Raw genomic sequence first — 57,671 nt, forward strand, 5'->3', positions numbered from 1 at the left:
TTGCTGCGGTTGGCGTGTTTCACCTCCTGCTCAAGACGATCCAGGAAGAGCCTTCGATTCGGTAAACCCGTCAGGAAATCGTGGTGGGCGTTGTGCCATATTTTTTCTTCGGCAAGAGCTTGTTGGGTCACATCCCGGGATATGCACACCGTTGCTTCGGCATTCTGGTTTTCATCCAACACGGGGGCAAGAAGGTAGTCGAACCGTTCACCTTCGCCAGAAGAAAAGGTGTGCACGAATCGGCCGCGGTGGGTGGATTGCTCAGCAATGACCTTGTCGAGGTTCCGCTGAAAGTCCGCCGCGAAGGGGAAGCCCAGATCAAAGGTGGATTTTCCGATTATTTCCTCGGGCTCCAGAGCAAAAAGCTCGGCCGTGGCCTTGTTGACATACACAAACCGGCCTTTGAGATCGAGCACATAAATCGGGTCGGGCGAGGCGACCAGAATGGCGCCAAACAGACGGGTTTCCATCTCTTTCACGGAGGCATACTTCTCGAGTGATTCGGCCACCGCCTGGTCGATCGCCTCGTGGAACCGGGTCAGGTCTTCCAGCTGTTCCCCGGACAGTGCCGGGTGGGTCTGACGCCAGTGTGACACCACGCTGGCCCGCAGAGCCCGAAACTCGGAGACGGTTTCCACGATGCTGAAGCCGCTGCTCTGTCGGTCGCCTCCGTGCACCTCCGCCCAGGTCTCGACGCCACTCTTTGGCTCCTCGCCTTTCGGCTTGGCGGTCTGTTTGGCGTCACTCTGGTTTGAATCGAGATCGTCAGCAATCTCCATAAGCATGACCCTGGCGTGGTCGCGCAGCCCGGTCTTGTCCATATGCTCGCCGTGGAAGAGGGTATGGGCAAAATCTTCCCAATCCTGGAGAATCGGCTCGATCTTCTCACGAATATAGTCAGCTAACCTCAAATTCATTGGCATTTCCCTGGTTCTTAGGAGCACAAAGGTTCAGGCGAGGCGGAGGCCTCGCAAGAGGGTTCATGGCTTCCATTCTTCAACCCGAGAGCGTTCCCAGTCGGTACGCTAGCGAACGGACGGGCGTTACTTTCATTTCATACCATGACTGGAGTACCTGACCACAAAGGAGCACGCATCGAGGCTCGGTGTATTTACGGCCGTTTTGGCTCACTGTTACGGCTCACCCTATGCCCAGTATTTCGAACAGCACAACGGCGATCGTCTGCCGTCTTCTCCTGGCCGTCTTGTCTTCAGTCCTGGTCTTCGCCACCCTTATTGCGCAGCTTCCCGGCAACGCCTGGTGGATTCGTATCTTTGATTTTCCTCGCATCCAGATCGCTGTGTTGATTGTGGTGACACTGGCAGGCTACGGCTGGCTATACTTCCAGTCCGGTCTGAGGCTCTCGGGTTACATGCTGGCGGGGGCACTGGCTCTGGCGCTGGGCTTGCAGTTGTATTTCATCGCACCCTACACACCGCTGTACCCCACGCAGATGCAGGAAAGCCTCGCAGAGAATGACGACAACCGTGTCTCGCTGCTTATCTTCAATGTGCTGCATGACAACCGGGAAGTGGAGGCATTGCGCCGTCTCATCCGCAGTACCAACCCCGATGTCATTCTGTTGAGTGAGCCGACGCATTGGTGGCTGGAGCAGCTCGAGGGCCTGGAAGCGGACTATCCGCACACTCTGTTCGCACCGCAGGAGAACAAATACGGAATGCTGCTCTATTCCCGGTTCGAACTGATAGATCCCGAGATCCGCTTCCTGGTACAGTCGAAGATTCCCTCGTTTCGGGTCAAGCTTCAATTGCGGTCCGGGCAGGAGATAACTCTCTATGGGGTGCATCCCCGGCCGCCAGGCCTTAAGCGTGAAGCCTCGGAGGCGGGGAGCACTAACCCGCAAAACGCCAGTCATGGGGACGATGAAAATGAGAAAACGCAAGCGGGGGAGCGCGAGGATTCAGATGTACGCGATGCTGAGCTACAGCTGGTTGCGAAGGAGGTGGCGAAGAATACAAATAAGCCGGTCATAGTGGGGGGCGATTTCAACGACGTTGCCTGGTCGCACAGCACGGGTCTCTTTCAGCGGATTGGGGGATTTATCGACCCGCGCATAGGCCGCGGTCTTTACAACTCGTTCAATGCGAAAAATCCGATCATGCGCTACCCGCTGGATCATGTATTTGCATCCGGGCACTTTCGCTTTGTCGAGTTGCGCCGACTGCCGGCCATCGGCTCGGATCACTTCCCCATGCTCGTGGTTCTCGATTTTGATCCCAGTGCTCTGGTGCAGAGCGAAGAGCTTGAACGCGATGCGGGAGATGAGGAGGAGTCGGAAGAAGCCATTGAAGAGGGGACGGACAAGGGGTGAGTCCGCCCCGCTTTCTCTAGCGTAAACCCAGGAAGGAAAGAACGATCAGAACAATCACAATAAGACCGACGATATAAACGATATTTCTCATGGTGCATTCTCCTTCACAGAGTTCAAAAATTTATTTGCGCCACTGTCCATGAGGCGCTTTATGTAACTCCCTGTTTAGGCCAGTCCTTCGCCTCATTAAGATCCATACTGGACTATCGGTGACCCCCGGTCTGTACGGTGGCGCACTCAATGTTGTTTAACAGCCGTCTTTTCGAGGTGGGCGCAGGATGACCCGGCTAATGGTATTATGTGCACTTTTTTGGTGCGTGAGGCCAAATTGGTGTCTGAACGATCTATCCCGCGAGCTATCTGGCGTGAAATTCGCGCCTATCTCGGCATTGAACGCAATACCACCCGCCACAGTGAGAAGGTGCTCTCCGCACTGGGAGCCTTCGCCGGTATCCTCGCGGTGTATGGCTTTTCCCACTGGTACCTGGAAGATGTCGGTGCCTTATTGATGCTCGCCTCCATGGGCGCTTCGGCGGTACTGCTGTTCGCCGTACCTCACGGCGCCCTGTCGCAGCCCTGGGCGGTCATTGGGGGGCATCTGGTGTCCGCTGCCGTCGGGGTCAGCTGCCAGAAGCTGTTTCCCGGCTCCCTCTGGACGCCGGCCCTGGCTGTGGGGCTGTCGGTGGCGGCCATGCATTATCTGCGCTGCATCCACCCTCCCGGGGGCGCCACGGCGCTGGTGGCGGTCATCGGCGGCGCCAGTGTGCATTCCGCCGGTTACCACTACATGATCACGCCAGTGGCCCTGAATGCGGTCACGCTTGTGGCCATGGCAATCGTATTCAACAGCTGTTTTGCCTGGCGCCGCTACCCGGCCCACTGGAGCCGTCGTCAGGATCGCCAGAAGCATGGGCCACCCAGAGCGGGTTCCATTACCTTGAGTCAGGAAGATCTGGCGGCCGCCATGACACAGCTGAACTCCTATGTGGATATCACCACCGAAGAGCTGGTGGAGCTGACACAACTGGCGCGCGAGCACGCCGAGCAACAGATTGAGCATCCACAGCGAATCGAAGCCGGTCGTTGCTACAGCAACGGAGAGTTGGGCCATCACTGGTGCGTCAGGCAGGTGATTGACGCCGCTGACGCCGCCGAGCAACACAAGGATCGGGTGATCTATAAAAACGTTGCCGGCTTGAATGCCTATGAGACGGGTATCTGCCAGCGGGAGGAGTTTCGGCAGTGGGCGCGTTTTGAAGTGGTGGAATCTGGCGGTCGCTGGGTTAAGCTGGGAGGCAACTGAACCGCGACCCGGAGGTATGTGAATGCGTTTGGCCATTTTGGATGCTGATATTCTCAGAGAGGCACTGCAGCCGAAGTACCACAGCTACGGCCGCATGTTTGAGGCCCTGTTTGAGCGTCAACAGCCGGATTGGGAGATGACGATCTTTAAAGTCATCGACGGCTACTACCCGCCGAGCATGGATCAGTACGACGCTTTTCTGATGACCGGCAGTCAATACGACGCCTTTTCCGATGAGCCCTGGGTTCGTCGGTTGCGTGAGTATGCGCAAACGCTGTTTCAGGCGGGCAGGCCGATGATCGGCATCTGTTTCGGTCACCAGTTGCTGGCGCACGCGCTGGGCGGAGAGGCCGGCCGTGCGGGCGGCGGCTGGGGCATGGGGGTGATGTCCTATTCGCTGTTGGCGACGCCGTCCTTTGTGGATGATGCGGCGCCGGTCTCGCTGATTGTCAGCCACCGCGATCAGGTGACCCGCCTGCCGCCGGAGGCTGAGCGCCTGCTCAGCAATGATTTCTGCCCGAATGCGGCGTTTTACATTTCCGGCCGGGTGCTGGCCATCCAGGGCCACCCGGAATTCAGTGTGGACTACGCTCGGGCGCTGTTTGAATACCGCAAAGATGAACTGCCGCCGAAGCTGGCCGCCGAGGTCCGGCAGAGCTTTTCGTTGCCTCACCAGGGCGAGCGGGTTGGCCGGTGGATGCGCCGGTTTCTGGAGCAGGCCCTGGCCTGATCAGTGCTCGGCCCTTTTCATTGGTCGGCCTTTTTCAGTGGTCGGCCCTTCCGGTCTGCATGTACTGACAGATGTGTTCTGCCAGGCTGGTGCCCGCCTCGTTCATGGTCAGGTAGGTGCGGTTGGCTCCCGCGTTATCAATACGGTTGGCCTCGTCCTCGTACAGGCTGTGGGAGACGATATAGCCTTTAAAGCCATTGGCACGCAGCTTTTTGGCGGAGATGATCTTCGCTTCGGGGTCGCTCATGCTCAGCACCACCGCCTTGATCTGGGTCATGTCCAGCCCCTGCCAGAAGGCCTGGTCCTCCGCGTCGGCAAACAGAATGTTGCGACCGGCGGCCAGGTGCTTGTCCACCTTGCCGGGGTCCGAATCCAGGGCAATCAGTTTGTATCCCTGCTTCTGCAGCCGCTCGTAGGCAGCGGCGCCGGTGCGGCCCATACCCATCACCACGACTTCGGCATCGCCCAGGGAAATCGGCTGCTCATCCGGGTGCCAGCTGTCGCGCTCCCATTTCTGCAGGCGGTTGGCCAGCTTTTCGTAGAGCGGGTGGGCGATGTGGTTGAGCGGCGCCGAGATCACAAAGGAAAACGCCAGCGTGATGGCAATCGGTACCAGCCACTCGGGCAGCGCCACACTGGCCACAATCAGACCGAACTCGCTGTAGTTGCTCAGGCTCAGCCCGGTGAGAAAAGCGCTGCGGGCGCGCAGCTTGAAGGCCAGTAGCAGGAAAAAGAACATCAGCCCCTTGAGCGGCAACACCAGCGTCATGATCGCGGCAAAAATCAGCATGTTGGTGTCAGGCAGTCCCTCCATACCGATCTGCAGGAAGAAGCCCACCAGAAACAGTTCCTTTACGCTCCACAGCGAGTTGGACAGTTCGGTCGCCCGGGGGTGATTGGCCAACAGGGCACCAAAGGCCAGCGCGCCCAGCTCGGAACTGAGCCCCACCGACTCGAACCCCTGGCCACCCACCGCCAGTGCCAGCAGCAGACCCAGCAGCATCAGCAACTCATCGTGGCCGCTCATATCGAGCAGTCGGTTGAACACCGGGCGCAGCAGCGGCAGGCCGAATATCAGCAGTGCCCACCAGGAGGGAGTTTCACCGTTGGCAAAGGCCATCACCACCAGAGCAATCAGGTCCTGCACAATCAGAATGCCGATGGCCACCCGGCCGTGAAAGGCGCGCAATTCGCGCTTGCTGTCGAGCACCTTGGCCGCCAGCACAGTGCTGGAAAAGGCCAGAGCCACGGCCAGCATGCCGGCCGTGTACAGGGACACGTCCATGAACAGGTAAAACGCCGGGGCGAGCACCAGGCAGGAGACGGTGAAATGCATCAGGCCGCCGCCGATCACCTCCGGGCGCACCAGGTTGCGCAGGCGCAGTTTCAGGCCAACGGTAAACAGCAACAACAGCACGCCCAGGTGGGCAATGTGATCCAGTATCTCGCCATTCTCCTCGGGGAGGCCCAGTGCCGGGGCAACGGCACTGATGGCAAACCCGGCGGCCAGGTAGCCGATCAGGTTGGGCAGGCCCATCCGGTTGACCAGAAATCCCAGGGTAAAGGCAAACGCGATCCAGACGGCCTCCAGCATGAAAAGCTCCGTAGGTGAAACGACAGGCCCCTAGTATATCCAACCAAGGCCAATAAAAAAGCCGCGACCCGGTATCGGGTCGCGGCTCAGGCAGGAAAGTGGTGGCGAGGCGGCTGCCCCGCCGCTCATCAGTCAGTGCAGGCGTCCGGGTCGTGCGCGACAAAATAGGACTTGTAGTTGCTGGCGCTCTCATCCATGCAGCCTTCCAGGTTCAGCAGACGCACCGAGCGGAATTCAATCGGCGCACTTTCAGCCTGCAGCGCTATATAGCCCTCGTGCAGCGGCGTACCATCGTCCAGCTGCATGCCGCTGTAGCGAATGACTTCCTCGCCTTCCACGCGATGAATCGCCAGCTCATTGCCGTGCACTTCCACCTCGGCGGTCACCCACTGGTTGCCGTGATAGGTCTCGCTGGTGGACTCGATAATATGGTCTTCGCGCAGCTCACCTTCATAAACCGCATGGGTACCCGGAGTCACCAGGTTGGAGGTGGGACGCTCGTCTTCGCCGTTGCCGCCGAGCAGCTGCACTTCCATGCAGGCCGGGTAGCCCTGATCCAGCTCCATCTGATGGGGCGACTGGGCGTGGTACATGATGCCGTTATTGCGAATGGCCCACTCGGGCGCGCCGGCGACCTGCTCACCCACAAATCGGTATTCCACTTCGATGCGGTAATGGGAGAAGGGCTCTTTGTAGAAAATATGGCCCCAGCGGCCGTCGAGTTCATCGTATTGGTCATAGCTGACCACGATCTTGCCGTCTTCCAGTCTGAACGTGTTCAGCGCGTTTTCACCGGGCGGATGGCCCGCGATCTTGATGATCCAGTCGTCCAGGTCCTCACCGTTGAACAGTTCGACCCACTCTTCCTGATCGGCGTTATGGTCGGGGCCGGGTTGGGAGTTGCAGCCGGTGATGACCGCCGCCGCCAGGCCGATTGATAGAAGATGTTGGGTCCAACGCATAGGGTTGCCTCTCGAATTTATGGTTTATTGTGACTTGCAGTCATGATGCCAAATTTTCCCAATAAAAACAAAGTTCTTATATAAAAATGATGGGTCGCGTGTGGTCGGGTGGTGAGTCACTGAAGAAAATCTGGCCGAAGTGGACCGGTCGGGTCGATTCGTGATGCGTTACGCAAACCGGGTAAATAAAAAGAAAACCAGGCGCCACTCACTTAAATTCAAATTGACAATAACTCTGGGCGGTAGTTAACTCCGGACGACGTCTACAGATCGGCGAGACGGAAAATGGTGCTTCATAACCCGTTCTAATAAATAATCAGTAGCGCTATTCACTTTATTTTTTTGTGTCGAACCTCCGTCGGTTGATAGGCGTTTCATTGCGTTCATCAGCAATACTCCACATGCCAATAATGACTTGAAACAGGAGTTCGAAAATGACAAAGCGACTAAGAAAAAATCTGATATTAGCGGCAGCGGTACTCATGTCCACTCAGGCAGCCCAGGCAATCACTTCGGGTTCCGGAGAAGCCACGCTTGAGGTCAATAACCAATGGGGCTCAGGCTACTGTGCCAGCGTCAGCATCGCCAATAATGGCGATGAAGCCATCACCGGCTGGACCGTGGGCCTGGACCTTAACGGCAGCAGCATCGATAACCTCTGGAACGGCAACCTGAGCGGAGATTCGGTGACACCCGCGGCACACAATGCGACCGTCGCGGCGGGCAGCAGTACCAGCTTTGGCTTTTGCGCCAGTGGCAGCAACACCGCCGAAATCGCCTCACTGGACGTCGACGGCGGCGGTGAAACCGGCAGCAGTTCCAGCGCGGAAAGCTCCAGCAGCTCGAGCAGTTCCAGCAGCGCATCGCCCGGTGGCGAGAACAGCGTCACTGTTCGCATGAGTGGGGTGACCGGAGATGAAAGCGTCAGCCTGGAAATCGGTGGCCAGACCATAGAGACCTGGACGCTGAGCGTCGGCATGCTGGATTACAGCGTTGAGACTGATGCGACCGGTGAGCTTCGTGTGGCCTTCACCAACGATTCGGGTGACCGCGATGTGCAGGTCGACTACGTGATGGTCAACGGCACGACCTACCAGGCCGAAGACCAGCAGGACAATACCGGTGCCTGGGATGGCGAGTGTGGTGCCGGGTCTTACTCCGAGATGCTGCACTGTAATGGTTCCATCGGCTTTGGCAATCCGTTCGACGGCAGCTCGTCTTCAAGCTCTTCGTCAAGCTCCAGCAGTTCTTCGAGCTCCAGCAGCACTCCGACGAACCCGGGTAACCCGGACTTCCCTCCCTTCCACGTGGGCAACATCACCACCAACGGTCAGGTCCGTTCTGACTTTACCCAGTACTGGGATCAGATCACCCCGGAGAACGAAGGCAAGTGGGGCTCGGTTGAGGGCACACGCGACCAGTACAACTGGGGCCCGCTGGATGACATCTACGACTACGCCCGCGCCAACGACATTCCGGTCAAAGCTCACGTACTGGTGTGGGGCAGCCAGCGCCCGAATTGGATCGACAACTTGAGCGCGTCCGAGCAGCGCGCGGAAATCGAAGAGTGGATCAGCGACTACTGCGAGCGCTACCCGGATACCGAGATGATTGACGTGGTGAACGAGGCGTTGCCCTCTCATGCTCCGGCCAATTATGCGGAGAGTGCCTATGGCAGCGACTGGATCATCGAGTCTTTCCGTCTGGCGCGCGAGCATTGCCCCAGTGCGGTTCTCATCTACAACGACTACAACTTCATGACCTGGGATACGGATGCCATCATTGACATGATCCGCCCCGCCGTGGAATCCGGTTATGTGGATGCGCTGGGCCTGCAGGCGCACGGCCTTTACAACCCACGGGTCTGGACCGAGCAGGAAATCTCGGACAAGCTGGATCAGATCGCTGAACTGGGTCTGCCGATGTACATTTCCGAGTATGACATCCAGGAGTCCGATGATCAGCTGCAGCTCGAGTACATGCAGACGCACTTTCCGCTTTTCTACAACCACCCCGATGTGGTCGGCATTACCCTCTGGGGCTACGTCGTCGGCGCCACCTGGCGCGAAGGGACCGGCCTGATGACCAGCGATGGTCAGCAGCGCCCGGCCATGCAGTGGTTGATGGAATATCTGAACCGCTAAGCGTTTAACCGGACTTTCCGGGAGAAAGGGATTTCTCCCGGCAACACTAAACTGGCAATGCCAGCAGGTCGATGTGCCCAACGGTACAGGTGCCGGTTTGCACGTTTGAGTGCCGAAAGCGGACCCAATCCTTCAATGCTTGGCTATCGATTTCGGGACTGTCGGAAACCGCACCGGCAATGCCGGTGATCAGCGCACTCACCATGTGTTGGTCGGCACCCTCCAGCACCCAGGGGCTGGTGGCCGAGTGAACCTCAAAGCCCGCTTCGCTAAACACTCTGGCTATCGCGCTTCCGGCATCCGGCCCTAGCGCCGGGCCAAAGCCCTTGTCTTTACGCTGGTCCCGATTGAACGCCTGCAGAACAACCTCATCCAGCGGATGTGCGGGCGTCCAGTGGGTTGTGCCGTCGTAGTTCAGGGCAGTGTAGAGACCGACCGGGTTTTGCCGGCCGCGGGTTTTCAATTCTTTTGCCAGCGCCTCGATAAAGTTGGCGGACACCAGGTCGAACAGGGCCGAGGCCGTGACCAGTCGCACTCCATCCAATGGCAGGGTTTCAACATCGGCCAGGTCGGCGAGGCAGGTTTCAACGTTTTGTGTGCGGCCATGGCGGCGTTGGGCTTCGGTAAGCAGCGTTTTATCGTTGTCCACCAGTCGCCAGCTCAGGGGCACCTGAGTGGAGAGTGCTCGCAGGGTGGACCCCGTACCCGCCCCCAGATCGACCACGACCGGCTCTTGGTCTGAAGAGCTCTCTTCGGCCAGCCACCGCAGCGCCCGCTCGCGCAGGGCCTGGTCCCGCGCGCGCCGGTCCGCGTCTTCACGCAGGTTGAGCCAATCGATACTGAAACCACTCATGCCAGTTTTACGTCCTCAATCAAGCGTGCCACATGTTCAGCCGTATCGCTCCAGGTCGGCAGGCGGGCCGCCGCGCTCCGGGCGCCGGCCTGAAGCTGACGGCGCAAATCCTCACGGGTCAGCAGACTGTGCAGTGCCGCCGTCAACGCCTCGGTGTCATCGGGTGGCACCAGCAGGCCGGCCGACTCGGGCACCACATCGGGCACCGCCCCGGCACGCGCGGCAACTATCGGTAAACCGGCGGCCAGGGCTTCGGCAAACACCATACCGTAGCCTTCAAAACGCGAGGGCAGCACAAACAGATCGGCGTTGTGGAATTCCGTTTCAAGTTCTTTCATCTCGCCGGCAAAGACAATACGCTTCTGCAATTGCCGCCGGTTCACTTGCTGCTGCAATTGCTCGCTCCAGACCGGGTCAAAGTCGCGACCGCCCACAAAGCGCGCCTGCCAGGGTAAATCGGCCAGGGGCGCCAGGGCATCAATCAGTACATCATGGGCCTTGCGCCGGGTCAGGGACGCCACGGTCAGCAGGCGCAGCGGATTGCCTTCGCAGGGGGCAAAGGGAACCGAGTCGGTGCCGGGTGGCGCTACCACCACTTGATCAGAAGGCACGGCGAACTGCGCACTCAGAATCCGGCGGGTAAACTCACTGGTGACAATCACCGCCCGGGCCGCCTGCAGTGCCCGCTGCTCCGAGGCCTGAAAACGCTGCTGTCGAGCGGGGTCCAGTCCCGACTCCAGCGCCAGCGGGTGGTGACACAGGGCAATGAGCCGCAACCGCTGTTGTTCCGCTTCGGCCAGCTCATCGAGGGTGCCGAAGGCCAGCCCGTCGATGATCACCACCGCGCCATCCGGCATAGCGGCCAGGGCCCGGTGCGCCTCCTTCAGAGCGTGAGCATCGGGGAAAGGGAACTGTGCGGATAGCGCGATGGTTTCAACCCCCACGCCCAACTGACACAGCTCCCGGATCAGGCGGCGGTCATACTGATAACCCCCGGTCAGCGTCTCCAGTTGTCCGGGGTAAACAAAATACAGGGAGTCGACGGTCATGCTTCATCCATCATGGGGTTCAACGGCTATCTGATCCGTTCCCGGTCAGAGGTCGTAAAGGGTTAAATACCGTCCCGGCTGATATCTGTTATGGCCCGGACATACGGTGAGTTGGCATAACAGCATTCTGAAGGTGTAATGTCCATACCTGAGCCGGGGAGGGCGGGGCATCGGGTTGCCGGAAAGGCAGCGGGCCTATAACCTTCAGGATCAGGGCTTTGATACGGTGGACGCCAATACCGACAATGCCGATTACCTTTTGACAAAGGCGCAGCGTATGGATCATCTACTGCCACTCAAGCCGGCCAGCAATCAGTGAACCCATGAACCTCCATCAAGACATCGAACAATGGCTGGTCAGTGAACAGCGCGACTTTCTCAGTGGCCACAACGGCCACAGCGGCTCCGGAACCACTGACCGGACACGACCTCATGTGACCCTCAGCTACGCCCAGAGCTGGGATGGCAGCATCACCACCGATCCGGGCAAAACCGTGGCGCTCAGCAGCGATACCGGCATGCAGATGACCCATCAGCTGCGCAGCCTCCACGACGGCATCCTGGTCGGGATCGGCACGGTCCTGGCCGACGATCCGCGCCTCACCGTACGCAAATGGACCGGGAGAGATCCCCAGCCCATCGTCCTGGACAGCCACCTGCGCATGCCGACTTCGAGCCGCCTGTGTCAGGGCGGCGAGCGTTGCTGCTGGGTGCTCACCACCGAGCAGACCGCCGCCAATCGCAGCGATTGCGAGGCGATTGTGGTGTCCGGCGACGATGAAGGCCATGTCAACCTGCGCGAGGGGCTCCAGGCGTTGCATGAGCGCGGTATCCGCAGCCTCATGGTCGAGGGCGGTGCCTCGGTGATCACCGCTTTCCTGCGCGCCGGTCTGGCCGATGCCGTGGTGTTGACCGTGGCCCCGGTGTTCATCGGCGGCTACAACGCCATTGGCCGACTGGAGGAGCCAGGCACGAGAGTGTTTCCGCACATCGCGCCGCTGCACAGCCGCCAGCTGGGGGACGAGCTGATCGTGTGGGGCAAGCTCAGCTATAGCGAAGACGCCGGAGCCGGGGCATGACCGAGACGACGAGCCCCGAGACCGCCTCGCAACTCTGGTTCACCGCTCCGTTTGAAGTGGAGGTACGGGAGGTCCCCCTGGCCGTGCCGGGGCCCGGCGAAGTCCGGGTACGAAGCCTCTATTCCGCCGTGAGTGCGGGCACCGAACTGCTGCTCTACCGGGGCCAGCTGCCCAATGACATGGCGCTGGACACGACTCTGGAATCCCTGCAGGAATCCTCCCAGTACCCCGTGCCGTTTGGCTATGCCTGTGTCGGTGAGGTGCAGCAGCTGGGCGAGGGCGTCGACCCCGCCTGGCAGGGCCAGCGGGTGTTTTCCTTCCAGCCTCACGCCAGCCATTTTATCGCCCGCCCGGAGCAGTTGATTGCGGTACCCGACGACGTTTCCTCCCAGGCCGCCGTTTTCCTGCCCAATATGGAAACCGCCGTCAATCTGGTGCAGGACGGTCACCCCCTGCTCGGCGAGCGGGTGGTGGTACTGGGCCAGGGGGTGGTCGGTCTGCTGTTGTCCGGAGTGCTGGCGCAGCATCCGCTGGCCTCATTGAAGGCGGTGGAAGGGCTGTCTCAGCGCCAGACGCTGGCTCGCGCGATGGGGGTGCATTCACTGTTCAGTCCGGGCGAGGCAACCGATGGCGCCGGGCATGCGACCGCGAGTCTGGCCGACGCCGACCTGATTTACGAGGTGAGTGGCCATCCGGAAGCGCTCAACCTGGCCATCGGCCTGAGCGGCTATGCCAGCCGCATCGTCATCGGCAGCTGGTATGGCAGCAAACCCGTTTCACTGGATCTGGGCGGTGAGGCCCATCGCAACCGCCTGCAACTGATCACCAGCCAGGTCAGCACCCTGGCGCCGGCCCTGGGCGGGCGCTGGGACAAACAGCGCCGGTTCGGTGTGGCCTGGGACATGATCCGCCGCCTCGATCCGACACAGCTCATCACCCACACCGTGCCGCTGCAGGAGGCCGGAGCGCTCTACCAGCAACTGCATGAAGCGCCTTCGGACATCGTGCAGTCACTGTTTCATTACCCGGATTAATCACAACAGGAAGCCTATGTATACCGTTGCCGTCAGTCAGGATTTTATCGCCAACCACTACCTCATCGGCGGGGATTGGGGCGACGAGAACAGCCCTCACGCCCACCACTATGTGCTGGAAGTCCAGATCGAGAGTGACACCCTCAACGAGCACGGCTACCTGGTGGACATCATGGAAATCGAGGCGGCGTTGAAAGACGTGGTGACTTACTTCCGCGACAGCATGCTGAACGACAAACCGGAATTCTCCGGCCTCAACCCGAGCCTGGAGCATTTCAGCCGGATCCTGAACGAGAAGCTCATGGCCGGCATCACTCCGCCGGGCACCGGGGCGTTGACCGTGAAGCTCTGGGAAAATGCGACCTGCTGGGCGTCCTATCGCCAGTCATTCGGCTGAGGTCATTCGCTCGAAAGCGGGGCGCGTTGAAGCCGCGGTTGGTGAAAGCTCCACAGACAGCCCAGGCCAATCAGCAACACCAGGGCATCGCGCAGACGCATCAGCGCGATCAGACCGACGGCGGCACTCACCGGCAGCCCGAGAAACTGAAAAGACCACAGCAACGACGCCTCGATGGTGCCGATGCCCCCGGGCACCGGCAGCAGCATTGCCAGGCGCATGCCCACCATGATCAGGATCACCTCGGTCGGTGACGGGGACAGACCGAGAAAGCGCAGCAGCACCACCAACTCCAGCAGTAACGCGCCCCAGCCCACCAATGACAACAACAGCGCCAACCACAGGCGGGGCCGGTGCCGGGCCAGACCACCCCGCAGTACATCCACCAGCGCCTGCCAGCCACTCTTCTCGGGCTCACCGGATGTTTCATCGGGCACGTTTTCCGACCGGGTCCGCCAGCGTCGGGCCAGCGGGCGGAAGCGATTGGCCAGCCACTCCGGGTGCCGCAGTATCAGCACCACCGCCACCAGCATGACGCCGAGTACACCGGCCAGGGTCGCGGATACCTGAAGCCAGTCCTGCACGGGCAGGATGGCGGTGCCCGCCAGTATCAGCACCCCGGCCAAGAGCACCGCGATATTGGTGCCGGTCTCCATGAACCGGTCCAGCCCCAGCACGGCAACGGCCCGGTGCAGGGGCGTGCCGCCATCGCGTTTGAGCCAGTACAGCTGCAGGGGCTCGCCCCCGAAATGCGGGCCGGGCGTCAGAAAGCTCACGGCACTGCCCGCCTGGCGTAGCCGGAACAACAGGGGCAGCGACAGAGGCGTCCGCAGTGCCTGCCCCAGCAACTGCCAGCGTTTGACCGCCAGATACAGAATGACGACATTGACCAGAGACCAGAGCAGCCAGTTGTCCCAGGAGAGCAGCCCGAGCTGGGTGGCCATATTGTTCAACGGCATTTGCCTGAGGGTCCAGCCGGCCAGTGCCAGCGCCAGCAGCCAGAGACCCAGCGTCACGCCGTTTCGGATCCTGCGGTTCGGGCGGATCAAAGGGAAGACTCCCGGCCCGCGCCGAGTCGGCCGCTGACATGCAGCCAGTCACGACAGAAACCGACCAGTAGCGGAATCATCAGGGCAAACCCCAGATTGCGGGTCAATTCGGCCGGCAGGGGCGGCCAGAGCGCCAGGGCTACCAGCGCCATCTGCAGGCCCGCCAGGTAGCGCCGCAGGGAGCTGGGCGGCAATGGGTGGACCGGATTACCGTGCGACTGTCGCCAGTAAATTCCCCACTGAAACAGGTAGTAGGCGATGCTCACCAGAAGGTAGCTGACCTGGAGTTTGCCATAGAGCACCGCGAGCAGCGGGGCGATGACCAGACCGAAAGCATCGAGTCCGGTATCCAGCTCCATGCCCAGCCGGGTTGTCTGTTGCTGGCGTCGCGCCATGTAACCGTCCAGCCCGTCCCCCAGCGCCGCCGCCGTGTAAAGCGCGGCCGGAACATAGAGCAGCCACGCCTGTAACTCGATATGAGCAATGGCCAGAAAACCGGCGGTCGCGGCGATCAGCAGGCCACGCAGCAGGGTAATGCGGTTGCCATGGCCCAGCGTGGCATAGCCGGTGTCATCGAGGCTGCGACGGTTCAGGTATAGCCGCTTGTGACACTGCCAGAGCACAAAGCCCCAGCCGACCAGACCGGCCAGCAGCCAGGGCAGGGCAGCGGCCGGCCCCTCGAGCACTGACAGAACCAGGGCCATGGCGGCCAGCAGGCTCGTGCCCAGCACCGCCACCCAGCGCAGTTCGCGCTTCAGCTTGCGCGGTACTTTATCGCGCGGCCACGCCCCGGGCGCTTCAGTAGTGGCGGACATGGGCGAGCCGGGCGAAAGGCTGACGACGGGTATGGGTTGTCTGGTGACGACTTGCGATCATAGTGTCTCAGGCTGAATGACATGTGGCGTGAGTATACGACCCGCGTGCGCCCCAAGACTACTGGTGAGCAAGAATGCCACTCCCGCTCGGCGATTGACCTACAGTCGGAAGATGTTTCTGGCAGGATCGAACCGGGACGGTTTATCCCATATCTCCCCGTTCAGTACCGCATTGAAAAACGCCTCCACTTTTTTATTGGCGAGCGCGCCGCCCTCAAAGTACGCATGAGAATCCCCGACATGGGGCTGACCGGTAAAATCCACATAGGTGGCGACTCGGGAATCCAGCTTGCGTCCATAGTGGCCGAGCCTCGCCTTCTGCAGCTCGCCCATTTTCAGGCGGGAGGCCTTGAGTGCCGAGTCCCGCTCATTGATGGTGATGTACACGCGTCCGCGGCTTTGAATATTATCCACCCAGTCTGCATGGCCCTCGTTGTTGGTATCGGCGGCCACCATTACCACATTGTCAAACAACAGGTGGTCGGCGCTGTAAATGGAGCTGGTGAGCAAGCGCTTGAACAGATAGTTGCCCATGCTGTGCAGCATCAGATTGATGGTGAAGGGGCAGCGTTTGCGAACGGCCTGGGCGAAGTATCGGTCCCAGGCCTCGGCGTCATCCGCGAACTTCTTTTCAGCTCTGGCTTCCAGGTCGGCAACAAACAGGTCGTGGAAGGCATGGAGTAACAGCTCCATCTTCTCCAGCACCCGATCCAGTGCGCCGATGGAGGCCGCCGCATCGCGCTTATCGTTCCGGTAGCTCAGCACTCCGTGCAGCCCCCCGCCGTTGGCCGGCCAGCTGAAGCAGACCACCTCGACGCCATACTGGGTTTCCAGCTGTTCGGCCCGGTCCAGCACCGCCGTCATATCATTGTTGAAGCCGTGAACAAACAGCAGAATATTCTTGCCCTTCGTGGATGATCTGGCACCGGCCGGGCGACCGGCGCAACGCTCCAGGAGCCTGCGCGCCACATACTCGCTGGCGAAATAGTTTCCATCCGGGGGCAGCCCCACACTGTCGGCCATATCAGGCGTGATTACATCCGGAAGAACATGGATGTGCCTTTTCTGTCCCTTTCGGGTGACCTCGACCAACCGCAGATTGTTGGGCCCCTCGGCGGGGGTTTTGCCAAAGGCCTCCACTTCGCCCGTTTTGCTTTCGTCGACAATACGATTGGTCACGACGTACATGGCGTTCACCCTCTTTACGGCTTCCCTTCGGCGACCGATAGCGGCGACTTTCCATTGTTTGTGGTGCGAGGGCTGCGACGAGCCCGGGTTTATCGGGAGGAAAGCAGCAAAAAAGGTGCCGAAAAAATAACTGATTGATTCACAAAAATATTTTTGGGCGGAATGAAAAACGTTAGTTGAAGGTGTAAGAATACTTGACAGCATTTACCTTTGCAGTGGGATTCCCCATCTTTCAAAGCGACGTGTTGGATAGCAGGGCCCGGGCACATTGTGCGTTCACATTGGTTTTCATTATTTATATGATAAGATTTGGGCTTGCCCCGGGGTGCCTGGTGTTTCCGCACTGACAGCGCCCTCCGGTGCGCAGTGAATACAGAAATAACGATAAGGACCCCCCTCATGCGCCAACTGCTCTGCCTGGCTGTTCTGGCCAGCTCACTGTTTTCGGGCCATGCGCTGGCCGACAAGACCGAACTCTCGGCCGACGCCAACCTCTGGATGAATGTCACCTCTTTTGGTGAGGCCCATCGGATCGGAAGTGAACTCCACCTGCTTTCAACCGGCAACTGGTTCTACCTGACCAAAAGGCGGTACCGGGATTTCGAGTTGACGCTGGAGGTGAAGGTCCCCGAGCTGGACGAGTACGTGAACTCCGGCATCATGTTCCGCGGTCAGATCGCCTATGAGGAAGACATTGAGAGTTATTACGCCTACGGCTATCAGGCCGAGGTGGACCCCTCTGACCGGCGCTGGAGTGGCGGCCTGTACGAGCAGGGCACGTCGCGTCAGTGGCTGTTCCCCCTGCACCCGGAGCGCTCCGAGCCGGGCGAGCACTTCCAGCACAATCACTCCCCCGAGTGGACGTCAGAGAAGTCCGAGGCGTTTCGTGGGGGTGAGTGGAATCACTACCGTATCCGCGCGGTGGGCCCGGAGCTCAAGATCTGGGTGAACGAGGTGCTGACCACCCATGTAACCGACACCCGCTTCAGCGAAGGCCACATTGGCATACAACACCATGGCAGTAAGGCCTTTGCCCGGGACGGCAGTACCGCCAACACCGTCAAGTTCCGTGCTATCACCATCGAAGAGCTGTAAACCATGTCGTTCGTCAATCTTCTACGGGCGGGGCTGACTCTGCTCTGCGTCAGTCTTGTGCCGGTTTCGGCCTCAGAATCACCCGACTCCAACGAGGCCGCCGAGCCCGAGTTCAAAGGGGACCGCGAAGGGCATGAAATGCGCGATGTGATCCCCAAGCGTGACATTCCCTCGGCACCGGTCCTCTCGGTAGAACAGGCCCTCAAGCGTTTTCAGGTACAGCCCGGGTTTGTGGTTGAACCGGTGGCCGCCGAGCCCAATGTCTTCAATCCGGTAGCGCTGGCTTTTGACGCCCGGGGGCGGATATGGGTGGCCGAAATGACCACCTATATGCCGGATGTCCAGGGCACCGGCGAAATGCAGCCCAGAGGCAATATCGCCGTGCTGGCCGATACCGATGGCGACGGCGAGTTGGATGAGCGGACCGTCTTTATCAGCGAGATCGTCTTGCCACGCACCGTGTCCATCGTGGAGGGCGGTATTTTCTATGCGGATCAGACGTCCCTCTACTTCGCCGAAGTCCAGAATGAAGACGGGCGTCTGACCCCGGGCCTTCACGAAGTGGTGGACCCTGATTACGCCCGGGGCGGCAGTGTGGAGCACAAAACCAATACCATGCTTTACGGGCTGGACAACTGGTACTACAACGCCCGAAGCGATACCCGATACCAGGTGCTGCCCCATGAATCAGCGGTGCCCACAGGCGCGGAAGAAATCTACCGCAACCGGCACTGGAAACTGGTCAGAGCCGGGACGGAATATCGGGGCCAGTGGGGGCTGAGCATGGATGACTACGGCCGCCTGTACCACAACGGCAACAGCTCTCCCGTCCATGGCGAGTACCTGTTACCGAATGCATTGGCCCGCAACCCCGGTTTCTGGCCCGACGCGACCGCGCATGCCATCGGCGGGCACAGGGTCTATCCGGCCCGGATGAACCCCGGCGTCAACCGGGGCTATATGGAAGGCGTCCTGGTCCCCGAGGGCCCCGACCGGGGGAAGCTGGTTAACTTTACCGCTGCCAGTGGCAGCCTGGTCTACCGGGGGGATAACTTCCCGCAACCCTATTACGGTATGGCTCTGACGCCGGAGCCCGCCGCCAACCTCGTGACTGCCCGGCGTATTATCGAAGGCGAGGGGCAACTCAGTGGGGAAGCCCTGTTTCCCGGGCAGGAACTGCTGACGTCTACCGACGAACGCTTCCGGCCGGTCAACCTTCATAACGCACCGGATGGCAGTCTGTACGTGGTGGATATGTACCACGGCATTCTGCAGCACCGGGAATTTTTGACCAGCTACCTGGCCGCCCAGATCAAGGACCGCGAGCTGGATGAGAACAACAACACCATGGGGCGCATTTACCGCCTGCGCTGGCAGGAAACGCCGGCGGCCGATGTGCCGGATCTGACTCAACTCTCCCCGCTCCAGTGGGTGTCCTTGCTCGGTCATGACAATGCCTGGCAAAGAGACACAGCCAGACGATTGTTGGTCCAGGGGGAGGCGGGCCCCGAGATCATCCGCGCGGTCAAACGTGAAATTCGCAACAGTGAGCGCCCCTTCGCGATCATCAACGGCCTCTGGACGCTACGGGGGCTCGATGCCATCGATCTGGCGACCGTGCGCCGTTACCTCCGCCACGACAATGACTGGATTGCCATAACCGCCGCTGCTGTGGGCGAAGCCCTGCCCAAAGCCGACCACAAAGCGTACCGGAAGCAGTTGATGAAAATGGCCAGATCGGGCTATCCCCGTGCACTGCAGGCCGCCGTTTCGGTCTCGGCCATTGAAGGCGGACTCGACATCTCCCGCCATGTGCTCAAACACCACCGCCACCAGCCCTACGGGCGCGAAGCGGTCATCAGTGGCCTGGGGCAGGAGGCCGATGCCTTTATCGCCAGCCTCGAAGACGGTGAACTCGATGAGGAAACCGAATACCTGCTGAACAACCTGGGCAAGCGCCAAGAGGAAGAGAGCAACCGTGCGCAGCTGTCCTCCGATCGCCAGGCGCTCTATGACCGGGGCAAGCAACTGTTCAACGGCGAGGCCGCCTGCGCTTCCTGCCACGGCCGTCATGGTAACGGCCAGACCGGCGTCGCGCCGACTCTCTGGGAAACCCAATGGGTGAAAGACTCTCAGCGACTGGCCAGAGTCCTGCTGCACGGGCTTTCCGGACCAATCCAGGTGGGGCCCTTTGTGTGGGATACCCCGGCGGTGATGCCCGGCTTTGCCGCCCGACAGGATATATCGGACGAGGACCTGGCGGCGGTGGCGACCTACATCCGTAACAGCTGGGGTAATGCGGAAGACTCCGGCGGTGCCTTGAAAGAGAGCACCATTACGGCCGTACGCGAAGCCACCGAAGCCCGTTCAGAACCCTACACCGCAGAAGACTTTCAATCGCCGGAGCAGGACCGCTAGCCGGTAAACGGAATTCCATCATCCAGGGAGGCGCCGCACCAGAGGTACGCTGGGGTCTTATGTGGAGTTCCGCGAGGCTTGAGCGAGCGGCCGACCGCATTGTTGCGATACAGCCGCTGCTGCTGAGAGGATTTAGCGTTGAACGCTCACTCTGAAAGAGCGGGCAAACACCAAGCCAGCCAGAGCCATCAGGATCAGCCAGTGGATCGTACCGCCACCACCGCCACCGTTGGCGTCACCACCAGGCGCATCGCTGCTGCCATCGTCACTGCCATCGTCATTGTCACTACCGCTATCGATACTGTCACAGTCGCCGCACAGGTCCGCGATCTCCGTTGAATCCAGCGCATAGTTGTAAATGCGCAGATCATCCAGACGGCCGTTGAACATCGGGTCGCTTTCAAATTGACTCTGCCCGACCTGGTTGTCGACCGGAAGGATGCCCACCGGATTGTTGGTGACCGAGTCGTTGACCGCAGCCTCCTCACCATTCACGTAGAGGGTAGCGGTGTCATCACCGAGCGTTATGGCCACGTGAACCCACTGGCCCGTGGGCAGTTTCGATGTCTCGACAATCTGCTGCTCGGCGGTACCGTGCAGTGTGATCGCAAAGCGCAGGGTGCCGCTGGTGGAGCTTGGGGTCAGCATGAAGTAGCGATCGACATCGTGGCCGAAATCAAAAATACGCTGCGAGTTCGCACCTCCTTCCCAGCGCACCCAGGTAGCGATGGTCATGTCGGTCAGGTGAGGTGCCTCCGGGCTCAGGTTCACCAGATCATCGGTGCCATCCAGCTCGATGGCCTGCCCAATGCGGCCCTCGGTATAGCTGGGCGATCCGACCGTCGAGCCGTGGTGAAAGCCGATACTGTCCTCGGCACTGCCTTCAAACTCGTAGTGTGCGATCAGCCGTGGGCCCAGGGCCTGCGGTGTGGCCGAAACCTCACTGCTGTCAGTAGAGAGGTTGTAACCGCTATCCGCTGCCTGCACGACATAGTAATAGGGTGTGCCGTTCGTCAGCTTTCTATCGACATAGCGACTCTCGGCAATGCCGCTCTGGATCAGGGTGTAGTCGCTGCCGCTGGTGGTCGTGCGGTAGACGTTGTAGCTGCCCATGTCGGATTCACTGTTGTCGGCCCAGTCCAGGCGGATCGCGCTGTCACCCGCAATGGCGCTCACCTCGGTCGGAGCGGCCGGGGCCGTGGTGTCGCCCCCCTCGATCTGGGTGAAAACAAATTGCTGACTGTCCCGGCCGTCCGAACGCCACTGTTCGACATTGGCACCGTCCGCCGTTGAGCCGTCTTCGACATTCAGTGGTTTGCTGCTCGCCCGGTTCAGGATTTCATAGTAGCCGTTGCCCTTATCCACCAGGCGGAACTGCTGTGCCTCGACACTGGCCGAGCTCCAGATCAGGATGTTGTTGCCATCGCGAATTCCGAAATTGGCATTGTCCATGGAGAAGCCGGTGCTGCCGGCCGGGTGAAGGGTCCAGTAGTGTTGGGTGTAGTCGGTGGCATTGCCGTTTTTGTCACGCGCCCGGCGCACCACCCACTGCTGGCAGGCCGAACCATCGTCTGTGGCTTGCTGAACATTGTTGCCGTTGCTCAACGCTGTGCAGCTGCCGTCGCTGCCACGGGTCTCAAGTGGCAGGCCGCTGTGTTTGGCCGTGATGGTGTAGGTACCGCCGTCTTCAAGGTTGGCATCAACCGGGGTCGGCGCCTCGGCACCGGCGATGGTGAAATCCCTTGTGAGCACGGGCCAGTCATCGTCATCAAACGACATTTCCAGTAAATCCACGCGCGCGGGCCAGCCGCTCTCAGTGGTGCCGTCGTAGTAGTGCACCGACACCAGGTCCTGGCCGTTGTTGTCGAAGTAACCGTAGTGGCCCGGTGCCAGCTTGTTGCCTTCCGTCACAAGCACGGGCGTGCCGCCATAGCTCCACATATCCTTTCCGTTTTTATCCAGGTAGGGACCGGTCGGGCTGGTGGAACGGCCCATGACAATGTGGTAGCTGCTGTCCTTGCCGGCGCAACAGGCGCCCAGGGTGGCGAAGGCGTAGTAATAGCCATTGATGTATTCGATCGCCGCCGCTTCGAACTCATTCCAGCGCCCATTGTTGCCGATAATGCCCCACCGGTCCTCGTTGAGCCGCTTGCCCGTCGTCGGGTCGATCTGGCGCAGGTGAATGCCGCCAAAGTGGGTGCCGTAGGCCATCCAGATATCGCCGTTGGCGTCTTTGAACAGGCCTGCATCAATGCTGCCGATGATCTCGCCAGCTGCCGTGCGCGGCTCCGTGTCATCAGAGACGACCAGGCCGTGATCGGTCCAGTCCGGATCATTGAGCGACGGGGTGGAGGCGACACCAATGGCGGTGGTATTACAGTTGCTCCCGCAGGGCACGGTGTAATACAGCCAGTACTGGCCTTCAAACTGAATCAGGTCCGGCGCCCAGAAAGTGCCGTCGAAGCCGGGCGTCTGTTCATCAATCCACTCGGGCCAGTTGCCATTGGGGAAAACGGGCTCGGCAATCTGCCAGCTGATCAGGTCGGTTGACCATTTGGCGGCGATGCCCTCGCCGGTGCCAAAGGTCCAGTAAACGCCGTTGTCTTCCTCAATTGAAGAGGGATCATGCATCTGATCCTCGTGATACAAATTGATTGCCAGAGCACTGGCGGGAAGGAGAAGGCCACCGCACAGTACTAGCACGGCGAATGTTGTCTGTTTTAAGAAGCGCATGAATGGTTCCCCAATTATTATTTCCGGGAGCGGGCGGTGGTAGAGATCAACTTCTGGTGTGTTTTTATGGGCGCCAAGCGCAATAAATAGGCTGCTTCGCGAATAGTATTAATATAATACAAAAAGAATGGAAAGCCAACCCTCTTCTCGTTGCGCGTGTCTATAAACTAAAAAATGGGGCGGGATGAATCCCGCCCCTTTGAAGGCTTTGTTTCTTTCCTCACTAATCAGAGTGAGCTGCAGGTGGCCACATTCTGGTTCGAGTCGTAGGTCAAAGCGCCGGCAATGTCATCCACACAAAAGGAGAAGCTGACATTGCCTTTTTTCGTGCCCGTTGTAGTCAGAGTGGCCTGCCCATTGGCATCGGCGTCAGCCGAGGCGGTTTCGCTAAAGCCCCCGCTGAAGGTGCCGGTAACCGTGGCGCCCTCTACCGCAGATCCAGTATTGTCGAGGACGGTCACCACAGCCTGGCCCCGCTTGTTGCCTTTGCCGGAACTGACTGTCGATAGGACAATGCTGTCTGCAGACATAGTGGTCGCATCACCCGTGTCACCGCCACCGTCACTGTCGCCGCTGTGCAGAGCCGCAACTTCGGTTGAGCTCAGGGCGTAGTTGTAAATACGCAAATCATCGAGTCGGCCGTCGAGCAGGGGGTCATCAAACTGGCTTTGCCCAACCTGGTTGTCGACCGGGAGGATGTCCACCGGGTCGTTGGTCACCGAGTGGTTGCTGGCCACTTCCACACCGTCGACGTAAAGCCGGGCGGTGTCGTCACCCAGCGTTATGGCCAGGTGTACCCACTGGCCGGTGGGCAGCGCGGAGGTCTCCACAATCTGCTCCTCGGCCGGACCGTGCAGGGTAATGCCAAAGCGCAGAGTGCCGCTGCTGGAGCTCGGCGTCATCATGAAGTAGCGGTCGACATCGTGGCCGAAATCAAAAACACGCTGCCAGTCCATGCCGCCGTCCCAGTGCACCCAGGTGGCAATGGTGATGTCGGTCAGGTGGGGCGCCTCGGGGCTCAGGTTGACGACGTCATCGGTGCCATCCAGATCAATGGCCTGGCCAATACGGCCCGTTGTATAGGCGGGGGAACCGACCGTTGAGCCGTGGTGGAAGCCAAGGGTGTCGTCGGCATTGCCCTCAAACTCGTAGTGTGCAATCAGGCGCGGGCCCAGCGCCTGCGGCGTGGCCGAGGTTTCACTGCTGCTGGCCGAGAGGTTGTAGCCACTGTCGGCGGCTTTGACCACGTAGTAGTAGGGGGTTCCGTTGGTGAGCTTGCGATCGACATAGCGGCTTTCCTCGATGCCGGTTTCCACCAGCGCGTAGCCGCTGCCACTGGTGGCCGAGCGATAGACGTTGTAGCTGCCCATGTCCGCTTCGCTGTTGTCGGCCCAGTCCAGGCGAATTTCACCGTCGCCGGCCGTCGCGCTCAACTCTGTGGGCGCTGCCGGGGCCGTGGTGTCTCCGCCGCTCACCTGGGTGAATACAAACTGCTGACTGTCCCAGCCCTGGGATCGCCACTGTTCGACATTGGCGCCATCGGCGGTGGAGCTATCAGCGACATTCATCGGCTTGCTGCTGGCGCGGTTGAGAATTTCATAGTAGCCGTTGCCCTGATCTACCAGACGGAACTGTTGCGCTTCAACGCTGGCCGCACTCCAGATCTGAATGTTGTTGCCATCCTGGATCGCGAAATTGACATTATCCATGGCGAAACCGGGATCGCCCGCCGGGTGAAGGGTCCAGTAGTGTTGGGTGTAATCGGTGGCGTTGCCGTTTTTGTCGCGCGCCCGGCGTACGACCCACTGCTGGCAGGCGGAACCATCGTCCGAGGCCTGGGCCACGTTATTGCCGTCGCTCAGTGCGGTGCAGCTGCCGCGGGTGCTGCGGGTTTCAAGCGGCTTGCCACTGTGTTTCGCGGTAATGGTGTAGGTGCCGCCATCGGCGAGGTTGGCGTTCACCGGGGTGGGCGCACCGGCGCCGGCGATGGTGAAATCCTGGGTAAAGACGGGCCAGCCATCGGCGTCGAACGACATTTCCCGCAAGTCGACCCGCGCGGGCCAACCGCTTTCGGTGGTGCCGTCGTAGTAGTGCAGCGACACAATGTTTTGGCCATAGTGGTTGAAATAGCCGTAGTGCCCTGGCGCCAACTTGTTGCCCTCGGTAACCAGTACGGGGGTGCCGCCGTAGTCCCACATATCCCGGCCATTTTTATCCAGGTAGGGGCCGGTGGGGTTGGTGGAGCGGCCCATAACAATGTGGTAGCTGCTGTCTTTGCCGTCGCAACAGGCACCGAGGGTGGCAAAGGCGTAATAGTAGCCATTGATATACTCCACCGCCGCGGCTTCGAATTCGTTCCACTCGCCGTTGTTGCCTATAATGCCCCAGCGGTCTTCGTTGAGCCGCTTGCCGGTGGCCGGGTCGATGGGGCGCAGGTGGATGCCACCAAAGTGGGTGCCGTAGGCCATCCAGATGCCGCCGTTGGCATCCTTGAGCAGGCCCGCATCGATGGAACCGATTTTCTCGCCGGCGTCGGTCAAGGGTTCGGTATCGTCGGAGACCACCATGCCGTGATCGGTCCAGTTCGGATCGTTCAGCGAGGGAGTCGAGGCAACGCCAATGGCGGTGGTATTACAGCCTGTGGTCCCGCAGGGCACGGTGTAGTACAGCCAGTACTGGCCCTCGAATTGAATCAGATCCGGCGCCCAGAAAGTGCCGTCAAAGTTGGGTGACTGCTCGTCGATCCACGCCGGCCAGTTGCCGCCGGGGAACACCGGCTCGGCAATCTCCCAGCTCACCAGGTCGGTTGAGCGCTTGGCTGCGATGCCTTCGCCGGTGCCAAACGTCCAGTAAACGCCGTTGTCCTCCTCGATCGAGGAGGGGTCGTGCATCTGATCTTCGTGATACAAATTGATTGCGTGAACGCTGAGGGGTAGGAAGTAGCCACCGAGCAGTAGTAGCACGGCGAGAATGCGTTGCTTGGAGAGTCTCATAGGTAAACGTCCTAATTTTTATGGGTTTTCAGGGTGGGCGCCAAACGAAGTGGATGTCGGGTGGCAGCCGTGCCGATGCGTATTCCCGAAAACGTGTTGTCGCAGGAAAATTATTGTTAGGTGCCCATTTGGATTTTATGGGTAACCGACGCAATTATTTTTCAGTGTCACTTCAATAGTAATATATTACTATTAGATGGCAAGATTGAGGCTTGAAGTGTCACCGATTACATATAGATGTGTTTGAAATCATTGTTCGTTATTGTTATTCACATTTGAAATATTCAGTCGTCCGCTTTGAGCAAAACCGGGCCCACAGCGTTGCTTCCACATTGGGTATCGTGGCGCTATTCCGTGGCCGTCGTTGCTACCCAATCTTTGAGTGTCCCGTCGGATGGGCGTGTTGGCGAGTATCGCGCCCCCGAGCGTTTCGCGATGTTGCGTTTCGCCCGCTCGCTCTTCCCTCATCGATAAAACGCCTGACGGTTTCCAGCGGGATGTGATCGCTGACATCGCGGCCATACCAAATATGCTCTATGCGGCCGTCTTCGGCCAGCAAAAAATCGGCGGGCACGATGCGTACATGAGGGTTATTGCTGGGGCGCCCGCCCTTGGTGATGCCCTTGATAATGCGCGGGAGCTTGAACATCATTGCCTTGAACAAAGCCGAGGTGGAATGCTCAATGCCATAGTAGTTGTACACCTTCAGGTTGGGGTCGGCGAGCATGGTAAACGGTCGGGGGTGCTTGGCAACAAAGCGCCGAACCTGTTCGGGGGTATCACTGAAAACGGCCACAATCTCCAGGTTGTGTTCTTTCCACAGCTGGTAGTTGTGCGTCAGTTCATACAGCCGAAAATTGCAGAAAGGACAGCCCGCGTCGCGAAAGAAAGACAACATCACCCGCTTCCCAATATGATCACTGAGCTGAAATCGGTTGCCAAAGACATCTTTGCCACGAAAATCGATACCCTGGCAGGGCGCATTTAATCGCATCTGGCTTCCCCTCTTGTGCTTATTGATGAACGAACTGATAGAGAACCTTACTGACTGTACGTAACATCAAGCGATTTGGATTCAACACTCGGAGTTGGGTCTCACTCCCTGCCTTCTTCCTCCAGTGTCAGATTGCCGGTATCGGGGTCGCGATGGACCTGCCCCAAACGATGATTGATGCCTGTGTGAAGATGGCACTTGTCATCGGTGCTTTTAGATGCTTTGCAAGACTCTGTACGCTTGCGCACAGATAATACGCGCCAACTGGGGGATGATTGGTGACGCACAAAAGAGCCACCAACCAAGGATTCTCTATGAAAACCTCCAAACAACATCGCGGGCTCAAGCCACTGCACTGGCTGGTACTCCTGGTCTTCACTGGTCTGGTCGGCTGCGACAGCGGCGGTGGCAGCAATGGCGGTAATAACAGCAGCAATAGCAGCAGTACTGCGACGGCCAGTAGCAGTAGCAGCAGCGATTCCTCCTCGGCGTCCTCCGACTCCGAGCCCGAGCTGCGAGGCTTCGAAGTGTGGCTCGAGGGCGAGCAGTCAGTCCCCATGGTCCAGACCGACCAGTCGGCCATGGCCAGCGTTACCATCAACGAAACCGATGGTCTGGTCACCGCCGAGATGGACCTCAATGACGTCTCAGGTGTCAATGCCGCCCATATTCACACGGGCGAGGTGGGCAGCAACGGGCCGGTGACGTTCGGCTTTAGCGATGCTGACGAAGACGGTGTCTGGAAGATTGAGGGAGAAGCCGTTACCCAGGCTCAGTATGAGGCGCTGATTGCCGGCCAGTGGTACGTCAACGTCCATACCGAGCGCTATCCGGACGGAGAGATTCGCGGGCAGATCCTGACCGACACCCAGACTGTCCACGCCTTTACCCTGTCCGGCGAGCAGGAAGTGCCGCCGGTAGAGACCGATGGCTACGGACAGGGCTACCTGCTGTATGACAGCAGCAATGGCATGCTGACGCTCAACACCTGGGTGTGGAACCTCACCGCCACCGCCGCCCACATTCACCTCGCCGAAGCCGGCCTCAATGGTGACATCGTCGCCGGGTGGGAAGTGAGCCCTGACGATGAGGGTGTCTGGCAAGTGCCCGAAGAGACCATCCTCGGCTCGGATGAAGTGCTGGCCCTCTACATGGCCAACCTTTACGTCAACATTCACACCGAGGCCAACCCGGATGGCGAGATTCGTGGGCAGATCCTGCCGGAGGGGTACGAGCTGCTCCTGTTCGACCTGTCCCCGGGCCAGGAAGTGCCCCGCGTTGAGTCCAGCGCGAGCGGAGCCGGCTATGCCACCATCAATACCGAGACCGGTGGTCTGCGCCTGAATGCCTGGTCGATGAATATGCAAGCCACCGCCGCTCATATTCACGAGGCCGGCATCGGCGAGAACGGTGATGTGGCGATCGGCCTGGAAGAGAACACGGAGCAGGTCGGACTCTGGCAAATACCGGTGAATACCGGGATGGAAGCCGAGACCCAGGCATTGCTGCTCTCCGGGGGCCACTATCTGAATATGCACTCGGATGAGTACCCGGATGGCGAAATCCGCGGCCAGATTGTATCGGGCCCCTGGGATGTACTCACCTTTGCGTTGAGTGGAGCTCAGGAAGTGCCGCCGGTCGAGACCGAGGCCGAAGGCGATGGTTACGCGCTGCTGAATACCGAATTGGGTGACCTGACGATGGTGGTCAACACCCGCAACCTGGACACCGCCTCGGCGGCCCACATCCACACCGGCGCGGCCGGAGTGAATGGCGATATTCTGCTGGGACTGGAGCAGGACGGTATCGACGCCTCGGTCTGGCGCCTGCCAGGAGATATCTCACTCGACGAGCCCACCCTGGCCGAACTCATGGAAGCCGGGCACTACGTCAATGTCCACTCCCCAAGCCACCCCGATGGCGAAATTCGCGGCCAGATTACCTATTAGTCGGGCAATTGGCTAGCCAGAGGCCGGGCGCAACAAGCGGCGCCCGGCCGAGCCACCCTTCACTAACCCATCAATCATTCATCGAGCTCTCTCGATGCATCTTCCTGACGCGCGCCATAAACAGTGACTCTTCCGGCACGGAGACTGACGCCAGCAGTGCCTGCACAAAATCGTCGGGCGCCTGCATGTCGGAGCCTTCATCAGTGATGGGGAATGAAGCCCGGACTTTCACAAACTTGTCTTCTTTGACAAAAGTGTAAGTGGCGGTATAGACACGCTCTGACTGGCTGTTGGAATAATGCCCGTCCATAAAGCCCACCATGGGCTCTTCCTGTCCGGAGTCCCAGGGAGAGGCCCGGGAGGCATTCAGTTCAATATCCTTGATGTAACCCTCCTTCTCCATGTGCTGGATCTCGGCCCGTATATTCTCCATCTCGGATTCTATGACCTGCCGGGAGTCGCTCCAATCTGTGGAGCGGATCGGGTAGACAAAGACATCAATCCGGTCAAACGCGAACTGGTTGTGGTTGAAGCTGATCATGTTGCCCATAAAGGGATCGCGGTACCGGTACTGATCTATTTGCCGGTAGTTCGCCAGCTCTTCAGGGACGTCCAGCTGCGAGTAGTCACTGGATTTCAATGCCTCGGCCAATCGCTCCGGGGTAAATGGATTATGCTGATCAATGTCCTGCATCAGGCGCTCGGCCAGCAGGCGGGCAACAAACTCCGGGATTGGCTCAACTTTCTTGATGATTGATGCGGACTGGGTGGCCGAAAACTCGTGTGAAAACTGATCAACGACCTCCCCGCGCCAGAGCACGACAAACTCGGCACTGAGCGTCATGTCGAAGTGTAGCGGTATCAGTGTCAGGCTGGCGCCGGACACAATCGCGTTGGCCAGCCCCTTCGCATCCTCCTGAACCTTCCGGGCGGATGATACAAGAACCTGATAGTCAGCCTGCACCTGGCCGTAACTCACGCCTTCAAACCGACCGCTATCGTTCAACGCATTGGCGAACGCATTGATATCGTATTGATTCTCTTCACAGCTGTTCCAGACGGACTGGTCCTTATGCGCCTTGCAGTCTTCCCTGAGCTCATCGCTTAACTCGGAGTAGAAAATGCTGATGGCCGGAAGGTCCGGTTCAGCCGATCCTGAGCGGTCTCTGTTGGAGTCAGTCGTTGCGCAGGCCGTCAGCAAGAGGGCGAGGCAGGGGATGAGTAGTGTTTTCATAAGATAGTCCCTTCGTTTCAATATTGGGTGCCACCTGGCATTAGTGTCTGATCGAAAATTGACGGTGTATTCTCAAGCGAGAGAGGACCCGGGAGCCAAAGCGGATCGCTAGCTGACACAAACCGCGCGTTACCACTCAATGCTGATTTTAGTGCCAACCTCGACCAGGCTCATGAACTCGTCCATTTCCGGGTTGGTGAGCGCGATGCAGCCATCGGTCCAGTCGAACTTCTGGACAATGGACGGCCTCAACCCCAACCCCTCGCGCTGGCCGTGCACCATGATGAATCCGCCCGGCGAGACCCCGTTCTGCAGGGCGTTCGCCGTATCGAACTCATTGGGGTAACTGATATGCATGGCTCGGTAGAAGGCGGAGTCTTCTTTCGTGTAGTCCAGGGTGTATTCGCCCTCCGGCGTTCGCTGGTCCCCCTCCTGCTGCTTGTGCCCCTTGGGGTTGCCGCCAAGGGCGATACGATAGGCTCTTACCACTTCATTGTCAGCAATGAGGTACATTCTCCTTTCTGACTTGTCGACCTTCACCAGATCGATATCCGCATTGGCAGTACTCGCGAGAAACGCCAAGAGTAGAGCAGTGATAATATTTAGGACCGGCATCCCGGTACGGTGGCCCCCTGACAGGGGCTGGCGGTAGAGGGCTTGCAAATTCATTGACTGGCTCGATCAGCACACTTTACGGACAGTTTAATGCCGAAATTCAGGGAATGCCAGAGCTGCCTTCTTCGTTTTTCTCTGACTTCATTTTCAATCGCCAAATAGTCCTTTATATCCTTTTGAGTAAACATTGATCCTCCTGTTTATATTCCCAAACTATTGAACCCACTAAGAACGGCGCTAGCATCGTAGCCTTGGATCACTTCATGCGGGCTCGCACAGAGCATGCGCGCCATTGAGGGATGGTTGATACGGTTTGGGGTTGCGGCAGAGCCCAGGTAATCGCATCGTTCAAAAACTCAAGGCCCTTACCCTTTACACGGCGGAGCCAAGATCATCTGTACCCTGAACTCAATGTCGGCTCTCATGCTATCGGGATCTAACCCGGCGCGACACCGAAACACATAACCTTGCCGAAGGTCTAGCATCAGTCTCGCCCGCTCCAGGGAGGGAAGATCCTCGGGTAGCTCACCCCGGGCCTTTTCGAGTTCAAACCGTCTCGCAATTCGCGCGTCAGTATCCACAATGGCGTTTTGCAGTCGTTCTTGCGCACCCTCCACTTCCCCAGCGCTGGTTGAAACGCACGAGCTCAGAAAGCAGCCCCTCACTCCGCTGGCGTTTTCGGTGCTGTAGTCGATAACGGTCCTCAAGAAAGAACGCACGGCCTGAGTAATATCAGGTTCGGTTTCAAACACAACCAGTGGCGCACAAGCGTCGTTTGAGGCGTAGTAGTCAATTGCCTCGAGATAAAGCCTGTGCTTGTCCCCAAACGCGGCGTATAGGCTTGGACTATTAATTCCCATCGCAGAAGTCAGATCTTTAATCGATGCTCCCTCGTAGCCTTTCGCCCAAAACACATGCATTGACGCCAAAAGCGCTTCACTTCGGTTGAAAGAGAGCGGTCTACCAGCTCTTTTTTGTGTCATTCGTTACAAATCCTGTTAAATTTTCAACTGTGTAAATTTTATACTGTTTGTCACATAAAACCAAGTTTTTGCACTTTATAGCACGTTGTACACCCTTGTGGCGGTGCTTAAATACTATAAATAAGTCATTTCTGAAACGTTGATAATTTAATGAATGCGCTCCATTACTATTGACCTTTTCTTCTTTATCTAATTAAATATCGATCGTTACAAAATTAGACAGGAGGAAAGACAGTGAGTTCTACCAAACTGGCGGCAGGGAAGGCACTGCCGGATATTGCCGTTGCGAAACTGGGCGGTGGAGAAATCCACCTGCCGACGCCTGCTAACTCCTTCAAGTGTCGATTGATAGTGGTGTATCGGGGCAAACACTGCCCCATTTGCACAAGTTACCTGGCGAAATTGAATGAGTTTCTCCCTGAGTTCCGACAAATTGGAGTCGATGTCGTTGCCATTTCTGCCGATACGGCAGACAAAGCGAAGGTCCACATGGAAAAGGTAGGCCCTGATTTTGAGGTGGGGTCCGACTTGAGCGTCAATCAAATGAGGGAGTTGGGAGTGTACATTTCCAGCCCTATTTCGTCGTCTGAAACCGACCGGCCTTATGCAGAGCCCGCATTGTTCGTCGTTAACGCTCAGGGCGACCTGCAAATCATTGATATATCCAATGCTCCCTTTTCCCGTCCGGAACCAGCCTCAGTGTTGATGGGGCTGAAATTCATTCTCAATCCAGACAATAACTACCCCATTCGGGGCACTCATTAGAAATCCACCTAATCCTGGGAGTTCTAGGCTCGTCAGGATTCGCGCAATTTAGACTCTGGCAAATATGTCAGGAAATTGAACATCAATCGATACTTCTACATCTTAGGGAGAGGGTGAATGCACTCCAAAAACGATAGAAATGAATGGGCCGGGCGTTTCGCGGACTGGGTGATTCGCTGGCGCTGGCTGGTGCTGATAGCGTCAGTGGTTCTGACAATCATGGCCGCATCTGGCGGTCGATTCCTTCAAATGAACAACGACTACAAAGTCTTTTTCAGTGAAGACAATCCCCAGCTTCAGGAATTCGAGCAGGTTCAGCGAACGTACACCAAGGTCGATAACATTCTGTTCGCCGTGGTACCGGCTGAGGGTGACGCGTTTTCAGCAAATTCACTGGCGGCGGTCGAGGAGTTGACGACCCGATCCTGGCAGTTGCCGTATTCTTTACGGGTGGACTCGTTAACAAACTTCCAGCATACCTACGCGGAGGGTGACAACCTGGTCGTGCAGGACTTGGTGGAGGGGGCCGAAAACCTCAGGCAGGAGGATCTGGCCAGAGTTAAACAGGTTGCGCTGAATGAGCCGGCGCTGTCAGGAAAGTTGGTTAACGCTGAAGGGTCGATTGCTGGCGTCAACGTGACTTTCCAGCTTCCAGAGAAGTCCATGGACGCGGGGCCAGAGGCGGTAACCGCCGCTAGAGAAATGATAGCCGATATTGAAGAAAAATACGGTGTACAAGTGCGTGCGACCGGTACGGTCATGTTGTTCAACGCGTTTTTCGAATCGTCTATGAAGGACATGGGTACACTGGTGCCGATGATGTACCTTGTCATCCTGCTGATTACCTTCCTATTGCTTCGCTCAGTGACGGCCACCTTAGTAACGACAGCCGTAATCGTGTTCTCTACGCTAACCGCCATGGGAGCGGCGGGCCACCTTGGGATACAGCTGACTCCCCCCTCGTCAGCGGCGACGACGATCATTATGACCCTGGCGGTTGCTGATTCAATCCATATCCTGGTCACCATGTTCGGTGGAATGCGGCAAGGGCTCGGAAAGATTGAGGCGTTAAGGGAAAGTGTCCGGGTCAATTTTGGGCCGGTATTTCTGACGTCTTTGACCACGGCTGTTGGCTTTCTTTCTATGAATTTCAGCGACGCTCTTCCATTTCGAGATCTGGGAAATATAACCGCTATAGGTGTGATGGCGGCGTTCTTCTTCTCAGTGGGGCTTCTGCCTGCGTTGATGGCTTTCCTGCCAGTGAAAGCGCGTGATAAAAAAAGCGAAACAGCTGTCGATCGAGCTATCAACCGCTTGGGTGACTTTGTGGTACTTCGCCACCGGCCAGTGTTGGTGGCCGTACTGCTGGTGTCGGTCACACTGTTGGCCCTCATCCCGTTGAATACGCTGGATGACAATTTTGTCACCTATTTCGATGAATCCACGTCGTTTCGGCAAGATACTGACTTTATCAATGACAACTTATCGGGTATCTATCAGGTCCAGTATTCACTGGACTCAGGCACCAATAACGGTGTCAGTGACCCGGATTTCCTCGAAAAGATAGATGGCTTTTCAAGTTGGTTGAGACAACAGCCTGAAGTGCGTCATGTCAATACGATTAGCGACACGTTTCAGCGTTTGAATAAAAACCTGCACGCCGACGACCCCGCGTACTACCGCCTTCCCGAAAATCCAGAGCTGGCGGCGCAGTATCTACTGCTATATGAACTCTCTCTTCCATACGGCCTGGACCTGAACAATCAACTGAATGTCAGCAAATCTTCTACTCAGTTGGTCGTGACCCTAAAGGACATGCCTTCCGCACAACTGCGCGAGTTTGCAGAGAGGGGAACGCAGTGGCTTGAACAGAACGCGGAGATAGAAGCGCATGGTGTTGGCCCAGCAATCATGTTTGCCTACATCGCAGAGCGAAATATTAAAAACATGTTGCTGGGAACGTTCCTTGCGGTCATTGTCATCGCACTGCTGATTACAATCGCACTGAGAAGCGTTCGGTTGGGAGCGCTCAGCTTGATTCCCACGTTACTACCGGCAGGGCTTTCATTCGGTCTGTGGGGGCTTTTGGTGGGCGAAGTCAATGTCGCAGTGTCAATGGTGGCAGGTATGGCGCTAGGTATCGTAGTGGATGACACGGTTCACTTTCTTAGCAAATATCAGCGTGCGCGCAGGGAGAGAAGCCTCGATATTGAAGGAGCCATTCGGTACGCATTCTCTTCCGTAGGTGTTGCCATATTGGTGACTTCCATCATTCTTATTTCCGGTTTTACTGTACTTGCGCAATCGACGTTTGGAATGAACGCGAATATGGCCATTTTGACCGCGATTACCATCTTCTTCGCGCTGGTTGCCGTATTTTCATTGCTTCCTTCATTGTTGTTGCTCGACCATCGGCGTGAACAACAGGATACTGAAACCACTTTGATCAGCGATAGCGAGGACGAAGATTATGTACATAACCCTGCCTGAAAAACTTCAAGCGACTCTTTCGGCAGTACTGATTGTCGGCGCCCTTTGTAGTGGTGCCGCCCACGCGGAACCAGTTGACCCACAACCACAAGAAAGAGGTCTGGAGATCGCTGTTGAGGCTGATAAGCGTGATGCCGGCTTTGGCGATTCGAGAAACAGCATGGAGATGGTTCTTCGCAATCGGCATGGGGAGGAAACAGAACGAAGAATGCGTAGTAAAACGTTAGAACAAGAGAACGATGGTGATAAAACCCTAATCGTATTCGACAACCCTCGAGATGTAAAAGGTACCGCGTTTCTATCGTTTACTCACAAGTCGGGGCCGGATGATCAATGGCTATACCTTCCAGCACTTAAGCGAGTAAAACGTATTTCTTCAAGTAACAAATCCGGCCCTTTTATGGGAAGCGAGTTTGCATTTGAAGACCTTTCTTCCCAAGAGGTTGAGAAGTACACATACAAGTACTTGCGGGATGAGGTCTGGGAGGAGAGAGATCACTTCGTAATAGAGCGTGTGCCAGTCGACCCAAAATCCGGGTACTCCCGTCAGGAGGTATGGCTTGATAAGGACCACTACCGTGTTTGGAAAATCGACTTCTACGATCGGAAAGGCGACCTACTGAAAACGCTCTCAGCATCGGATTACAAACAATTCCTAGATGAGTACTGGAGGGCCCGACAGTTCGCAATGGTCAATCACCAGACGGGAAAAAGCACCGACCTATATTTTAACGATTGGCAGTTCGATAACGGGTTTTCCGATCAGGACTTCAACAAGAATAGCTTGCGACGGGCCAGGTAAGGACTCTGTATAACGTGTTAAAGGATATGTCTTCTTCCGCTAAGAGCTTTTTCATTGGGCCGACCTTCTCGATTCTGGTGATGCTGACCTGCCTCGCCGCTACGCCCACGTTGGCAAGTGATTTCACGGGGTTTTTGAGCCTGGAAACCAGGCTCTTCCCCGAGGAGGCGCTCCACCCCGATCAGTCCGATGCGTCTATCTCTGTTGCCTCGGACGTTGAGTACTTTCGGGACTGGGATGACTACCGTCAGCGCCTAGTCGTTTCTGGTTTTGCGCGGGCTGATAGTAGCGATGAGGAGCGAACCCACGCTGATATACGCCAGCTGTATTGGTGGCGTCAGTTCGATAGCGCAGAGCTATACCTGGGGGCTCGTCAGGTATTTTGGGGCGTCACGGAATCCGTGCATCTGGTCGATGTGATTAACCAGGATGATCTGGTGGAGAACATTGATGGCGAGGATAAACTCGGCCAGCCAATGATCAGCGCACTGACCCAGCGCAGCTGGGGGACGCTCGAGTTGTACGCTCTTTTGGGGTTTCGGGAGAGGACGTTTCCCGGAAGGGAGGGGCGGCTCAGAACGCCAGTCGTTGTCGATGGTGACAGCGCGCAATATCAAGCGGAGGAGGGCGATGACCACATTGACTTCGCAATGCGCTGGAGCAAAGTGCTGGGTGACTGGGACGTGGGTGCTTCTCATTTTTCCGGAACCTCCAGAGATCCAATACTGCTCCCGGTTGGCTCCGCTGGGGACGTTGTAGCTTTAACGCCATATTATCCGCTCGTAGAGCAGACGGGGATTGACTTGCAAATGACCAAAGGGGCATGGCTCTGGAAGTTGGAAGCCATCAGCTTGAAGGAAAAGGAAGCGCAACGAAATACTGCAGCGGTAGGAGGCTTTGAATACAGTTTGTTCGGGGTCGGTGGTTCATCCTCGGACCTTGGCGTCTTACTTGAGTACCAGTTTGACGATCGCAGGGGGATTCGTGAAACAGCCAATCAAAACGATTTGGCTCTGGGGGCGCGGTGGATGCTGAATGACTTCAAAAGTACAGAATTGCTGGCCTTGGTCAGTGTAGACCTTGATAGCGGGTCGCGTTTTTTCTCTTTTGAAGGAAGTCGTAGGCTGAATGACAGCTGGTCTCTTGAAGCAGAGGTAAGGGTGTTCAGCAATGTTAGCAGAGAGGACCCAATTTACGCCTTTAGAGCAGATGACTATATTCAGTTGGATCTTCGTCGATACTTTTGATGTTTACTCAGTCTTGCACACGTCTATATTTTTGATTTGGAGAAACGCGAATGAAGGACTCAAGAAGGGATGAGATACTGATAGTGGGGTGCGGCCCGACTGGGCTGGTTCTGGCAATTGAGCTGGCGCGTCGAGGAGTTAGGTTTCGCCTGATTGATAAGCGTGACGGGCCAACTATGATGCCTCGAGCCTTCACGCTACACGCGCGAACAATGGAGATGCTTGAACATATGGGGCTTGTTCACCATTTTCTCAAGGGCGGCATTAAAAGCAGGGGGTTCAGATTTAATTTCAAAGGGAAAGATGTTCGCCCATCGCTTGACTTTTCGAAAATGGATTCAACCTACCCCTACGTCCTTATCTACGACCAAGGGTGGACCGACAAGCACCTCAGAGAGCACTTGGAGTCGACATACGATATTCGTCCTCAATGGTCAACCGAAATCGTTGGCCTAGAGCGGGGTAAAGATAAGTGCAGGGCGGTTTTGTCTTACGGGAAGACAGGATCCAGGGAAGTTGTAGAGCCAACCTGGATTGTTGGGTGTGATGGCGTTCATAGCTTTGTAAGGAAGTCGGTGGGGTTGAACGACAGTGGCAGTAAGTACGATGGAATGATCATGGAAATGATGGATACAAAGCTCGAAGGCTTCAATGGTGAGGACGAGCTTGTACATTACTATATTTCAAAAGAAAACTTTGTGCTTATCACCAAGCTGCCGGATGGCTACCACCGGATTGGCGTGAGTGGGGTGAGCGTCAATCGGGCCGATGATCAAAGGATTACCCAAAGGGAGCGCTTTCAGAACCTTTTGGATGAACATCTTGAGGGAATCACTCTGGCCACGCCCAAACTCGAAAGGCGATGGGAAGTGCGACGACGTATTGCCGAAAAATATCGCATTGGCAACGTATTTCTGGCAGGCGACGCCGCCCATGTCCACTCTCCTTCAGGGGGCCAGGGCATGAATGTCAGTATGCAGGATGCTTACAATCTTGGTTGGAAACTGGCGTTTGTGGCACTGAATCAAGCTGCCCCCAGCTTGCTGGACACGTATGCGTCAGAGCGCTCTCCAGTGGGAAAGCAGGTCCTTGAAGGTACTGACGCGATGCACGACATCATCATGGCGCATGGCCAGGGTATGGAGGACCGCCTGACGCTTACCCAAGCAAAGGGGTGGCACGAAAGCACGGTGATGCGTATCTCGGGGTTAAGCCACAACTACTGCGATGCAATGTCACTGCCGCCTGAACTTCGACTATCCAACGGCATTTTACCCGGGACGAGAGCTCCAAATGTACAAGTTGAGGGGGGTAGGTGGCTGTTCGATCTTCTGCGTCATCCACGAATGTCTTTTCTGATCGTGCAGGATGGCGATAGTGAACCGGGCCAAACCTCTGCAGTTGCCAACTCGCTATCAGAGAAATTTGGAAGAAATGCAAGCGTCTACACAGTACAGGGTGGCGAGCGCTTCAAGTCCAGCTATGGTAGCTATGATAAGCCCCATGTCTATGTGGTCAGGCCTGACGGGTATGTCTATTGCCACTGCCTCCTTGAGGATGTTGCCCTACTTAATAACCATATGAATGAATGGTTCCTTCCGAATGAGAGGGTAGGCGGTAGTGCGCCGAAAATAGATCAAAAAAAGTCAGAAAAGGAATGGTGGCCTAAAATATCCCGATGGATTTGGCAAGGAATGACTGCGCAGTCACTTCGTAGAGATACCTATCGGTAACTTTTTTTACTACTAAAACTGACAGCTCCGATGTTGCGCATTCGCGCTTTCAGGGGATCGTTTTGCGCGCGATATCCAGTTTCAGAAAAATTCTAAACGCACTTTATAAGCGGTGATAATTGACTTATCAAATATTTTGGGAAAGGACGTACATATATGAATACGGCTGGTTTTGAAGAACAATCATTATCTGCGGTTGATCATGGGGAGTTGGCGTTTGAGGATAAGCCTTTTAAGGGTGACCCTTTTGGGATAAAGGCGGCAGCTATGGCAGCCGGTAAGGAACGCCATTGGACACACAGCATGACTGCGAAGTTTGTAAGCGCGATGCTCACAGTAGTGGGGCTTTTACCTTTTGTGTTGCTGGCTATTCTTCCAGTCCTGGTGGTCAGTGGAAATTCGACGTCGCTGATCAATCTTCTTGCATCAGTGTTTTTCGTTTGGGTGATTGCATTTCTCGCGTACCAGCTTCGATTGATCTCCAAGAAGCCTCACCTGATGCGGCCTGTTGAGGATCGAAAGCCAAAATCCGGAACCGTGGTGGTGATCGGTGCTGGACCGGTCGGCCTGGCTGTCGTCAAAGAGTGTCGGGAGCTCGGGATAGAGGTAACCTGCTTTGAGAGTAAGCCTGGGGTAGGCGGTGTTTATCGTTACGACGAAAACAAGCCCAGCGGTGTTTGGAAGAGTGCCCGCTTGACCTCTTCGCCTTGGGTGACTGCCTTTTCGGATTTCCCACCTTCAAACCCCTCTTCTATTCATCATAACCACGAGCAGTATGTCGACTACCTGGAAGACTATTCCGATCATTTTGATTTGAGTTCAAGCATTCGGTTTGGTTGCCAGGTAGAAAGGGTGGAACCTCTCGGTTGTGGCTGGCGAGTCTCAGTCCGTGATTTGAGCACGGACAGTGTAGAAATCATGGACTGTGACAATGTGTCCATATGCACCGGTACGCATCAAACGCCCAAGCCCATTTCTCTTCCCGGACTTGAAGGCTTTAAGGGCGACGTTAGGCATGTTTCCCAATACAAAGGTCCGGAGGATTTTAAAGACAAAAAAGTTGTTATTGCCGGGTTGGGTGAGTCCGGGGCGGACATTGCTTACGAGCTCAGTAAGTTTTCAGAAAAGGTAACGGTCAGTGTGAAACGGGGTAAGTTTGTTATTCCCCGCATAAACCCGTTGACCGGAAAAGCTAACGATTATGACACCAATAGAATACGTAATGCCGCTCCCATTTTCCTTAAAAACGGCTTTATGTCTATGAGGCGCCGCCTTTGTCAGTATATGGGCAACCATACACCGAGCTCAGCAGTAAGAGCCAAGCTTCTACAGATTTCGAATACGGGGCCAAATACACAAACCGCAACCAAAAGCGATGATTTTATCATGGCGATCCTGGAAGGGAAGCTCGATATTGAGCGTGATATTGTAAGGTTTGAAGAGAACGGAGTAGTTTTTTCTGATGGTCGTAGAGAGTCCGCGGACATCGTATTGTTTGCGCATGGCTACATTCCCGCATTTCCATTTTTGGAGTTGCCCGGCGGAAAAGCCGCGAAACACCCGAGCGAAATGTACCTGAATATGTTTGACCCTGATGTAGGTAGTCGTTTGGCCTTCTGTGGCTTCGCGCGGCCTGCCTTGGGTGCCATCCCACCTGTTGGTGAGCTTCAGGCCAGGCTCTTTTCCCAAGTGGTCTCCGGAAGGCTTATGCTCCCGGCGATAGAAGAATGGAAGCAACACATTGAATGTGAGCGAAGACAGAACCGTGAAAGGTTTCCAGGTTTGCCGGAGAAAAATGTGGTGGTCAGCTGGATCCCCTACATGGATAAGCTCGCCACGCTAATTGGCTGTAGGCCCGATCCATGGAAGCTATTAGCGTCTCCCGTTCTGTTGTGGCGCGTGCTCACAGGCGCTGTCAATGGTGCTCACTATCGTTTGCACGGAGTAGGATCCAAACCCGTCGCCAAAGACACGGTATGTTACCTGAAAGGAGAGCATGACTTAAGGGAGGTTCTAACCATGCTGGGCTTACACTTTTGGGTTTGGCCGCTAGGCCTCGTTCAGGGGAACAGGCGCTTTCAGTCTGATATCTCCAACATTTAATAAAGGAAGTGAGAATCAACGTTATGGATATGAAGATAAAAGAAGATGTTGTTATCGGAGAGCCATTAACCCTAGACAGTGTAAGGGCTGTCGCTGTCGAGCACCGAAAAGTCCGACTCACTGATGATCCGGAAGTTCTGAAACGTATATCGGAATCCCATCGTTTTATTCAAGAGGCTGCCGAAAGAGGTGAATCGATATATGGCGTTACCTCAAGTGTCGGCGCCATGGCGGATTTGTCGATACCCAAGGACCAGCTGGCTGCCTTTCAGAACAAAATATTTCTGGATAAAAAGGTCGGAACAGGAAAAAGACTGTCAAACGCCGATGTTCGCGCTGGCATGCTTTTAAGGGCTACGTCATTGACGCACGGTGTTTCAGGCGTAAGAAGAAAGTTGATAGAGAGAATCATACTTTTTCTGAATGAAGATGTATGTCCGACAATGTTCAGTTTGGGGTCAATTGGGGCCAGTGGCGACCTGGTGCCCTTGTCCTATCTCGCGGGCCTGCTCCGGGGGCTACCTAACTATAAGGCTTCATTCAAGGGAGAGCTGGTCAGCTGCAAAGAGGCGCTTGAGCGGCTGAATGTTGAGCCTATCGACTTTATGCCCAAGGAGACGTTGGCGATCGTCAACGGTACCTCTGTCCACACAGGGGTTGCGGCGAACTGCCTCAGTCGGGCTAAGACACTGCTGACCCTTACCATAGGGAATAACGCACTCTTCTATCAGGGTTTGGAGGCAAGTCGTGAGTCGATGAACGCCTTCGTTCACATGTACAAGCCTCATGAGGGGCAGGTTTTCTCGGCCAGACACATGGCTTCTCTTCTTGAGGGCTCCCAGTTGTGTCGGACCGAACGGGACGGAGAACATGTTCACGAGAAAGGAAAGCTAATACAGGATCGCTATTCACTTCGCTGCTACCCGCAGTATTTCGGGCCTATTGTGGAGGAAATGGAGACCGGTGAGCGCCAGATCTCTATCGAAGCAAACTCCGTAACAGACAATCCGCTGATAGATGCGGACTCAGGAACCACATACCATTGTGGAAACTTTCTGGGTCAGTATCCCAGTGTGGCTATGGATAGGCTGAGATATAACCTGGGTGTCGTTGCGAAGTATATGGACGTCCAGATTTCGCTATTGGTAACGCCTGCATTCAGTAACGGACTCCCTCCGGGACTGAAAGGCAATATGGCAATTACCAATATGGGGTTGAATGGCCTGCAAATATGCGGCAACTCCATAATGCCGATGATCGGGTTCTATGGGCAGTCACTCGCTGACAAATTTCCCTCTCACGCAGAAATGTTTAACCAGAATATAAATAGCTTGAGCATGGGGTCGGCCGCACTGGCAAAGGAGAGCCTATATCTGATGGAGCGTTATGTGGCGATATGTCTGATATTCGGCCTGCAGGCGGTAGATCTCAGGAGTCACCAAAAGTTCTCTACCTACGATCCCCGTAAATATCTTTCGGAGTCCACGCGGTCATTCTATGAGGCCGCGATGAACCTGATGAAGGTCCCATTCTCGTCGGATAAACCCTTCATTTGGAACGACGAAGATCAAGGCTTGGACGAGTATATTGACTTCATTGTGGACGATATACGCGGAGCTAACTGCTTATCTCAAACACTGCTATCCTTTTCAATGAAGGATGAGAAACTCTTTGAAAGGAACATTGTATGAAGCGAAAAGTAGCAGTTATAGGCGCAGGGCTATCCGGAATAGCAGCAGTTAAGGAGCTGAAGGAGGAAGGCCACGAGGTGACGTGCTTCGAGAAGAACAGCAGTTCTGGTGGCGTTTTCTCTCCGGACGGATTTTCTTATGACTCATTGAATCTCACTGTTACCAACTATTTTATGGCCTTCTCAGACTATGTTCCAACGGAGGAGCGAATTAAGTTCTGGACGGCAAAAAACTATCGGGACTATCTTAACCGATATATTACTAAAAATTATCTTTTTCCATGCATTAACCTGAATACAATGGTGTTATCCGTTGAACGGGAAGGGAAGCAATGGGTCGTCAAAACTAAGAAAAGGGGTGAAGGCGTTGAAACACATACATTCGATGCGGTAGCCGTCTGCTCCGGGATGTTTCAGGAGCCAAAGATCCCTGAGGTTAATGGGCTCGATAGTTTTGAGGGCAGTGTCCTTCACTCAAAAGACTATGTCATCAAAGAAGCATTTGAAGGAAAGAGAGTGTTGTGCGTTGGGCTCGGGGAGAGTTCTTCCGACATAACGTCCGAGATTTCAACGGTCAGTGAGAAATGCATTCTTTCCTTGCGCCGATACCCGGCAGTGGCTCCTCGTGTTATTCCTTTTCAAAAGGACCCGTTCTTTACCATCGACACTTCCGTTTTCACCTCCCGGATTATTCACCACCTTCCTCACAAGGCACACAGGGATCTAGTAGACAAGTTTTTAAGTAAGTCGTTGGTGAGTAGAAATCCCGCCATGGTTAGGCGCACGGAGTGGACTAAAGCGTCAGGGTCTCCGGTCCACCAAGTGATTACAAAGAATGAGCGGTTGTTCACCCACATCGTCGATGGCGAGGTAGAAGCGAACTTCAGTGGTATAGAACGGATCACAAAAGACTCCGTAATCTTCAAGGATGGCATTAGTGAGAAGATTGATTCGATAATGTTCTGTACAGGGTTCAAGACCACGTTCCCGTTTATGGACGTAAAGATCACAAATACCAGAGATCTTTATAAACAGATGTTTCACCGGGATTTTGATAAGACTCTGGCCTTCATCGGGTTTGCAAGGCCTCATCAGGGCGGGATTCCCTCTCTTTCTGAGATGCAAAGCCGATACTTCGCATTGCTGTGCAGTGATAAACGCGAGATTCCCAGTCAGTCCGAACGGGATCGCCAGGCGAAGAAGGATCGCATGTCTTGGGAGAAAGAGTACCATCTTACGCCCCACGTTTCCTCCCTTGTGAACTATAACACCTACATTGACTCTTTGGCTGATCTGGTGGGTTGTAAACCGGAGATCCCGTCCTTTTTCAAAGATCGGAAAATGTATCTTAAGATGTGGTTTGGTACGCAATTTTCTGCTCAGTACAGGCTCAATGGCCCACACGCAAAGCCGGAAGCCGCAAAAATGTTCCTCGAATCTTTTCCAATCGCTTACCCCAAAAAACGTATGTACGGGTTGCTTCTTAAGAAGGTTATGTATGACCTGAAAAGGCGTCTTCTAAAGGCACGATCTGTGAACTCTGAAAACGCTACAATGCAAGGGCAGGTGGCCAACTATGATGTCTGATACGCTTAAACCCGCACCCAAAGATATAGGGTCGATTTTCGGCAGAAGACCGATTTGGTTGTGGTTTTTATCGATGTTTTTGTTCTATGCGGTTTGGCTCCTGTTGGTTCAGCAGCATGGCCAATGGGAAGCGGTAAAATCCCATTGGCCTATTGCCACGGCAATGGCTGTCGGTAGCTACGCTGCAGGCTCCACCCCGATGGGCGGCGGTACGGTGGGCTTTCCGGTTTTGGTTTTGCTATTCGATCTTCCTGCTAGTTTAGGTCGGGATTTTAGCTTTGCGGTGCAATCTATCGGCATGGTGAGTGCCAGTATCTTTATCCTGGTCCGTCGACAGCCCTTGGCTGGGTCGATGCTCAAGGGTGCCATGTTGGGGGCCTTGCTGGGCACGCCGCTAGGCATACTGGTATTGGCGCCCCTTATTCCGGACTTGTGGATAAAAATGATATTCGCCGTGATCTGGGGAAGCTTCGGAATTCTCCATCTTTATCGCGTCCGGGAAATTGCCAGTCACTCCGGCATGACCGAGTTTGACGAAAAGTGGGATCAGAAAGTCGGCTTTATTGTCGGTATTGGCGCCTGTGCACTGGCGGTGGGCGTGACGGGGGTGGGCGTTGATATGGTGATCTATGCTGTTTTGGTGCTGCTTTGTCGGGCGGATCTTAAAATCGCCATCCCCACTTCAGTCGTCATTATGGCGTTTACCTCCGTACTGGGCGTTCTGGTAAAAACCCTCAGCAACTCCTGGCAGCCTGGTGTGTACGAGAACTGGCTAGCTGCAGCGCCGGTTGTCGCGTTGGGTGCTCCTCTCGGCGTTTTTATCGTCGGTTTGATTGGCCGAGCGCCAACCTTGCTGGTGGTCGCTGCATTATGCGTGGGGCAGTTTGTCTGGACGTGCTTTAGCGAGCGCCATGTCCTGGGCGGCAGCGGAATAGTGCTTGCCGGTGCGGCAGTAGCGGTCTGCCTATGGGGGTTTGAAAAGCTACGTGCTCGCGGTATCATTTTGGTAGAGAGGGCGCAGTCAGACCGAGCGAAGATTGACGTAATACCGGAAGTAGAAAGGCCTACGGGAATGTTGACGCCAAACACGCAGTGAAGGAACCGATTTCGACAGCCATGAATGATCATCGCTGTCGAAAACGGTTGCGCAGGCTCTTCATCGCTTTTCTGTTCACCTGCTCCTCGGGGCTGGGCCAATCTACCTTCCTGGTTTCGCACTTGACGATGCCAGACGTTCCCAGGCGAAGGCGCCATCGCTGGGCCGATGAGTAGCCCTGGCTGACTTCAGAAGTGACCAGTAATAGATCGTAGTCATGTTGCTTATCGATGGGGTGGGCCTCAACGGCAGAGGACGGGTCATCCTTGTCAGCCCAGGTGAACACTTTGTTTCTGGTCGCCTGGATCAATGAGCAGAGCTCCTCGCAGTCCAGGCTGAGACGCTCTTGAATGTGGTTCTCAACCAGCGCGGCTTTATCCAGGTTCAACATTGAACGGAAGCAGATGATCTGGCGCTCTTCATTGGCGGCCCAGGTACTGGAGTGGTCAAGAATCAGTTGCGGCAAGTCGGGCCGTTTACGGTAGTCCAGCCATACACTCTGCAAGGCGAGCAGCTGGTGGGTGTATGGCATCAACAAACGAATCTTCCAGCGTGGCCGCCCCTTGCGCAACCAGTCTGTGAGGCGCGTTATCATGTCATCGCGCAGCAAGTCCCGGAGCGCATAGGTCAGCGCAATGGCAAGAAGCAGAGCCAGGGACAGCTGCTGACTGTTGGCGCGGGTATTGAACAGGAAGTAGGTGAATAATGACATGACGAGCATCGTCGTCACGGCTTTGACCAACTTTCGCGTTCCTGAGCCTAATTCGCTCACCTTGGAGCGCAGCACGACCGGGAACTCCAGCAACCTCAGGTATAGACTCATACGGTTCCAGAGGCGGGTCGGGCTGCCACGGAAATCCGGCTCGTACTTCAACTCGCGCCGGTATCGGTACTCCTGCTCCAGAAACGCCCCGATGGACTGTTTCAGCTCATGATCGAGTTCCGAGAACCCATCCATGGCCATACACTCAAGCAGGAACTGTTCCGCGTGCCAGGAAAAATAAACGTCCACCAGTCGAAAGTAACGATGATGGCTATCTTGCTCCGGGCTGGACTTTCGTAGCCGCCGGGCGAAGTTCTGGATCAACCGAAGGGCGCGCCTTACGGGCTCGTTTGCCAGCTCCGCGGTCAGAATCTGTTGGCGCAGATGGTCTATCGACGCTCGGTACTGGAACAGCCAGGACCCATACTGGATTTCATAGTGTGGTGAGAGCAGGGTGAACGAGTTTCCAGACTTTCCGGCCCGGTTTTTGTCAGGGTGCCCCAGAAGACGAAAGCGATGTTCCAGGGCCTTGAAAAAGAATTGCTGCTCAGACAGCGTCCACTCCGAAAACCGCCCTTCATAGGGCGTAAACAGGTAGAGCTCGACTCTGTACTTCCCTGGCCGCTTCAACGCACGTGTAAACTGCAGACGGTAATCGCCTTTGCGCCTTAGTGAAAACACGACACCCCCTGTACACTCCTAATCATCACATTGCTGATAGCTATTGGCTTCAAATGCCAAGTGGCGAGTTTACCGTGTTCCAGCCCGGAGTGCCCATAGCGTTGATGGTCTTATACGAATTTATCCGCCACAACGGGGCTATCGGTGCCATCATGCCCAAACCGGAAGACATGCCGCTGCCAATGTGGCATTGTTCGCCCTAGTGGGCGCAAGAAAATAACTCACACAAAGGAGTCGATATGACCAACTTCGTTACCTGCCTGTGGTTCGACCACGGCGAAGCCCGCAAGGCGGCCGAGTTTTATGCCAAAACCTTTCCTGACAGCTCCATCGACCGGGTCAACGCCGCGCCCGGCGACTTTCCTGGCGGCCAGGAAGGTGCTGAGCTAACCGTCGAATTCACAGTGCTCGGCCGGCCGTTCCTCGGTCTTAACGGTGGTCCGAATGTTACGCCGAATGAGTCCGTCAGCTTCATGGTGGTCACCGAAAACCAGGAAGAGACGGACCACTACTGGAACATCATCATCACCAATGGCGGCGAGGAGGTCGACTGCGGTTGGTGTAAGGACCGATGGGGCTTTGCATGGCAGATCACGCCACAACGGCTGCTTGACCTGATAGCGAGTGATGATCGGGCCGAGGCCCAGCACGCCTTCGAAGCGATGATGACCATGAAGAAGATCGATATCGCCGCCCTTGATGCTGCTGTGGCCGAATCTGGGGATACGCAAGAGTAAATCCTTCTGATCTGCCCACCTGGTATCCATCGGGTGGGGGCTCCCGCTCAGACATACCCTCATGGTTGTCGTTACAGGCAACCATGAGCATCTGTGAAAATACAGTGACGATGTCAGTTCTCTAACAGTTCGGGACGTTGTTTTATGAGCGCTTTCTTCACTGCATAATTCGCAAGCATTAATAGCAAAAAGTGCAATGGTGCGATGATGGCAAGGCCGACAGCAAGGAACATTATGGGAAGGTCGTTGGCCATCGCCGTCGGAGTGCCCAGCAAAACGCTGGCTAGAATATCACCGGCCAGAGCAAGAAAGATCAGCTTCCACTTCTCGTCATCACCGATGATTCTGGCGTTCTTCGTTGAAAAAGTATAAAAGCACCAGTAGGCAATACCCATAAGTATGGGCGCGTTGAGGCCTATGGAACTGCCGGCCCCCATAAGACTTATCGCTATGCCCGCTGCCGCCATCACTAGCGTGTAGGTAACGGTAAAACGAATAAAGAATCCAAGTTTACTCATTGTCAATCCTTGTGGAGTTTGCAGTTCCGACCCGGTCCCTTAGTTCTAAAATAATACCATCCTATCAGGTGTCAGGTTCTACTAAAGCACTACAACTACATTGCACTACCAGGAAAGAAAATACTCTTTGTCTGCTTTTCTTGCATCAAGGCGATCATTACTTTTGAAAATTCTTGGGGCCTCCGTTCCAGGAGAGCGAGTCGATCCACATATTCCTTTATAAGAGGCTCCACCAGGAAATAGACCATATTGGCGCCATTCAGGTCAAAACGTAACAAGCGCCAAAGCCTGGGGCTAGCCTGGTTGAGTCGCCGGCTGGCGTCCCCGGCTCGGTCCAGAACGCCCTGGGTTTGCAAGAGCTTGAGTAGAGCTCCTCCCAGTCCTCCTCTTAAGCCGCGCATATGGCTGCGTAGCTTGGCAATGTCCCGTTTGGTGGCGTTCAGTCCTGGCCCTTGTGTCATCAGCTTTTTACAGATGGTAGCAGCGAGTACTGCTCCCATAGCCGAAGCCAGTTTTTTGCCAATCTGCTTTCCGGCGAAACGTTTGGAGGGGTTCTTAAGAAGATTGATCGCTTCGCTCAGGTCTATCTGATCGACGTCTTTGATAATGCCCATTGAGACCGCTTTGATAAGCGACACAGTGTTGACCGACTCCGGTAGCTTGAGGGCTCCATCCTGGTAAGCGCTTCGCAGTACCCACTCAGGGATAACGGCGGTGTACTCGTTAACAATGGTGAGCACCGCCTGCGAGAGCGGGTTGTCCAGAGTGTCGATTTCAAAGTTGACCAGCTTTTCGAAACAGGTGGTGGCGAACTCATAGGCGGCCAGGTTTTCCTCGCCAACGTTCTGAAATGCGTCGTCACCGCCCAGCATAAGCCCTTCGCCGGTACGCTCAATACCGCCGGCCAGGTTCTGAGCTCGTCCTACCGTTTGGTGGCGGATGCCGTCCACCACCCCGGCAAGGGTGGGTGAAAACTGATCAATCGGCTGTAGAGCCTCTTGAAAAGTGCTCGGTTTGGTCAGGTTTCGGTAAGTGGGGCCGTGGCAGCCGAAGTTGCATTCTTTCCAGGCAGTTTCAGCCGCGCCTCCCCTGACAAAGAAATTGATATTGGAAGTAGGCAGGTCAGACCTGCCCTTTAAGTAGCGTTTGACGCCAAGTTCGCTGATGAGGGTCCCGTCGTACGTACTATCCGTGTTGGCCATATATCCTCCCGGCTATTGAATACGAATGCTTTTAAGAAAGCGCTCCTTGTGATCCTGAGCATTGCCGATATCATCATCGCTCAAGCTGAATGCTACAAAAACGTCATGAGGGTTGCTCTTTACCTTGGCGACGGTCAACTCATATCGCGTTTCCCCAAGGAAATGGTCATCCCACGTTGCTGTTTCAGCGGGAAACCGTCCGATCAAGTCAGACGTTCTGGTAAAGTTTTTGATGCTATCTTTCTCTTTTACCTGAAACTCACTGAGAAGGCGGTCGGCGACGTAGTCCAGCTCTAACGTCTTATCTTCAGAAATCAGGATGGTAATAGTCGAAAACTCTGAGATATCGAGACCAATGCCTCGACTGGTGTATATGGAAGGGGAGTCGTCGTAGGAAAATGACCAGCTGTCCGGATAGGCAAAACTGACACCTTTCTCCTCGTACTTCTGGTAGCTATCAGGACTCGCTACGTGATCGCTACTGTCGCCCTGATCATCGGTGCAGGCGACAACTAGCGTCAATAAGAATAGTAGAGTGGCGTGGAGCGATCGTTTAGCAGTGTCCATATCAGAGGCCAAGCTCTTTTCCCTGGTTGGTAGGTGCAAGGGTCAACGGCCGTTATAATAAATGCGTAGCAACCCTGGTTGCAATACCTAGCTTCACGCACCTAGCCGATCCATTGCTTGGATGCGCCGGAAGTCGACCTGACTTAGAGGAAAGCCATGCCCAACAAACACAGCAAATTTATCCGCCACAATAGGGTTGTCGGCGCCATCATGCCCAAACCAGAGGACATGCCGCAGCCAATGTGGCAGTACTATTTCCGTTGCGCCAATATCGACATCGCCTGTAAGACCATCACCGACAAGGGCGGGGAGATTCTGCTTGGACCCGAAGAAACCCCCGGTGAAGAATACATGGTCAAAGGTCTCGATCCTCAGGGGGCCATGTTCTCCCTGGTGGGCGCAAGAAAATAACTGACACAAAAGGAGCGAATATATGACCAACTTCGTTACCTGCCTGTGGTTCCACCACGGCGAAGCCCGCAAGGCGGCCGAGTTTTATGCCAAAACCTTTCCCGACAGCTCTATCGAGCGGGTCAACACAGCCCCCGGCGACTTTCCTGGCGGCCAGAAAGGGACTGAGCTAACCGTCGAATTCACAGTGCTCGGCCGGTCGTTCCTCGGCCTTAACGGTGGTCCGAATGTTACGCCGAATGAGTCCGTCAGCTTCATGGTGGTCACCGAAAACCAGGAAGAGACGGACCACTACTGGAATACCATCATCGCCAGTGGCGGCGAGGAGGTCGACTGCGGCTGGTGTAAGGACCGATGGGGCTTTGCATGGCAGATCACGCCGCAGCGGCTGCTTGACCTGATAACGAGTGATAATCGGGCCGAGGCCCAGCGCGCCTTCGAAGCGATGATGACAATGAAGAAGATCGATATCGCCGCCCTCGACGCAGCAGTGGCCGAGCCTTCCTGATCGAGGGCGAGCCGTAGGGAGGGGCTATCGATGCCGGGCTTTCCAGCCAGTGGAATGGTGTTCGGTCATTGCCGTATTGCTGTATGTTTGTGATAACCCGCACAGCTTGGAAAGTTGCTCATATCACGTTCCCATTCACCGTTGTGGCAAGACTGGTCTGGTAGTATGCTCTCCAGCAGTGCGGAGCCGGGTATCCAGCCTCCGCATTTGGAATTCCGTCAAAGGGACTATCGATGACCTCCATTCGATCAAAATTATCTATAGCTTTTCTGTTGGTAGCCACGGCTATCGCTGGCTGTAACGCCGATTCCGACGCAGACTCCCAGGATGCAGAAGTTCCCTCCGATTATTCGCACTACCGAAAGGGTGATATCAGCGTTGCCTACCCCAGCACTTGGACCTTCTTCTTTGATGACAGGGCGTCCTTGTACGCTGATCGAGAAGTCAACTTCAAAGTGTCGGATTTTTCAACGGCCCGCATACTAATTCTCAATGAGCACCAGAGAAGTACGGAAAGTGTGGTAGACCATTTTGTAGATGAATTTCAGATTAAAAGCGACTCACTTTTGATCAACTACGAAAGGTCCTCCACTACAATAGCCGGATTTTCTGGCGAACGAATAACCTGGTCAGACACTCTGGCAGGGCAATCCGACTTCGAGTTCACTGTTATCAAGGTCCAGGATGAACCCTATGATACCTTTGTCACTTTCAATCTCAGTGACGAAGACATCCCAAAGAATGAGGTTCACAAGGCCCACTTCGTACAAAGTATCCAACTAGACTGATAAAGAGGGATTTACAATGTCTACCACGGAAAGTAGCTACGACGGCTCACTCATCAGTGAGCTCGATGTTAAGCGCTACTGTCGTGCGGTTAACCCTCAGAAACAGAAAGGACTGGTTCAGCATATCGTCGGCACCGATTATTTGGCCAAGAATGTAAATACCATCTACGCCAATCAATTGGTGGAAATTATACTTCTAAGTGTTGAAAATCGTTATTTGATCAATTAGCATCTAATACTAGCTTACCTATACAAAACGACAAGGAGGTGTTGCCACTAGCCTGAATATTCTTAGTTACCCAGTCTTGCCAAAAGACAAAAACCTTGAATTTAAGTAGCTTCGTTTCAAGCCTATAACTAGATGGCATTTTTAAGGAGGAAACCATGCTAAAAGCGCGCACTTTTACCCTTTCTTCAATTTTTCTAATTTTTTGTTTTCCCTTTGGGGTACACGCTTCACAGTGCTACTACGCAGGCGGGTATGATCGTACGACTTATAATGATGGTTCGTCTACCACGACACATTATCCGCAAGAATACTGTACGTCAGGGGAGAGATACTCAGCCAATAACCCGTACACGCAGGGTTCTGCGTGGTATCAGCGTTCTAATCCGTCACAGAAATAGCAAGAGTGCTTGACAGAGGCGTATAGAATTAAGTCAGAATGCAACGACGCTTACGGAACATTGAATAATCTGTGTAGAGGAACTAACGCTATTTTGGTTCGGTCTGGTGGAATCGCTGTGAAAAAGCTTCTCACCAAAATATCTGACGTTGTTGTCAGCGAAAAAGTGGTCCAATATACTAAAGAGGGTGCGACGATGGCGGGGCTTGCTGATTCAAACGCTGTTATTCCCTGCGGTGATTTAGATGAGAGGGCTACTGCTTATTGTAAGCAAGGGTCTGAGAAAATGATCGCAGAATGCCACGAGATGTAATGTTGTGCTTGGTGGGTCAAGAACTTCTTGGCCTACCCTCATGTTCACGGCAGCCTTGCTTGGTTTATTGATGAGTGGAGAGATTTAATATGAGTGCTTCCCGACCTTCTGATAAAGTAGATATAACAAGATTGAACAGAAAGAGTGAGGTTGCAGTACGGTATCGATCGGTGGGGAAATTCCGCTCATTTACTGTTTTTGGTTTTCCACTAATAATACCGCTATTTTTTGTATTGGAAAGAGTTTTTCAAAATTTTTCTGATCCGGCTGTAGCGCTCCTCTCTTTTTTTGTGTACGTGGTTTTCAGTGCCTTGGTGTCGTTGTCAGTTTTGGAAAGAAAGATCGATATGGTTTTCGGGGAGCTAATTGATAGAGAGGGGGAGGACGATGACGGGATCTGTTAGAAAGACTTTCATGGCGGTTACTGTTTTTTTACTTTCCGTGTGCGCGGTATGGGGCGCACTATCCTATGTTGATAGGGATCCAGATAGAGCTGATTTTGGTGAAGGGAGCGTGGATAAGTTAGAGGAATATAAAGGGGCGAATAATGTTAGTGATGAGGAACCTAAAAAATCAAGAAAGCTTGATTCTGTTTCAAGCCTTGAAGAGAAGATTGAGGTTGAAGAGAGGCGGAGGGAGTCTTATGTCGAGGGGGGGTGTTTTGCTCTCAGCCGAATCATTGTTGAACGCTTTGGATGAAAATGGTGTCGTGCTTGATAATGATTTGAAAGAAAGACTTATCTTGGGAGATGTTTCATCGAATGATGTTGAGATCCTTCAGTTGCATATTGCAACGGTGTTAACGGAAGAGCAAAGTTTCTATGTGGAGCTTTCCCAGTACACGAATTTTAGTGAGATGCATGAAGCATTCAAAAGAAGAGAAGTCACGACCGGTCTTTTCTATGGAAACGAGATGCTAGCGGAACCTGCTACCTATAAAGAAGCGAACATAGAACAAATTAAAACTATTCTCGATAAAGGGGCAGTCTTACCCAACGATGTAATAAAGCATTTGATTAAAGCAGATAACCTGGAGTTGGCGGAAGATCTAGTCGCTCTGGGTTACGACATAAACCTCGAGTTTCAGGACGAATTTTCTAGCATGAATGGAGTTGAACTTCTTGCAAGAAATTACACGTATAACCCTCTTGGAAGCGACCCTGGAAAAAGAGCGAATGATATTCGTAGGCTTTCTGATCTGGGAGTCCCTTTAGATGTGGCGGATGGGACTCGAGACGTTTTGGATATAGTTTTAGATGCGTCAGTCAAGACCAGCTATGAGCCGAGCGCACGCCGCCTGGGTAATCTCGCACGCAACTTGATAGATATGGGAGTAGAGCTGGATGCCAGTCATTTTCAGCTTTTGGAAAAGCTGGAAAGAGAGAAGCCATACGTATATCGAGAGGTCTGGGTTGAGGGCTGAAAAAAAAGGGGTTAGGACGGAACACAGCGTTACCTGATGCTGGTCGCCGTAGTTATGGCGTAAGCGCCTAACCAATGATTGTAGTTCTATGAGGATTTTGAGGAAGGGTGCACTAAACAAGCTCCCTCTCATCAACTCACGCATTTTGGCAGGTAGCCACTATGGCTACGTTCGTACATCCAAAGCCCAAACTTGCCACATTAGGCTCCAAGGCGCAAGACTTTGAGGGAAAAAATGGGCCGCTTTTAGCGGCCCATTCGGGTTACTCACTAGCGATAGGCGGGCAATGAAAGCTCTGCGCAATCCGCTCGCCTTCCATCGAATGCAAATGCACATCAAACCCCCACAGCCTATGCAGGTGGCGGATGACTTCCTGGGCGGAGTTGTCCAGGGGCTTTCTGGAGTGGCGGGTGTGGTGCAGGGTGATGGAGCGGTCGCCTCGTATGTCGACGCTGTGGACCTGGATGTTGGGCTCGCGGTTGCCCAGGTTGTACAGGCCCGCCAGGGACTGGCGTACGGCGCGGTAGCCTTCTTCGTCGTGGATGGCGTCGACTTCGATGTGGGCTTCGTGGTCGTCGTCCACTACGGTGAAGAGTTTCAGGTCGCGGATGATTTTGGGCGAGAGGAATTGCAGGATGAAGCTCTCATCCTTGAAGTTGCGCATGGCGAACTGCATGGTCTCTTTCCAGTCGCTGCCGGCGATGTCCGGAAACCAGAGGCGGTCTTCCTCGGTGGGGTGTTCGCAGATGCGGCGGATGTCCATCATCATGTTGAACCCCAGGGTGTAGGGGTTGATGCCGCTGTAGTAGGGGCTGTCGTAGGGCGGCTGGTAGATCACGCTGGAGTGGGACTGGAGGAACTCCATCATGAAGGCCTCGGTCACCAGGCCCCGGTCGTAGAGCTCATTCACCAGGGTGTAGTGCCAGAAGCAGGCCCAGCCCTCGTTCATCACCTGGGTCTGGCGCTGGGGGTAGAAGTACTGGGCGATTTTGCGCACGATGCGCACCACTTCGCGCTGCCAGGGCTCCAGTAGGGGGGCGTTCTTCTCGATGAAGTACAGCAGGTTCTCCTGGGGTTCGCTGGGGTAGCGGTGCTCGGGAGTGGGGTCCTCCGCCTCCGGGGTCATCCGGGGGATGGTGCGCCAGAGGTCGTTGACCTGTCGCTGCATGTATTCTTCGCGCTCGGCTTGCCGTTCGCGCTCGTCGTAGGCCGATATGGGGGAGGGGCGCTTGTAGCGGTCCACGCCGTAGTTCATCAGGGCGTGGCAGGAGTCCAGGGTCTGCTCCACGGCGGTGATGCCGTGGCGCTCTTCGCATTGGGCGATGTAGTTTTTGGCAAAGAGAAAGTAGTCGATGATGGAGTCGGCATCGGTCCAGGTGCGGAACAGGTAATTGCCCTTGAAAAAGGAGTTGTGGCCGTAGCAGGCGTGGGCGATCACCAGCGCCTGCATGGTCATGGTGTTCTCCTCCATCAGGTAGGCGATGCAGGGGTTGGAGTTGATCACGATCTCGTAGGCCAGGCCCATCTGGCCCCGGCTGTAAGCGTTCTCCACCGAGAGGAACTGTTTGCCATAGGACCAGTGGTGGTAGCCCAGCGGCATGCCCGCGGCCGCGTAGGCGTCCATCATCTGCTCGGAGCTGATCACCTCTATCTGGTTGGGATAGGTATCCAGCCCGAACTCGCTGGCAATTTCGCCGATGATCCGGTCGTATTCTCCGACCAACTCGAAGGTCCAGTCGGAACTGGTGGAGATGGGTTGGTACTTACGTTCGTGCATGGGTTATACCGCCTGCCTGTGACTCTCTTTGTGGAACAACTCGCGAAATACCGGGTAGATATCCCGCACATCGGTAATCTGTTCCATGGCGAATACATCCGGGAAGCGCTGCTGTACTTCCTCGTATTCGTGCCAGAGTGCCTGATGTTCCCTCTGCGTGATCTCGATGTAGGAAAAGTACTGCACGTTAGGGAGTATCGACTCGCACAACAGCTCCTGACAGGCGCTGGAGTCTTCGTTCCAGTTGTCGCCGTCGGAGGCCTGGGCCCCGTAAATATTCCACTCGCTCACCGGGTAGCGCGCCTCCATGACGCTGTGCATCAGTTTGAGCGCACTGGAGACGATGGTGCCACCGGTTTCGCGCGAGTAGAAAAACTCCTCCTCGTCCACCTCTTTGGCGCTGGTGTGGTGACGGATGAACACCACCTCGGTGTGTTCGTAATTGCGCTTCAAGAACAGGTAGAGCAGGATGAAAAAGCGTTTGGCCATGTCTTTGGTGGACTGGGTCATGGAGCCGGACACGTCCATCAGGCAGAACATCACCGCCTTGCTGCGCGGCAGCGGGTGTTTGGTGTGGAGGTTGTATTTCAGATCGAAGGTGTCCAGCCAGGGGATGCGCTTGATGCGGGTCTCCAGGTCGGCGATCTCCTCCTCCAGGGCCTTGACCTTGCGCGGGTCGTAGAGAATGTCCTTTTTCTCCTGCTCCTCGGCGAGCTGGGCCTGCAGCTCCCGCAGCCGGCGGCGCTTTTTGGCGGTCAGCGCGATGCGCCGGGCGTGAGCCGAGCGCATGGAGCGCACCACGTTCAGTTGCCCGGGGTTGCCCTCATTGCTGAAACCGGCCCGGCGGCGCTCGAAGTGCTCGTCGCCCTTGAGCTGGCGTTTGACCAGGTTGGGCAGGGCCAGATCGTCGAACATGAAGTCCAGAAACTCGCTCTGGGAAATCTGGAACACAAACTCGTCTTCGCCCTCGCCGCTGTCGCTGGCCTCCGAGCCGCCGCTGCCCGCGCCGCCCCCCTGGGGGCGGGGAATGCGGTCGCCCCGGGTGAACTCCCGGTTGCCCGGCAGGACGTTCTCCCGCTGGCCGCCCTGGCCGTGGTGAAACACCGGCTCGTTGATGTCGCGCGAGGGGATGCTGATTGTCTCGCCCTGTTCCATGTCGGTGATGGAGCGTTTGCTCACCGCACCGGCGACGGCCTTTTTGATGTGATCCTTATAGCGACGCAGGAAGCGCTGTCGGTTGACGGCGCTTTTGTTTTTGGCGTTCAGTCGGCGGTCGACAATATGACTCATACGCGTACCTCGTGTGCCGGGTCGGCGGCCTTACTGGGATTTGCGTACCCGCAAATACCACTCGGACAGCAGCCGAACCTGCTTCTCGGTATAGCCGCGCTCGATCATGCGCGCGACAAAGTCCTGGTGCTTTTTCTGGTCCGCGGCCGAGGCCTTGGCATTGAACGAGATCACCGGCAGCAGGTCCTCGGTGTTGGAGAACATCTTCTGCTCGATCACCGAGCGCAGCTTCTCGTAGCTGTTCCAGGCCGGGTTGCGGCCGTTGTTGTGGGCCCGGGCGCGCAGCACAAAGTTGACAATCTCGTTGCGGAAATCCTTGGGGTTGCTGATGCCGGCCGGTTTCTCGATTTTCTCCAGTTCCTGGTTGAGCGACTCGCGGTCGAGAATCTCGCCGGTATCCGGGTCGCGGTATTCCTGGTCCTGTATCCAGAAGTCGGCAAAGGTGACGTAGCGGTCGAAAATGTTCTGGCCGTACTCGGTGTAGGACTCCAGATACGCGGTCTGGATTTCCTTGCCGATGAAGTCCACGTAGCGGGGCGCCAGGTATTCCTTGATGAAGCCCAGGTAGCGCTCGCGCACCTCCGGCGGGAATTGCTCGCGCTCGATCTGTTGCTCGAGCACGTACAGTAGGTGCACGGGGTTGGCCGCCACTTCGGTGGGGTCAAAGTTGAACACTTTGGACAGAATCTTGAACGCGAAGCGGGTGGACAGCCCGGTCATGCCCTCGTCGACGCCGGCCGCGTCCCGGTACTCCTGAATGGACTTGGCTTTGGGGTCGGTGTCTTTGAGGCTCTCGCCGTCGTACACGCGCATCTTGGAATAGATGTTGGAGTTGTCGGGTTCCTTGAGGCGCGAGAGGATGATGAACTTGGCCAGCATGCGCAGGGTGTCCGGTGCGCAGTGGGCGCGGGCGAGCGAACTGTTCTGCAGCAGCTTCTCGTAAATCTTCAC

At 55.9% G+C, this 57,671-nt stretch carries 48 protein-coding genes and 2 pseudogenes (2 of these 50 only partly in view); 29 read left to right on the plus strand and 21 right to left on the minus strand.

Translation table 11 applies throughout. From position 1 onward, the window contains the following. A protein-coding gene (locus tag AAE484_RS06780) for a diguanylate cyclase domain-containing protein (protein WP_341937600.1) crosses the window boundary here: on the minus strand, nt 1–917 show its 5' portion. It extends 451 nt beyond the left edge of the window; 917 of the gene's 1,368 nt are visible here — the first part of the coding sequence; it begins with the start codon at nt 915–917; the stop codon falls past the left edge of the window. A 230-nt stretch (nt 918–1,147) separates the two neighbouring features. Here AAE484_RS06780 and AAE484_RS06785 point away from each other — a divergent pair, with 230 nt between their 5' ends. From AAE484_RS06785 to AAE484_RS06795, 3 genes are all read left to right on the plus strand, one after another. Continuing rightward, the gene (locus AAE484_RS06785) at nt 1,148–2,332 is read left to right on the plus strand and encodes an endonuclease/exonuclease/phosphatase family protein (protein WP_341937601.1); all 1,185 of its coding nucleotides are present in this window, start codon (nt 1,148–1,150) and stop codon (nt 2,330–2,332) included. 331 nt (nt 2,333–2,663) lie between these two features. Next, nucleotides 2,664–3,635 carry an HPP family protein gene (locus tag AAE484_RS06790; RefSeq protein ID WP_341937602.1) on the plus strand — a complete coding sequence of 324 codons (972 nt, stop codon included), beginning with the start codon at nt 2,664–2,666 and terminating at the stop codon, nt 3,633–3,635. Nucleotides 3,636–3,657: 22 nt separating this feature from the next. Further along, nucleotides 3,658–4,365, plus strand: a complete 708-nt coding sequence (locus tag AAE484_RS06795) for a glutamine amidotransferase-related protein (protein ID WP_341937603.1) — start codon at nt 3,658–3,660, stop codon at nt 4,363–4,365. Nucleotides 4,366–4,399: 34 nt separating this feature from the next. Here the strand turns inward: AAE484_RS06795 and AAE484_RS06800 are convergent, their stop codons facing one another. Both AAE484_RS06800 and AAE484_RS06805 read right to left on the minus strand, forming a co-directional pair. Beyond that, nucleotides 4,400–5,959 (minus strand): cation:proton antiporter family protein, encoded by a 1,560-nt coding sequence (locus tag AAE484_RS06800; protein WP_341937604.1) that lies wholly within the window; start codon nt 5,957–5,959, stop codon nt 4,400–4,402. A gap of 128 nt (nt 5,960–6,087) precedes the next feature. After that, complete coding sequence (locus AAE484_RS06805) at nt 6,088–6,921, minus strand: 3-keto-disaccharide hydrolase (protein ID WP_341937605.1); 834 nt, start codon at nt 6,919–6,921, stop codon at nt 6,088–6,090. A gap of 482 nt (nt 6,922–7,403) precedes the next feature. Between AAE484_RS06805 and AAE484_RS17460 the strand changes: the two are divergent. Further along, nucleotides 7,404–7,706, plus strand: a pseudogene (locus tag AAE484_RS17460) (cellulose binding domain-containing protein); the annotation flags it as partial. A 24-nt stretch (nt 7,707–7,730) separates the two neighbouring features. Beyond that, nucleotides 7,731–9,065: pseudogene (locus tag AAE484_RS06810) on the plus strand (endo-1,4-beta-xylanase); the annotation flags it as partial. A gap of 46 nt (nt 9,066–9,111) precedes the next feature. On the opposite strand, the gene AAE484_RS06815 reads toward AAE484_RS06810, so the two are convergent. Then, nucleotides 9,112–9,918: a class I SAM-dependent methyltransferase gene (locus tag AAE484_RS06815; RefSeq protein ID WP_341937607.1), complete on the minus strand. Its 807-nt coding sequence runs from the start codon at nt 9,916–9,918 to the stop codon at nt 9,112–9,114. Next, on the minus strand, nt 9,915–10,967 hold the full coding sequence (locus AAE484_RS06820; RefSeq protein ID WP_341937608.1) for a glycosyltransferase family 4 protein: 1,053 nt from the start codon (nt 10,965–10,967) through the stop codon (nt 9,915–9,917). The genes AAE484_RS06815 and AAE484_RS06820 overlap by 4 nt, the downstream gene beginning before the upstream one ends. A gap of 148 nt (nt 10,968–11,115) precedes the next feature. On the opposite strand from AAE484_RS06820, the gene AAE484_RS06825 reads away from it, so the two are divergent. The 4 genes from AAE484_RS06825 to AAE484_RS06840 are packed head-to-tail and all read left to right on the plus strand — an operon-like array spanning nt 11,116 to nt 13,477. Then, nucleotides 11,116–11,286 carry a hypothetical protein gene (locus AAE484_RS06825; protein ID WP_445928838.1) on the plus strand — a complete coding sequence of 57 codons (171 nt, stop codon included), beginning with the start codon at nt 11,116–11,118 and terminating at the stop codon, nt 11,284–11,286. 4 nt (nt 11,287–11,290) lie between these two features. Then, nucleotides 11,291–12,046: a RibD family protein gene (locus AAE484_RS06830; RefSeq protein ID WP_341937609.1), complete on the plus strand. Its 756-nt coding sequence runs from the start codon at nt 11,291–11,293 to the stop codon at nt 12,044–12,046. After that, nucleotides 12,043–13,080 carry a zinc-dependent alcohol dehydrogenase gene (locus tag AAE484_RS06835; RefSeq protein ID WP_341937610.1) on the plus strand — a complete coding sequence of 346 codons (1,038 nt, stop codon included), beginning with the start codon at nt 12,043–12,045 and terminating at the stop codon, nt 13,078–13,080. The genes AAE484_RS06830 and AAE484_RS06835 overlap by 4 nt, the downstream gene beginning before the upstream one ends. Nucleotides 13,081–13,096: 16 nt before the next feature. Continuing rightward, nucleotides 13,097–13,477 (plus strand): 6-pyruvoyl trahydropterin synthase family protein, encoded by a 381-nt coding sequence (locus AAE484_RS06840; protein ID WP_341937611.1) that lies wholly within the window; start codon nt 13,097–13,099, stop codon nt 13,475–13,477. A 2-nt stretch (nt 13,478–13,479) separates the two neighbouring features. Here AAE484_RS06840 and AAE484_RS06845 read toward each other — a convergent pair whose 3' ends face one another. From AAE484_RS06845 to AAE484_RS06855, 3 genes are all read right to left on the minus strand, one after another. Then, nucleotides 13,480–14,493 (minus strand): lysylphosphatidylglycerol synthase transmembrane domain-containing protein, encoded by a 1,014-nt coding sequence (locus tag AAE484_RS06845; RefSeq protein WP_341937612.1) that lies wholly within the window; start codon nt 14,491–14,493, stop codon nt 13,480–13,482. A gap of 29 nt (nt 14,494–14,522) precedes the next feature. Then, complete coding sequence (locus AAE484_RS06850) at nt 14,523–15,341, minus strand: CDP-alcohol phosphatidyltransferase family protein (RefSeq protein ID WP_341937613.1); 819 nt, start codon at nt 15,339–15,341, stop codon at nt 14,523–14,525. 159 nt (nt 15,342–15,500) lie between these two features. Continuing rightward, nucleotides 15,501–16,589, minus strand: a complete 1,089-nt coding sequence (locus tag AAE484_RS06855; protein ID WP_341937614.1) for an alpha/beta hydrolase — start codon at nt 16,587–16,589, stop codon at nt 15,501–15,503. A gap of 399 nt (nt 16,590–16,988) precedes the next feature. Here AAE484_RS06855 and AAE484_RS06860 point away from each other — a divergent pair, with 399 nt between their 5' ends. Continuing rightward, nucleotides 16,989–17,684, plus strand: a complete 696-nt coding sequence (locus tag AAE484_RS06860) for a 3-keto-disaccharide hydrolase (protein WP_341937615.1) — start codon at nt 16,989–16,991, stop codon at nt 17,682–17,684. 3 nt (nt 17,685–17,687) lie between these two features. Then, nucleotides 17,688–20,102 carry a PVC-type heme-binding CxxCH protein gene (locus AAE484_RS06865; protein ID WP_341937616.1) on the plus strand — a complete coding sequence of 805 codons (2,415 nt, stop codon included), beginning with the start codon at nt 17,688–17,690 and terminating at the stop codon, nt 20,100–20,102. Between the two features lie 132 nt (nt 20,103–20,234). On the opposite strand, the gene AAE484_RS06870 is transcribed toward AAE484_RS06865, so the two are convergent. The 3 genes from AAE484_RS06870 to AAE484_RS06880 all read right to left on the minus strand — a co-directional run bounded on the left by AAE484_RS06870 (nt 20,235) and on the right by AAE484_RS06880 (nt 26,822). Next, on the minus strand, nt 20,235–22,733 hold the full coding sequence (locus AAE484_RS06870; protein WP_341937617.1) for an RICIN domain-containing protein: 2,499 nt from the start codon (nt 22,731–22,733) through the stop codon (nt 20,235–20,237). Nucleotides 22,734–23,062: 329 nt separating this feature from the next. Then, a complete protein-coding gene (locus AAE484_RS06875) occupies nt 23,063–25,828 on the minus strand; it encodes a family 43 glycosylhydrolase (protein WP_341937618.1) in 2,766 nt (921 codons plus the stop codon). A gap of 367 nt (nt 25,829–26,195) precedes the next feature. Continuing rightward, nucleotides 26,196–26,822, minus strand: coding sequence for a peroxiredoxin family protein (locus AAE484_RS06880; RefSeq protein WP_341937619.1), 627 nt, complete (start codon nt 26,820–26,822; stop codon nt 26,196–26,198). Between the two features lie 314 nt (nt 26,823–27,136). Between AAE484_RS06880 and AAE484_RS06885 the strand changes: the two genes are divergently transcribed. Next, complete coding sequence (locus AAE484_RS06885) at nt 27,137–28,771, plus strand: CHRD domain-containing protein (RefSeq protein ID WP_341937620.1); 1,635 nt, start codon at nt 27,137–27,139, stop codon at nt 28,769–28,771. Between the two features lie 70 nt (nt 28,772–28,841). Here AAE484_RS06885 and AAE484_RS06890 read toward each other — a convergent pair whose 3' ends face one another. The 3 genes from AAE484_RS06890 to AAE484_RS17465 form a co-directional block, all read right to left on the minus strand. Beyond that, entirely contained in the window at nt 28,842–30,005 is a 1,164-nt protein-coding gene (locus tag AAE484_RS06890; protein WP_341937621.1) for a hypothetical protein, read from the minus strand. Between the two features lie 129 nt (nt 30,006–30,134). Then, nucleotides 30,135–30,674, minus strand: a complete 540-nt coding sequence (locus tag AAE484_RS06895; protein WP_341937622.1) for a L,D-transpeptidase family protein — start codon at nt 30,672–30,674, stop codon at nt 30,135–30,137. Nucleotides 30,675–30,985: 311 nt separating this feature from the next. After that, nucleotides 30,986–31,603 (minus strand): TetR/AcrR family transcriptional regulator, encoded by a 618-nt coding sequence (locus AAE484_RS17465; RefSeq protein WP_445928835.1) that lies wholly within the window; start codon nt 31,601–31,603, stop codon nt 30,986–30,988. A 234-nt stretch (nt 31,604–31,837) separates the two neighbouring features. On the opposite strand from AAE484_RS17465, the gene AAE484_RS06900 reads away from it, so the two are divergent. The 9 genes from AAE484_RS06900 to AAE484_RS06940 all read left to right on the plus strand — a co-directional run bounded on the left by AAE484_RS06900 (nt 31,838) and on the right by AAE484_RS06940 (nt 45,116). Then, entirely contained in the window at nt 31,838–32,368 is a 531-nt protein-coding gene (locus tag AAE484_RS06900) for a redoxin domain-containing protein (protein WP_341937623.1), read from the plus strand. Nucleotides 32,369–32,485: 117 nt separating this feature from the next. Continuing rightward, nucleotides 32,486–34,858, plus strand: a complete 2,373-nt coding sequence (locus AAE484_RS06905) for an efflux RND transporter permease subunit (protein WP_341937624.1) — start codon at nt 32,486–32,488, stop codon at nt 34,856–34,858. Continuing rightward, nucleotides 34,839–35,660 carry an outer membrane lipoprotein-sorting protein gene (locus AAE484_RS06910; protein WP_341937625.1) on the plus strand — a complete coding sequence of 274 codons (822 nt, stop codon included), beginning with the start codon at nt 34,839–34,841 and terminating at the stop codon, nt 35,658–35,660. The genes AAE484_RS06905 and AAE484_RS06910 overlap by 20 nt, the downstream gene beginning before the upstream one ends. Nucleotides 35,661–35,674: 14 nt before the next feature. Next, nucleotides 35,675–36,907: a hypothetical protein gene (locus AAE484_RS06915; RefSeq protein ID WP_341937626.1), complete on the plus strand. Its 1,233-nt coding sequence runs from the start codon at nt 35,675–35,677 to the stop codon at nt 36,905–36,907. A 50-nt stretch (nt 36,908–36,957) separates the two neighbouring features. Beyond that, the gene (locus AAE484_RS06920; RefSeq protein ID WP_341937627.1) at nt 36,958–38,640 is read left to right on the plus strand and encodes an FAD-dependent monooxygenase; all 1,683 of its coding nucleotides are present in this window, start codon (nt 36,958–36,960) and stop codon (nt 38,638–38,640) included. A 156-nt stretch (nt 38,641–38,796) separates the two neighbouring features. Then, entirely contained in the window at nt 38,797–40,743 is a 1,947-nt protein-coding gene (locus AAE484_RS06925; RefSeq protein WP_341937629.1) for an NAD(P)-binding domain-containing protein, read from the plus strand. 23 nt (nt 40,744–40,766) lie between these two features. Continuing rightward, nucleotides 40,767–42,434: an HAL/PAL/TAL family ammonia-lyase gene (locus AAE484_RS06930; RefSeq protein WP_341937630.1), complete on the plus strand. Its 1,668-nt coding sequence runs from the start codon at nt 40,767–40,769 to the stop codon at nt 42,432–42,434. Continuing rightward, nucleotides 42,431–44,020: an NAD(P)-binding domain-containing protein gene (locus AAE484_RS06935; protein WP_341937631.1), complete on the plus strand. Its 1,590-nt coding sequence runs from the start codon at nt 42,431–42,433 to the stop codon at nt 44,018–44,020. The genes AAE484_RS06930 and AAE484_RS06935 overlap by 4 nt, the downstream gene beginning before the upstream one ends. Then, nucleotides 44,010–45,116 (plus strand): sulfite exporter TauE/SafE family protein, encoded by a 1,107-nt coding sequence (locus AAE484_RS06940; protein ID WP_341937632.1) that lies wholly within the window; start codon nt 44,010–44,012, stop codon nt 45,114–45,116. Before AAE484_RS06935 ends, AAE484_RS06940 begins: the two co-directional genes overlap by 11 nt. A 28-nt stretch (nt 45,117–45,144) precedes the next feature. Here the strand turns inward: AAE484_RS06940 and AAE484_RS06945 are convergent, their stop codons facing one another. Further along, nucleotides 45,145–46,560: a hypothetical protein gene (locus AAE484_RS06945; RefSeq protein ID WP_341937633.1), complete on the minus strand. Its 1,416-nt coding sequence runs from the start codon at nt 46,558–46,560 to the stop codon at nt 45,145–45,147. A gap of 239 nt (nt 46,561–46,799) precedes the next feature. Here AAE484_RS06945 and AAE484_RS06950 point away from each other — a divergent pair, with 239 nt between their 5' ends. Next, the gene (locus AAE484_RS06950) at nt 46,800–47,297 is read left to right on the plus strand and encodes a VOC family protein (RefSeq protein WP_341937634.1); all 498 of its coding nucleotides are present in this window, start codon (nt 46,800–46,802) and stop codon (nt 47,295–47,297) included. A 113-nt stretch (nt 47,298–47,410) separates the two neighbouring features. On the opposite strand, the gene AAE484_RS06955 is transcribed toward AAE484_RS06950, so the two are convergent. The 3 genes from AAE484_RS06955 to AAE484_RS06965 form a co-directional block, all read right to left on the minus strand. Continuing rightward, entirely contained in the window at nt 47,411–47,815 is a 405-nt protein-coding gene (locus AAE484_RS06955) for an ABZJ_00895 family protein (RefSeq protein ID WP_341937635.1), read from the minus strand. 95 nt (nt 47,816–47,910) lie between these two features. Next, nucleotides 47,911–49,017: a cellulose-binding protein gene (locus tag AAE484_RS06960; RefSeq protein WP_341937636.1), complete on the minus strand. Its 1,107-nt coding sequence runs from the start codon at nt 49,015–49,017 to the stop codon at nt 47,911–47,913. Nucleotides 49,018–49,029: 12 nt separating this feature from the next. Next, nucleotides 49,030–49,584 carry a hypothetical protein gene (locus AAE484_RS06965; RefSeq protein ID WP_341937637.1) on the minus strand — a complete coding sequence of 185 codons (555 nt, stop codon included), beginning with the start codon at nt 49,582–49,584 and terminating at the stop codon, nt 49,030–49,032. Nucleotides 49,585–49,740: 156 nt separating this feature from the next. Between AAE484_RS06965 and AAE484_RS06970 the strand changes: the two genes are divergently transcribed. The 7 genes from AAE484_RS06970 (at nt 49,741) to AAE484_RS07000 (ending at nt 53,653) form a co-directional block, all read left to right on the plus strand. After that, nucleotides 49,741–49,995 (plus strand): VOC family protein, encoded by a 255-nt coding sequence (locus AAE484_RS06970; RefSeq protein ID WP_341937638.1) that lies wholly within the window; start codon nt 49,741–49,743, stop codon nt 49,993–49,995. A 22-nt stretch (nt 49,996–50,017) separates the two neighbouring features. Further along, the gene (locus tag AAE484_RS06975; RefSeq protein WP_341937639.1) at nt 50,018–50,503 is read left to right on the plus strand and encodes a VOC family protein; all 486 of its coding nucleotides are present in this window, start codon (nt 50,018–50,020) and stop codon (nt 50,501–50,503) included. Between the two features lie 233 nt (nt 50,504–50,736). Beyond that, nucleotides 50,737–51,291 carry a hypothetical protein gene (locus AAE484_RS06980; protein WP_341937640.1) on the plus strand — a complete coding sequence of 185 codons (555 nt, stop codon included), beginning with the start codon at nt 50,737–50,739 and terminating at the stop codon, nt 51,289–51,291. 16 nt (nt 51,292–51,307) lie between these two features. Next, a complete protein-coding gene (locus AAE484_RS06985) occupies nt 51,308–51,520 on the plus strand; it encodes a hypothetical protein (RefSeq protein ID WP_341937641.1) in 213 nt (70 codons plus the stop codon). A gap of 515 nt (nt 51,521–52,035) precedes the next feature. Next, a complete protein-coding gene (locus AAE484_RS06990; RefSeq protein WP_341937642.1) occupies nt 52,036–52,230 on the plus strand; it encodes a hypothetical protein in 195 nt (64 codons plus the stop codon). Nucleotides 52,231–52,617: 387 nt separating this feature from the next. Then, nucleotides 52,618–52,929: a hypothetical protein gene (locus AAE484_RS06995; RefSeq protein ID WP_341937643.1), complete on the plus strand. Its 312-nt coding sequence runs from the start codon at nt 52,618–52,620 to the stop codon at nt 52,927–52,929. Then, entirely contained in the window at nt 52,892–53,653 is a 762-nt protein-coding gene (locus AAE484_RS07000; protein ID WP_341937644.1) for a hypothetical protein, read from the plus strand. The genes AAE484_RS06995 and AAE484_RS07000 overlap by 38 nt, the downstream gene beginning before the upstream one ends. 262 nt (nt 53,654–53,915) lie before the next feature. Here AAE484_RS07000 and AAE484_RS07005 read toward each other — a convergent pair whose 3' ends face one another. The 3 genes in view from AAE484_RS07005 to AAE484_RS07015 are tightly spaced (at most 30 nt apart) and all read right to left on the minus strand, a layout consistent with a single transcriptional unit that may run on beyond the window. Beyond that, on the minus strand, nt 53,916–55,430 hold the full coding sequence (locus AAE484_RS07005; RefSeq protein WP_341937645.1) for a SpoVR family protein: 1,515 nt from the start codon (nt 55,428–55,430) through the stop codon (nt 53,916–53,918). 3 nt (nt 55,431–55,433) lie between these two features. After that, nucleotides 55,434–56,720 carry a YeaH/YhbH family protein gene (locus AAE484_RS07010; protein ID WP_341937646.1) on the minus strand — a complete coding sequence of 429 codons (1,287 nt, stop codon included), beginning with the start codon at nt 56,718–56,720 and terminating at the stop codon, nt 55,434–55,436. 30 nt (nt 56,721–56,750) lie between these two features. Then, nucleotides 56,751–57,671, minus strand: partial view of a PrkA family serine protein kinase gene (locus tag AAE484_RS07015; protein WP_341937647.1) — the end only. 1,002 nt of this gene lie beyond the right edge of the window; 921 of the gene's 1,923 nt are visible here — the last part of the coding sequence; the start codon falls outside the window, past its right edge — the gene reads right to left on this strand; its stop codon occupies nt 56,751–56,753.

Origin of the sequence: Marinimicrobium sp. C2-29 (genome assembly GCF_038419845.1) — a bacterium.
In the GTDB taxonomy this organism is placed as follows: domain Bacteria; phylum Pseudomonadota; class Gammaproteobacteria; order Pseudomonadales; family Cellvibrionaceae; genus Marinimicrobium.

Bases quoted from the DNA above. Each gene is read 5' to 3' on its own strand.
- AAE484_RS06820 (WP_341937608.1), bottom strand. From the start codon at position 10,967: ATGACCGTCGACTCCCTGTATTTTGTTTACCCCGGACAACTGGAGACG.
- AAE484_RS17465 (WP_445928835.1), bottom strand. From the start codon at position 31,603: ATGACACAAAAAAGAGCTGGTAGACCGCTCTCTTTCAACCGAAGTGAA.
- AAE484_RS06785 (WP_341937601.1), top strand. From the start codon at position 1,148: ATGCCCAGTATTTCGAACAGCACAACGGCGATCGTCTGCCGTCTTCTC.
- AAE484_RS06850 (WP_341937613.1), bottom strand. From the start codon at position 15,341: ATGTCCGCCACTACTGAAGCGCCCGGGGCGTGGCCGCGCGATAAAGTA.
- AAE484_RS06865 (WP_341937616.1), top strand. From the start codon at position 17,688: ATGTCGTTCGTCAATCTTCTACGGGCGGGGCTGACTCTGCTCTGCGTC.
- AAE484_RS06855 (WP_341937614.1), bottom strand. From the start codon at position 16,589: ATGTACGTCGTGACCAATCGTATTGTCGACGAAAGCAAAACGGGCGAA.
- AAE484_RS06930 (WP_341937630.1), top strand. From the start codon at position 40,767: ATGGATATGAAGATAAAAGAAGATGTTGTTATCGGAGAGCCATTAACC.
- AAE484_RS06890 (WP_341937621.1), bottom strand. From the start codon at position 30,005: ATGAAAACACTACTCATCCCCTGCCTCGCCCTCTTGCTGACGGCCTGC.
- AAE484_RS06815 (WP_341937607.1), bottom strand. From the start codon at position 9,918: ATGAGTGGTTTCAGTATCGATTGGCTCAACCTGCGTGAAGACGCGGAC.
- AAE484_RS06935 (WP_341937631.1), top strand. From the start codon at position 42,431: ATGAAGCGAAAAGTAGCAGTTATAGGCGCAGGGCTATCCGGAATAGCA.
- AAE484_RS06955 (WP_341937635.1), bottom strand. From the start codon at position 47,815: ATGAGTAAACTTGGATTCTTTATTCGTTTTACCGTTACCTACACGCTA.
- AAE484_RS06940 (WP_341937632.1), top strand. From the start codon at position 44,010: ATGATGTCTGATACGCTTAAACCCGCACCCAAAGATATAGGGTCGATT.
- AAE484_RS06905 (WP_341937624.1), top strand. From the start codon at position 32,486: ATGCACTCCAAAAACGATAGAAATGAATGGGCCGGGCGTTTCGCGGAC.
- AAE484_RS06795 (WP_341937603.1), top strand. From the start codon at position 3,658: ATGCGTTTGGCCATTTTGGATGCTGATATTCTCAGAGAGGCACTGCAG.
- AAE484_RS07010 (WP_341937646.1), bottom strand. From the start codon at position 56,720: ATGAGTCATATTGTCGACCGCCGACTGAACGCCAAAAACAAAAGCGCC.
- AAE484_RS06830 (WP_341937609.1), top strand. From the start codon at position 11,291: ATGAACCTCCATCAAGACATCGAACAATGGCTGGTCAGTGAACAGCGC.
- AAE484_RS06885 (WP_341937620.1), top strand. From the start codon at position 27,137: ATGAAAACCTCCAAACAACATCGCGGGCTCAAGCCACTGCACTGGCTG.
- AAE484_RS06920 (WP_341937627.1), top strand. From the start codon at position 36,958: ATGAAGGACTCAAGAAGGGATGAGATACTGATAGTGGGGTGCGGCCCG.
- AAE484_RS06835 (WP_341937610.1), top strand. From the start codon at position 12,043: ATGACCGAGACGACGAGCCCCGAGACCGCCTCGCAACTCTGGTTCACC.
- AAE484_RS06975 (WP_341937639.1), top strand. From the start codon at position 50,018: ATGACCAACTTCGTTACCTGCCTGTGGTTCCACCACGGCGAAGCCCGC.
- AAE484_RS06970 (WP_341937638.1), top strand. From the start codon at position 49,741: ATGCCCAACAAACACAGCAAATTTATCCGCCACAATAGGGTTGTCGGC.
- AAE484_RS06995 (WP_341937643.1), top strand. From the start codon at position 52,618: ATGACGGGATCTGTTAGAAAGACTTTCATGGCGGTTACTGTTTTTTTA.
- AAE484_RS06880 (WP_341937619.1), bottom strand. From the start codon at position 26,822: ATGCGATTAAATGCGCCCTGCCAGGGTATCGATTTTCGTGGCAAAGAT.
- AAE484_RS06925 (WP_341937629.1), top strand. From the start codon at position 38,797: ATGAATACGGCTGGTTTTGAAGAACAATCATTATCTGCGGTTGATCAT.
- AAE484_RS06910 (WP_341937625.1), top strand. From the start codon at position 34,839: ATGTACATAACCCTGCCTGAAAAACTTCAAGCGACTCTTTCGGCAGTA.
- AAE484_RS06860 (WP_341937615.1), top strand. From the start codon at position 16,989: ATGCGCCAACTGCTCTGCCTGGCTGTTCTGGCCAGCTCACTGTTTTCG.
- AAE484_RS06840 (WP_341937611.1), top strand. From the start codon at position 13,097: ATGTATACCGTTGCCGTCAGTCAGGATTTTATCGCCAACCACTACCTC.
- AAE484_RS06805 (WP_341937605.1), bottom strand. From the start codon at position 6,921: ATGCGTTGGACCCAACATCTTCTATCAATCGGCCTGGCGGCGGCGGTC.
- AAE484_RS06800 (WP_341937604.1), bottom strand. From the start codon at position 5,959: ATGCTGGAGGCCGTCTGGATCGCGTTTGCCTTTACCCTGGGATTTCTG.
- AAE484_RS06950 (WP_341937634.1), top strand. From the start codon at position 46,800: ATGACCAACTTCGTTACCTGCCTGTGGTTCGACCACGGCGAAGCCCGC.
- AAE484_RS06960 (WP_341937636.1), bottom strand. From the start codon at position 49,017: ATGGCCAACACGGATAGTACGTACGACGGGACCCTCATCAGCGAACTT.
- AAE484_RS06965 (WP_341937637.1), bottom strand. From the start codon at position 49,584: ATGGACACTGCTAAACGATCGCTCCACGCCACTCTACTATTCTTATTG.
- AAE484_RS06895 (WP_341937622.1), bottom strand. From the start codon at position 30,674: ATGAATTTGCAAGCCCTCTACCGCCAGCCCCTGTCAGGGGGCCACCGT.
- AAE484_RS06985 (WP_341937641.1), top strand. From the start codon at position 51,308: ATGTCTACCACGGAAAGTAGCTACGACGGCTCACTCATCAGTGAGCTC.
- AAE484_RS06980 (WP_341937640.1), top strand. From the start codon at position 50,737: ATGACCTCCATTCGATCAAAATTATCTATAGCTTTTCTGTTGGTAGCC.
- AAE484_RS06870 (WP_341937617.1), bottom strand. From the start codon at position 22,733: ATGCATGATCCCTCTTCAATTGAGGAAGACAACGGCGTTTACTGGACC.
- AAE484_RS06875 (WP_341937618.1), bottom strand. From the start codon at position 25,828: ATGAGACTCTCCAAGCAACGCATTCTCGCCGTGCTACTACTGCTCGGT.
- AAE484_RS07005 (WP_341937645.1), bottom strand. From the start codon at position 55,430: ATGCACGAACGTAAGTACCAACCCATCTCCACCAGTTCCGACTGGACC.